47 protein-coding genes (2 of these 47 only partly in view) are annotated in these 57671 nt (G+C 66.2%); 32 read left to right on the plus strand and 15 right to left on the minus strand.

From position 1 onward, the window contains the following. The 3 genes from leuC to B5Y19_RS03180 all read right to left on the minus strand — a co-directional run. On the minus strand, positions 1-702 hold the 5' end (the start) of the coding sequence (gene leuC, locus B5Y19_RS03170) for a 3-isopropylmalate dehydratase large subunit (RefSeq protein ID WP_055731015.1). Its footprint begins 717 nt before the window's first position; the window shows 702 of its 1419 coding nt (coding positions 1-702); the start codon lies at positions 700-702; its stop codon lies beyond the left edge, outside the window. A 40-nt stretch (positions 703-742) separates the two neighbouring features. Next, complete coding sequence (locus B5Y19_RS03175) at positions 743-1549, minus strand: GntR family transcriptional regulator (RefSeq protein WP_055731014.1); 807 nt, start codon at positions 1547-1549, stop codon at positions 743-745. A gap of 106 nt (positions 1550-1655) precedes the next feature. After that, a complete protein-coding gene (locus tag B5Y19_RS03180; RefSeq protein WP_055731013.1) occupies positions 1656-2420 on the minus strand; it encodes an SDR family NAD(P)-dependent oxidoreductase in 765 nt (254 codons plus the stop codon). Positions 2421-2464: 44 nt separating this feature from the next. Here B5Y19_RS03180 and B5Y19_RS03185 point away from each other — a divergent pair, with 44 nt between their 5' ends. After that, complete coding sequence (locus tag B5Y19_RS03185) at positions 2465-3172, plus strand: carboxymuconolactone decarboxylase family protein (protein WP_055731012.1); 708 nt, start codon at positions 2465-2467, stop codon at positions 3170-3172. A gap of 26 nt (positions 3173-3198) precedes the next feature. Here B5Y19_RS03185 and B5Y19_RS03190 read toward each other — a convergent pair whose 3' ends face one another. Next, positions 3199-4836: a GMC family oxidoreductase gene (locus tag B5Y19_RS03190; protein WP_244555466.1), complete on the minus strand. Its 1638-nt coding sequence runs from the start codon at positions 4834-4836 to the stop codon at positions 3199-3201. 107 nt (positions 4837-4943) lie between these two features. Between B5Y19_RS03190 and B5Y19_RS03195 the strand changes: the two genes are divergently transcribed. The 12 genes from B5Y19_RS03195 (at position 4944) to B5Y19_RS03250 (ending at position 18222) form a co-directional block, all read left to right on the plus strand. After that, positions 4944-5690 (plus strand): SDR family NAD(P)-dependent oxidoreductase, encoded by a 747-nt coding sequence (locus B5Y19_RS03195; protein ID WP_055731010.1) that lies wholly within the window; start codon positions 4944-4946, stop codon positions 5688-5690. 10 nt (positions 5691-5700) lie between these two features. After that, the gene (locus B5Y19_RS03200; protein ID WP_176168551.1) at positions 5701-6162 is read left to right on the plus strand and encodes a heme-binding protein; all 462 of its coding nucleotides are present in this window, start codon (positions 5701-5703) and stop codon (positions 6160-6162) included. A 27-nt stretch (positions 6163-6189) separates the two neighbouring features. Next, positions 6190-7257, plus strand: a complete 1068-nt coding sequence (locus tag B5Y19_RS03205; RefSeq protein WP_055731008.1) for an ABC transporter substrate-binding protein — start codon at positions 6190-6192, stop codon at positions 7255-7257. Next, positions 7257-8042 carry an ABC transporter ATP-binding protein gene (locus tag B5Y19_RS03210; RefSeq protein ID WP_055731007.1) on the plus strand — a complete coding sequence of 262 codons (786 nt, stop codon included), beginning with the start codon at positions 7257-7259 and terminating at the stop codon, positions 8040-8042. The genes B5Y19_RS03205 and B5Y19_RS03210 overlap by 1 nt, the downstream gene beginning before the upstream one ends. A gap of 3 nt (positions 8043-8045) precedes the next feature. Beyond that, positions 8046-8882, plus strand: a complete 837-nt coding sequence (locus B5Y19_RS03215) for an ABC transporter permease (RefSeq protein WP_079591099.1) — start codon at positions 8046-8048, stop codon at positions 8880-8882. A 152-nt stretch (positions 8883-9034) separates the two neighbouring features. Next, positions 9035-9919 carry an isocitrate lyase/PEP mutase family protein gene (locus tag B5Y19_RS03220; RefSeq protein WP_055731023.1) on the plus strand — a complete coding sequence of 295 codons (885 nt, stop codon included), beginning with the start codon at positions 9035-9037 and terminating at the stop codon, positions 9917-9919. Next, positions 9916-11655, plus strand: a complete 1740-nt coding sequence (locus B5Y19_RS03225) for a hydantoinase B/oxoprolinase family protein (RefSeq protein WP_079591100.1) — start codon at positions 9916-9918, stop codon at positions 11653-11655. Before B5Y19_RS03220 ends, B5Y19_RS03225 begins: the two co-directional genes overlap by 4 nt. A 17-nt stretch (positions 11656-11672) precedes the next feature. Beyond that, positions 11673-13715: a hydantoinase/oxoprolinase family protein gene (locus tag B5Y19_RS03230; RefSeq protein ID WP_055731004.1), complete on the plus strand. Its 2043-nt coding sequence runs from the start codon at positions 11673-11675 to the stop codon at positions 13713-13715. Continuing rightward, positions 13712-14323 (plus strand): cysteine hydrolase family protein, encoded by a 612-nt coding sequence (locus B5Y19_RS03235; RefSeq protein ID WP_055731003.1) that lies wholly within the window; start codon positions 13712-13714, stop codon positions 14321-14323. The genes B5Y19_RS03230 and B5Y19_RS03235 overlap by 4 nt, the downstream gene beginning before the upstream one ends. 32 nt (positions 14324-14355) lie before the next feature. Beyond that, a complete protein-coding gene (locus B5Y19_RS03240) occupies positions 14356-15030 on the plus strand; it encodes a hypothetical protein (RefSeq protein ID WP_139384249.1) in 675 nt (224 codons plus the stop codon). A gap of 962 nt (positions 15031-15992) precedes the next feature. Beyond that, on the plus strand, positions 15993-17000 hold the full coding sequence (locus tag B5Y19_RS03245) for an autotransporter-associated beta strand repeat-containing protein (RefSeq protein ID WP_139384250.1): 1008 nt from the start codon (positions 15993-15995) through the stop codon (positions 16998-17000). A gap of 754 nt (positions 17001-17754) precedes the next feature. Beyond that, positions 17755-18222, plus strand: coding sequence for a hypothetical protein (locus tag B5Y19_RS03250; protein ID WP_139384251.1), 468 nt, complete (start codon positions 17755-17757; stop codon positions 18220-18222). A gap of 245 nt (positions 18223-18467) precedes the next feature. Here B5Y19_RS03250 and aspT (B5Y19_RS03255) read toward each other — a convergent pair whose 3' ends face one another. From aspT (B5Y19_RS03255) to B5Y19_RS03275, 5 genes are all read right to left on the minus strand, one after another. Continuing rightward, positions 18468-20153, minus strand: a complete 1686-nt coding sequence (gene aspT / locus B5Y19_RS03255) for an aspartate-alanine antiporter (protein ID WP_055730999.1) — start codon at positions 20151-20153, stop codon at positions 18468-18470. Positions 20154-20252: 99 nt separating this feature from the next. Beyond that, positions 20253-21902 carry a bifunctional aspartate transaminase/aspartate 4-decarboxylase gene (locus B5Y19_RS03260; RefSeq protein WP_055730998.1) on the minus strand — a complete coding sequence of 550 codons (1650 nt, stop codon included), beginning with the start codon at positions 21900-21902 and terminating at the stop codon, positions 20253-20255. Between the two features lie 49 nt (positions 21903-21951). Further along, on the minus strand, positions 21952-23643 hold the full coding sequence (gene aspT, locus B5Y19_RS03265) for an aspartate-alanine antiporter (protein WP_055730997.1): 1692 nt from the start codon (positions 23641-23643) through the stop codon (positions 21952-21954). Positions 23644-23683: 40 nt separating this feature from the next. After that, the gene (locus B5Y19_RS03270; protein WP_055730996.1) at positions 23684-26446 is read right to left on the minus strand and encodes a decarboxylase; all 2763 of its coding nucleotides are present in this window, start codon (positions 26444-26446) and stop codon (positions 23684-23686) included. Positions 26447-26838: 392 nt separating this feature from the next. After that, positions 26839-27501, minus strand: a complete 663-nt coding sequence (locus B5Y19_RS03275) for a hypothetical protein (protein ID WP_055730995.1) — start codon at positions 27499-27501, stop codon at positions 26839-26841. Between the two features lie 44 nt (positions 27502-27545). On the opposite strand from B5Y19_RS03275, the gene B5Y19_RS26700 reads away from it, so the two are divergent. Beyond that, positions 27546-28166 (plus strand): hypothetical protein, encoded by a 621-nt coding sequence (locus B5Y19_RS26700; RefSeq protein ID WP_176168552.1) that lies wholly within the window; start codon positions 27546-27548, stop codon positions 28164-28166. 4 nt (positions 28167-28170) lie between these two features. Here the strand turns inward: B5Y19_RS26700 and B5Y19_RS03285 are convergent, their stop codons facing one another. Together B5Y19_RS03285 and B5Y19_RS03290 are read right to left on the minus strand one after the other, a co-directional pair. Next, on the minus strand, positions 28171-29058 hold the full coding sequence (locus tag B5Y19_RS03285) for a LysR family transcriptional regulator (protein ID WP_055730993.1): 888 nt from the start codon (positions 29056-29058) through the stop codon (positions 28171-28173). After that, positions 29055-29930, minus strand: coding sequence for a LysR family transcriptional regulator (locus tag B5Y19_RS03290; RefSeq protein ID WP_055730992.1), 876 nt, complete (start codon positions 29928-29930; stop codon positions 29055-29057). Before B5Y19_RS03290 ends, B5Y19_RS03285 begins: the two co-directional genes overlap by 4 nt. Before the next feature lie 119 nt (positions 29931-30049). Between B5Y19_RS03290 and B5Y19_RS03295 the strand changes: the two genes are divergently transcribed. From B5Y19_RS03295 to B5Y19_RS03310, 4 genes are all read left to right on the plus strand, one after another. Next, positions 30050-31576 carry an ABC transporter substrate-binding protein gene (locus B5Y19_RS03295; protein ID WP_055730991.1) on the plus strand — a complete coding sequence of 509 codons (1527 nt, stop codon included), beginning with the start codon at positions 30050-30052 and terminating at the stop codon, positions 31574-31576. Between the two features lie 61 nt (positions 31577-31637). Further along, positions 31638-32573, plus strand: a complete 936-nt coding sequence (locus B5Y19_RS03300; RefSeq protein ID WP_079591102.1) for an ABC transporter permease — start codon at positions 31638-31640, stop codon at positions 32571-32573. Between the two features lie 4 nt (positions 32574-32577). After that, on the plus strand, positions 32578-33390 hold the full coding sequence (locus B5Y19_RS03305; protein ID WP_055730989.1) for an ABC transporter permease: 813 nt from the start codon (positions 32578-32580) through the stop codon (positions 33388-33390). A 36-nt stretch (positions 33391-33426) separates the two neighbouring features. Next, positions 33427-34377 carry a serine hydrolase gene (locus B5Y19_RS03310; protein WP_055730988.1) on the plus strand — a complete coding sequence of 317 codons (951 nt, stop codon included), beginning with the start codon at positions 33427-33429 and terminating at the stop codon, positions 34375-34377. A gap of 397 nt (positions 34378-34774) precedes the next feature. Here B5Y19_RS03310 and B5Y19_RS03315 read toward each other — a convergent pair whose 3' ends face one another. Beyond that, the gene (locus B5Y19_RS03315; RefSeq protein ID WP_176168554.1) at positions 34775-35533 is read right to left on the minus strand and encodes a GntR family transcriptional regulator; all 759 of its coding nucleotides are present in this window, start codon (positions 35531-35533) and stop codon (positions 34775-34777) included. Positions 35534-35661: 128 nt separating this feature from the next. On the opposite strand from B5Y19_RS03315, the gene B5Y19_RS03320 reads away from it, so the two are divergent. Genes B5Y19_RS03320 through B5Y19_RS03360 form a run of 9 tightly spaced genes read left to right on the plus strand, consistent with a single transcriptional unit; the run spans position 35662 to position 45556 of the window. Beyond that, positions 35662-37245 (plus strand): ABC transporter substrate-binding protein, encoded by a 1584-nt coding sequence (locus B5Y19_RS03320; protein WP_079591104.1) that lies wholly within the window; start codon positions 35662-35664, stop codon positions 37243-37245. A 10-nt stretch (positions 37246-37255) separates the two neighbouring features. Continuing rightward, on the plus strand, positions 37256-38209 hold the full coding sequence (locus B5Y19_RS03325; protein WP_055730985.1) for an ABC transporter permease: 954 nt from the start codon (positions 37256-37258) through the stop codon (positions 38207-38209). Then, positions 38206-40074, plus strand: a complete 1869-nt coding sequence (locus B5Y19_RS03330) for a dipeptide/oligopeptide/nickel ABC transporter permease/ATP-binding protein (protein ID WP_055730984.1) — start codon at positions 38206-38208, stop codon at positions 40072-40074. The genes B5Y19_RS03325 and B5Y19_RS03330 overlap by 4 nt, the downstream gene beginning before the upstream one ends. Next, positions 40071-40847, plus strand: a complete 777-nt coding sequence (locus tag B5Y19_RS03335; protein WP_055730983.1) for an ATP-binding cassette domain-containing protein — start codon at positions 40071-40073, stop codon at positions 40845-40847. Before B5Y19_RS03330 ends, B5Y19_RS03335 begins: the two co-directional genes overlap by 4 nt. 37 nt (positions 40848-40884) lie before the next feature. Then, entirely contained in the window at positions 40885-42378 is a 1494-nt protein-coding gene (locus B5Y19_RS03340; protein WP_055730982.1) for an AMP-binding protein, read from the plus strand. A gap of 2 nt (positions 42379-42380) precedes the next feature. After that, positions 42381-43532, plus strand: coding sequence for an acetyl-CoA acetyltransferase (locus B5Y19_RS03345; protein ID WP_055730981.1), 1152 nt, complete (start codon positions 42381-42383; stop codon positions 43530-43532). Beyond that, positions 43525-43917, plus strand: coding sequence for a Zn-ribbon domain-containing OB-fold protein (locus B5Y19_RS03350; protein WP_055730980.1), 393 nt, complete (start codon positions 43525-43527; stop codon positions 43915-43917). The genes B5Y19_RS03345 and B5Y19_RS03350 overlap by 8 nt, the downstream gene beginning before the upstream one ends. Beyond that, a complete protein-coding gene (locus B5Y19_RS03355) occupies positions 43914-44813 on the plus strand; it encodes an SDR family NAD(P)-dependent oxidoreductase (protein ID WP_055730979.1) in 900 nt (299 codons plus the stop codon). Before B5Y19_RS03350 ends, B5Y19_RS03355 begins: the two co-directional genes overlap by 4 nt. Continuing rightward, positions 44810-45556, plus strand: coding sequence for a 3-hydroxyacyl-CoA dehydrogenase family protein (locus B5Y19_RS03360; protein ID WP_197282516.1), 747 nt, complete (start codon positions 44810-44812; stop codon positions 45554-45556). The genes B5Y19_RS03355 and B5Y19_RS03360 overlap by 4 nt, the downstream gene beginning before the upstream one ends. Before the next feature lie 254 nt (positions 45557-45810). Here B5Y19_RS03360 and B5Y19_RS03365 read toward each other — a convergent pair whose 3' ends face one another. Continuing rightward, on the minus strand, positions 45811-46593 hold the full coding sequence (locus B5Y19_RS03365; protein ID WP_055730978.1) for a LytR/AlgR family response regulator transcription factor: 783 nt from the start codon (positions 46591-46593) through the stop codon (positions 45811-45813). Further along, positions 46581-47696, minus strand: a complete 1116-nt coding sequence (locus B5Y19_RS03370; protein WP_055730977.1) for a sensor histidine kinase — start codon at positions 47694-47696, stop codon at positions 46581-46583. The genes B5Y19_RS03365 and B5Y19_RS03370 overlap by 13 nt, the downstream gene beginning before the upstream one ends. Before the next feature lie 372 nt (positions 47697-48068). Between B5Y19_RS03370 and B5Y19_RS03375 the strand changes: the two genes are divergently transcribed. Together B5Y19_RS03375 and B5Y19_RS03380 are read left to right on the plus strand one after the other, a co-directional pair. After that, positions 48069-49646 carry a hypothetical protein gene (locus B5Y19_RS03375; RefSeq protein WP_055730976.1) on the plus strand — a complete coding sequence of 526 codons (1578 nt, stop codon included), beginning with the start codon at positions 48069-48071 and terminating at the stop codon, positions 49644-49646. Positions 49647-49758: 112 nt separating this feature from the next. Next, positions 49759-53328 (plus strand): hypothetical protein, encoded by a 3570-nt coding sequence (locus B5Y19_RS03380; protein ID WP_055730975.1) that lies wholly within the window; start codon positions 49759-49761, stop codon positions 53326-53328. A 171-nt stretch (positions 53329-53499) separates the two neighbouring features. Here B5Y19_RS03380 and B5Y19_RS03385 read toward each other — a convergent pair whose 3' ends face one another. Further along, positions 53500-54366 carry a LysR substrate-binding domain-containing protein gene (locus B5Y19_RS03385; RefSeq protein WP_079591107.1) on the minus strand — a complete coding sequence of 289 codons (867 nt, stop codon included), beginning with the start codon at positions 54364-54366 and terminating at the stop codon, positions 53500-53502. 103 nt (positions 54367-54469) lie between these two features. Between B5Y19_RS03385 and phnA the strand changes: the two genes are divergently transcribed. The 3 genes in view from phnA to B5Y19_RS03400 are tightly spaced (at most 30 nt apart) and all read left to right on the plus strand, a layout consistent with a single transcriptional unit that may run on beyond the window. Further along, the gene (gene phnA / locus B5Y19_RS03390) at positions 54470-55738 is read left to right on the plus strand and encodes a phosphonoacetate hydrolase (protein WP_342060146.1); all 1269 of its coding nucleotides are present in this window, start codon (positions 54470-54472) and stop codon (positions 55736-55738) included. Positions 55739-55741: 3 nt separating this feature from the next. Further along, positions 55742-57022, plus strand: coding sequence for an alkaline phosphatase family protein (locus B5Y19_RS03395; protein WP_055730972.1), 1281 nt, complete (start codon positions 55742-55744; stop codon positions 57020-57022). A gap of 30 nt (positions 57023-57052) precedes the next feature. Continuing rightward, positions 57053-57671 carry the 5' portion of an ABC transporter substrate-binding protein gene (locus tag B5Y19_RS03400; RefSeq protein WP_055730971.1) on the plus strand. It continues 932 nt past the right edge of the window, so only the first 619 of its 1551 coding nucleotides appear in the window; its start codon is at positions 57053-57055; the stop codon falls past the right edge of the window.

The raw sequence follows: 57671 nt of genomic DNA on the forward strand, positions 1-57671 counted from the left end.
GCCGAGCCTGCCGCCGCCCTCGATCGACATGTTGCACAGCGTCATGCGCCCCTCCATCGACAGGGCGCGGATCGCGCTTCCGGCATATTCGATGGCATGGCCCTGGGCGCCGTCCGCGCCGATGCGGCTGATCAGCGTCAGGGCGATGTCCTTGGCCGTTACGCCGGGACCGAGCTCGCCGTCGACACGGATGCGCATGCGCCTCGGCTTCTTCTGCCAGATGGTCTGTGTCGCCAGGACATGGGCGACCTCGGAGGCGCCGATCCCGAAAGCGTAGGCACCGAAGGCGCCATGCGTCGAGGTGTGGCTGTCGCCGCAGACCATGACCAGCCCGGGCAGTGTCAGGCCCTGCTCGGGAATGGCGACGTGGACGATGCCCTGCCGCGCATCGCCGAGCCCGAACTGCCGGATGCCATGTCGCTGGGTGTTGTCGTCGAGCTGCCGGATCATGCCCCTGATCTGCGGGTCGAGATCCGGCGACTCCCGGTCGCGCGTCGGGACATAATGATCGGCGATGCCGAAGGTCAGCTCCGGATGGGCCACCGTCGCCTCGCGGGCGGCGATCTGGTTGAAGGCGTGGAACGAACCCTCATGCAGCAGATGCCTGTCGACCCACAGCAGGGTCTCGGCCTCGTCATGGCCGGTGATCGCATGGGTGTCCCAGATCTTGTCGATCAGCGTGCGTGGTCCGGCTGGCTTCATGTCCGCTCCGAATTCCCGTGAGGCAGTCGGCTCATCGCCGTCAGCGATGGCTGCCCGCCGCTTCCGACCAGATGAATTCCTTCTTCCGGCCGGCGCGGGTCATCTTCATCTGGTATTCGTAGATGTCGGGCCGGTAGAGTGCGTCCAGCAGCTCCACCGGCCTGTTCTTGTCGTCCCGTACCAGGCGCCTGATGCCGAGCAGGGCCGCGCCGAACTCCACCTTGAGCAGGGGGGCGACGAGAGTATCGGCAAGCTTCGCCGTGATGGTCTGGTCGGCATGGGCGACCGTCACTCCGGCCTTCTCGAAGAGCGCGAGCAGGGGCTGCTCCAGCAGGTCGCCGGATTCATAGGTTCGGCCGATCGCCTCGGGCACATAGGTCGTCAGGAAGGAGAACGGCACGCCTTCGTGGCTGCGGACGCGCACGACCCGCTGCACGATACTGCCGGGCGCGATCTCGAGCCGCTCAGCAACTTCTTTGGGCGCGGCGACGTATTCGAACTCGATCAGGTCGACCTTGGTGCGCAGCCCCATGGCCAGCAGGTTCTCGAGCATGCCGCGGATATTGGTTCGGATCGGCGGTGGCGTGATCATCGGCTGGGCGAAGGTGCCCTTGCCGTGCCGGCGCACGATCAACCCCTCTGCCGCGAGCCGGTCCAGCGCGCGGCGAATGGTGATGCGCGAGACGTTGAAGAGTTCCTCGAGCCGATGCTCCGATGGCATCGCCTTGCCGGGCTCGAACTGGCCGTCCGTGATCTGCTGGCGCAGCACGACATAGACCTGGTGATGCAGCGGCGCGGTGATGTCCTGCCGCGTGGCGCCGTTGCGTGTGCTCGTGCCGGTCGTCATGCGTTGAGCTCCTTTCGGGCCCGGGAACCGCCTGTTTCGTGGTCGTGGGTTCCACCCCGGAAGGATTTGAGCGCGGGCCGATGGTGGGTCAAGGTCGTAGGGGGCCTCATGCGGCGGTGACCCCGCCATCGACGCACAAGACCTGCCCGGTGATGAAGGACGCCCCCTCCGATGTCAGGAAGCGCAGCGCCTCGGCCACCTCGGCGGCCTCGCCGAAGCGCGCCAGCGGGATGGAGGCGACCAGCCTTTCCGAGCGTTCGGCATCGGCGCGCGCGACGGCCGTCATCGGCGTCGCGATCGGCCCCGGCGCCACGGCGTTGACCCGAATGCCGCGGCTGGCCAGTTCCAGCGCGAGCGCCATCGTCAGCCCGTTGAGCGCGGCCTTGGACGCCGCATAGGCCGCCGCGCGCGGGTGCCCGACGATGCCGATCTGGCTCGAGACGAAGGTGATCGCGTTCGGGTGGCCCGGTGCCATGGCGAGCGCGCATTCCCGCGCCAGCGAGAACCCCGCGGTGAGGTTGATGTCGAGGACCCGCTGCCAGTCGGCAAGTCCGGTTTCGAGGCCCGCACGATGATCGAAGATGCCGGCGCAGGAGACGAACCCGTCCAGCCCAGCGAGGCGTTCTCCTGCGTCCGCGACGAGACGTTTCGCCCGGTCGAACTGCGTCAGATCCGCTGTCAGCACGCGCTCCTGCGGCAAGGCGGAGAGCCCGGCGTCGCCGAGCAGCGCGTCACGCTCCGCCTCGTCCCTGACCAGCGCGCAGCATGCAGCGCCGTCCGCCAGCGCGAGACGCAGGAACGCCAGACCGATGCCCGATCCCGCACCGGTGAGCAGCAGGCGACGACCTGACAGACTTGTTATACTTGTCATGTGCCGATACCTTCCAAGTCTCGGATCCTGGAGACGAACCGCCGATGCCCACCACACAGCCGCTCGACGAACTCTTGTCCGGCATCCGCGCCAAGCGCGGCTATTTGCTGCCGCATCACGGGCTGATGGCGATCACCGCCCCGGCCCTGCTCGACGCCTACGACAAGGCCTATTCCGCCCTCGCATTGGCGGATCGCGTGCTCAGCCACCATGATCGCGAATTCGTCTGGCTCGCCATTCTCATCGCCACCGACGAGGCGATCGCGACCCATCATATCGCGAAGTTCAAGGCTGCCGGCGGATCCGATGCCGAGATCGAGGTCATCCTGACCGTCACGGCGCTGGCGCTCGGCTTCGAATCCTATCGCTTTGTCGAGCGGAACTGGCGCGGGCATCTGCCCGGCTGCCAGCCCAACGAGATCTATCTCGCCTCCCTGCGGCAGGCAGCGCGGGACGTGCCGATGCGGCTCGTCCATATGGCGGCCACGGCGGTCTTCGTCTGCAAGGCGGGCTGGGACGCCGTCGCGATGCAGATCATCGCGGCTTATGGCGACGAGGTGCCGGAGCTCGACCTCGCCGAAGCCGTGTCGCTGACGATGTTCCCGGGCAGCGTGCCGCATTTCGTCGAGGCCGCGCGCGTGTGGCGCGAGCTGATCGTCGAGGGCAAGGTTGCCGCTTCCGCGCCTTTCCGCGAATGGGCGGAGATGTCGGGGCAGGGGGGCTACGACGAAGCCAGCCGCAAGGCCCGCTGAAGCGCGCGGATGATGCGCCGGCCGGGTCACGCGGCGCGTTCCAGGATGAAATCGGCCGCGCGCTCGGCGATCATCATCGTGGGCGCGTGCGTGTTCGAACTCGGCATGCGCGGCATGATCGACGCATCCACCACGCGCAGGCTACCGACACCGTGCACTTCGAGGTGCTGGTTCACGACGGCCATCGCATCGTTGCCCATCCTGCAGCTGCCGACCGGGTGAAACACCGTGTCCGCCGTCGCCCTCAGCCAGCGCTCGATCTCGGCGTCGCTCACGACGTCGGGACCGGGCGCGAGCTCGACGCCGCGGAAGCGGTCGAAGGCCGGCTGCGCGAAGACCCGGCGCAGGGCCTTCACGCCTTCGCGCAGCACGCGCAGATCCTCGGGATCGGACAGATAGTTCGGCCGGATCAGCGGCGCCGCCAGCGGATCGCTGCTGCCGATCGAGATCTCGCCGGTGCTGTTCGGTCGCAGCTGATAGACATTGGCGAAGAAGCCGTGGCCCTCATGGCGTCCCTTCGCGCCTTTCACGAAGGGCAGCCGCAGCGCCGCGGTCGAGAGGCCGGGAAGGAAATGCGACTGCAGGTCCGGCTCGTCCAGTGCCGGATCGGATTTGAAGAAGGCGCCCGCTTCGAGCGGGAAGGACGCCGCCGGGCCGGTCTTGAAGGTCATTGCCCGCAGCAGGGCGAGTGCGGCGCGGTCGCCGCGCAGCGTGCTGTAGAGCGTCACCGGTTCGAGGCAGGCATGCTCAACGCGCGCCAGAAGGTGGTCCTGCAGGTTCTTGCCGACGCCCTTCAGATCATGCGTCACGGCAATTCCTAGCCGGCGCAATATATCGGCGTCGCCAATGCCGGAATGCATGAGCGCCGCAGGTGAATTGACCGCGCCGCAAGAGAGGATGACCTCTCGCGCCGCCCGAATGGTCTGCTGCTCGCGCCCGATCAGCACCTCCACGCCGGTGGCGCGCCCCCTCTCGACGAGAACGCGCAACAGGCGCGCGCCTGTCCGGATCGTCAGGTTTGGTCTCTTCCTGGCCGGATCGAGAAAAGCCCTCGCCGCGCTCCAGCGTTCACCGCGCCTCGTGGTGAAATCGTAGCGCCCGAAACCTTCCTGGCTCGCGCCGTTGAAGTCGGCATTGAAGGGATAGCCGGCCTGCTGGCCCGCGGCGACGAAGGCGTCGAACAGCGGGTTGGGCGTATTCGGCCGCGAGATCGGCAGGGGCCCGTCGCCCCCACGGAACGCGTCGGCGCCGCGCTCATAGGATTCGGTGCGCCTGAAGGCGGGCAGGACGGCGTCATAGGACCAGTCCGGCAATCCCATCTGGGCCCAGCTGTCGTAATCGAGCCGGGTGCCCCTGGTATAGACCATGCCGTTGATGGCGGAGGAGCCGCCCAGCACCTTGCCGCGCGGCCAGAACAGCGTGCGGCCGTCGAGATGGGGCTCGGGCTGCGTCCGATAGAACCAGTTGGCATGGCGATTGCGGAGCAGCACGCCTGTCATCAGCGGCACCCGCAGAAGCGGATTCCAGTCGGATCCGCCAGCCTCCAGCAGCAGGACCCGATTGCCGGGATCCGCGGACAACCGATGGGCCAGGACGCAGCCTGCGGACCCAGCACCGACGATGATGAAGTTGTACTTCACGGCTCCGCCCTGTTTGACAGTCAACTTGTCATTTGTTTATAACAAGAATAACACCTTGTGAAGACCGGCTCGGCCGACGGCGCAGGGAGCGATCCGCGCGGACTTCGGCTCGCTGCGGAGGGAGGGGATCCATGCAGAAGCGCTCGCAAGATGCTCTGTCCGGTCAGGTCGCGCTGGTCACCGGCGGCGCGCGCGGCATCGGCGCGGCGATTGGACTCGCGCTGGCGGAGGCTGGTGCGACTGTCTATGCGGCAGATCTGCTGCCTTGCGATGAGGTGGTCTCCCGGATCGTCGAGGCCGGCGGAAGCGCCCAGGGGCTCGCGCTCGACGTGACGGATCGCCCCGCCTGCGCTGCGGCGGTCGAGGGCATCGTCGCCGCGCAAGGGCGCCTCGACATTCTCGTCTGCAATGCCGGCATTTGTCCGCCGGGGGCTGTCGCCGGCGACTGGGGGCAGTGGGACCGCGTCATCGACGTGAACGTCAATGGCACGCAGAACTGTATCGCAGCGGCTTGGGATCACATGGTCTCGCGCCGCTACGGCCGCATCGTTCTGGTGAGCTCGATGGCCTATTATCAGGGCGGCGTGATCGTCGGCACGGAATACTCCGCCTCCAAGGGGGCGGTCGCCGCCATGACCCGTCACATCGCCCGCAATGGCGGGCAGCACGGCATCCTCTGCAACGCGGTGGCGCCGGGCGTCATCGCCACCGAGATGACCGCGTCCTTCTCCAAGCCCGATCTCGCCGCCATTCCGGTGCGCCGGATCGGCACGGCGGAAGACGTGGCCGGCCCGGTCCGTTTCCTGTGCGGGCCGGATTCTTCCTACATGACCGGGACGATCCTGAACGTCACCGGCGGCATCGTGCTGGCGGCCTGAGATGGATCGGATGACGATGGATCACGCGGCAGCCAAGGCGCAGGTGCTGGCGGATGAAGGTGTGATCGCTGCGCTGCCGCTGGACGGTGCGACCCTGCGCGATCTCGCCCTTTCGCTGCTCGCGGAGGCGCCGGCGCCGATCGCGGTCAAGATCGTGCTCGGCCGGCGCACCGTCGTTCTGCTCGCGCAGGACGGCACCGGCGTCGACAACGAGCATTTCCTCGATCTCAAGATCAACACGGTGTTCAATTGCGGGCACAGCTCGCTCTGGTGGTTCCATCATCTGCGCTCGACCTCGCGCACCCTTGCCGACGTCGCCTGGGCGGACCCGTCGCAGGTCATCGACATGGGCGGAGGCGTGCCCTTGCTGGCGCATGGCCAGATCGTCGGCGCCGTCTCGGTCTCGGGCCTGGCGCATCAAGATGACCACGCCCTGATCATAAAGGCCGCGAGCCGGCTGATTGGCAGATAACAGCGTCACAAGGAGGGGAACGACCACATGGACAACGCAAAGATCACGCGCCGCAAGGCCATCGGCATCGTCGGCGGGGTCGCCGCCGCATCCTTCCTATCCAAAACCGTCCATGCTCAGGCTTCCGTGCCGGAGCTTACGACGCTGCGCTCAACCTCGAAGTCCTGGCTCTGGGCCGCCGAAGATTACGCCAACTCCGCAGGCTTCTTCACCGAGGCCCGCGTCAAGGTCGCATCCAACGCCTCGAACCGGGGCACCAACATCGCGGCCCTGCAGGGCGGCGGCGTCGACATCGTGCTCGGCGATCCCGGCGAGGCGCTGCGCGCCCGTGGCCAGAATCTGCAGATCCGCACCTTCGTGGCGACGGTCAACCGCTATGCCAGCCACATCCTGCTGAAGAACGACATCCTCACCAAGCGCGGCGTCGACGAGAAGGCGCCACTCGCGAAGAAGATCGAGGCGCTCAAGGGACTCAAGCTCGGCACGACCGGGCCTGGGGCTGCGCCCGACGCGCTGTTTCGCTTCCTCGCCTCACTGGGCGGGCTGGACGCCAACCGCGACTTCCAGCTCGTACCGATCCAGGGCGGCGGGCCTGCCGTCCTGGCGGCGCTGCAGCAGAACGTGATCGAGGGCTTCTGCCTGTCTTCGCCGACGGCCGATCTTGCGGTGCAGAGGCAGGGTTGCGGCTATCTGTTCCAGATGGCGCTCAACCCGCCGCCGCAAATGGCGGAGGTCCAGTACATCGTCGCCTCCACCGCGGAATCGACCATCGCCACCAAGCGCGACGCGCTGGAGCGCTATTGCCGCGGCATCGCGCTGGCGCTGCGCTCGATCAAGAACGAGCCGGAAAAGTTCAAGGCCTGGGCCAAGGACTGGTTCGAGGGCCTGGAGCCCGCCACCTTCGATCTCGCCTTCGCCAACAACGGCGCGATCTACTTCGCGGATCCGACCCCGAAGAGCGAGCTGCTCGCCAAGAACATCGAGTTCATCAACACGGTGAACAAGCAGATGGGCGCGGCCGCTCTGCCCGACACCCTGAGCTTCGGCAACGTGTCCGATCCCTCGATCGCCGCCGCGGCCATGAAGAGCCTGTGATGACGAGTGCGGCGATCAGCATCGAGGGCGTCGACAAGCGCTATATCGGGCGCGGGCGCGAAGTCGTGGCGCTCGATCACGTCAGCCTGCGGATCGAGGAGGGCGAGTTCGTCGCCTTCGTCGGCCCGTCCGGCTGCGGAAAGTCGACGCTGCTCAACATGATCGCCGGCATCATTCCGATGTCGTCGGGGTCGATCGTCCATGACGACCGCCCCGTCACCGCGATCAACCGCCATGTCGGCTATCTCACCCAGGCCGACAGCGTGCTGCCCTGGCGCACCGTCGAGCAGAACGTCGGACTGCCGCTCGAATATCGCGGCGTCGGCGCCGCCGAACGCCAGAAGCGCGTGGCCGAAATGCTCGAGCTGGTCGACCTGAAGGGCTTCGGCAAGGCTTTCCCGAAGGAGCTCTCGGGCGGCATGCGCAAGCGCGTCGCACTGGCCCAGATGCTGGCCTACGGACCCGACACCCTGCTGATGGACGAGCCCTTCGGCGCGCTCGACGCCCAGCTCAAGCTCGTCATGCAGCAGCAGTTGCTGCGCATCTGGCAGGAGCAGAAGAAGACGATCGTCTTCGTGACGCATGATCTCGCCGAAGCGATCGCGCTGGCCTCCCGCGTGATCGTGTTCTCGGGGCGCCCGGGCAAGATCAAATATGTCGAGCCCATCGACATCCCCTATCCGCGCGACGTCTTCAAGGTGCGGTTCCTGCCCGCCTTCGAGGCGGCCTATGACAATCTCTGGCGCGAGCTTTCGCCCGAGATCGCCAAGGGCGAGGAGCTCTGAGCCATGACAATGCGAATCGATGAAGGCGCGGCGATGGGCACCAGCGCCCCCGTTTCCCGCGCGGTGAAGGACTTCGAGGCCGGGCTCGCCCGGCGCAAGCTGCTGGTCTATGTCTGCCAATTCGCCTTCGGCGTCGCCTTCCTGTCGTTCTGGCAGTGGGCGTCCGGCCGGCTGATCGACCCGTTCTTCATCTCCTCGCCCGCGGCGGTTTTCGGCAAGCTGTACACGTGGCTGCTGAACGGCGATCTGTTCAACCATCTGTCGATCACGCTCTATGCGACCGCGATCGGCTTCGCGATCGGGTCGGCGATCGGCTTCTCGCTGGGGCTGCTGTTCGGCAAGTTCGCGTTCCTGGCCGAGGTGCTCGACCCCTACATCACGGCGCTCTACAGCATTCCGAAGCTCGCCCTGGCGCCGCTCTTCATCATCTGGTTCGGCATCGGCATCGAGTCGAAGATCGCGGTCTCGGCCTCGATCGTCTTCTTCGTCGTGTTCCTGAACACCTTCTCAGGCGTGCGCGAGGTCAATCCGATCTTTATCCATGCCACCCAGATCATGGGCGCCTCGCAATGGGGCGTGATGCGGACCGTCATCATCCCCTCGGCGATGGCGTGGGTGATCACGGGTCTCAAGGTCTCGGTGCCCTATGCGCTGGTCGGCACGGTGATCGGCGAGTTCATGTCGGCCAATCGCGGTATCGGCTTCATCATCGCGCAGGCGACGGGGCTGTTCGACACCAACTCGGTCTTCGCCGGTATTATCGTGCTGGCCTTCGTCGGCGCCGTGATCAACGGGCTGCTGAAAATCACCGAAGGTCATCTGCTGCGCTGGCGCGCCTGACACCCGGCGAGGCTGCCGCCCGCCCCATTGGAAACCTGCCGCGGCTTGCCCGGATCAGGGATACGGAATGTCATGATCGAACATCGCAACAGCTCCGGGCGCCTCCCGGGCGCCGGAACTCTCCTGAAAGGGGACGTGTCGTGACGGGCGGCATCGATCTGCGCGAACGTCTGAGCCGATCCCGCATCCTTCTGACGCCCGGCGTCTACGACGCTCTGACCGCGTCCCTGGCGGCGCGGGCGGGTTTCGAGGCGGCCTATGTCTCAGGCGCGGCCATCGCCTATACCCGGCTCGGCCGCCCCGATATCGGCCTGGTCTCGATGATCGAGGTCGCCGACACCATCCGCCTGATCCGCGACCGGGTGGAGCTGCCGCTCGTCGTCGATGCCGACACCGGCTATGGCAACGCGCTTAACGTTCAGCGCACGGTGCGCCTGTTCGAATCCGCGGGCGCCAACGCCATCCAGCTCGAGGACCAGACCTTCCCGAAGCGTTGTGGCCATCTCGCCGAAAAGGGTGTGATCCCGGCTGCCGAGATGGTCGGCAAGATCAAGGCAGCGGTCGATGCCCGTCAGGACCGGCGGACGCTCGTCGTCGCCCGCACCGATGCCCTGGCCGTCGACGGCTACCAATGCGCGCTCGACCGGGCAGGCCAGTATGTCGAGGCCGGTGCGGATCTGCTCTTCGTCGAGGCTCCGCAGTCACGTGAGCAGATGGAAGGTATCGTCGCGTGCCTCGGACACCGCGTTCCGCTGATGGCGAACATGGTCGAGGGTGGCCGCACACCGCTGGCCGACGCGCAGGATCTCGAGGCGATCGGCTATTCGCTGGTGATCTTCCCCGGCGGCATCGTCCGCGCGATCAGCCGCGCGGCCGAGGATTTCTATGCGACGCTGCAGCGTGACGGCACCACCGCTGCGATGCGTGATCGCATGTTCGATTTCGATGCGCTCAACGCCGTCATCGGCACCCCGGCAATGCTGGAGACCGGACGTCGCTACGAGGCTGAGACGATCCGGGAGCGCGCGGCCGAATGAGGACGATCGATCCGGTCACGCTGGCCGTCCTGAAGGGGCGGCTCGAGCAGGTCGCCGACGAGATGGACGCGACGCTCTATCGCTCCGCCTTCAATCCGATCATCGCGGAAGCCCGCGACGCCTGCCACGGCCTCTACCATGCCAGGACCGGCGCGACGCTGGTGCAGGGGACCAAGGGCTTGCCTATCTTCGTCGGCGCGATGGCCTTCGCCGTCAAGGCGGTGATCGACAAGGTCGCCGCGGAAGGCGGCCTGCAGGAAGGCGACATCTTCCTGTTCAACGACCCCTATGACGGCGGCACCCATCTCAACGACTTCCGTCTGGTGCAGCCGGTCTTCCGCGGTGGCGAGCTGTTCTGCTGGCTGGCCTCGGTCGGGCACTGGCTCGACATCGGCGGAAACGTGCCCGGCAACTTCAACGCGCGAGCCACCGAGAGCTTCCAGGAAGGCGTCCGCATTCCGCCGGTGAAGGTCGTGCGGGCCGGTGTCCTCGATAACGACATCGTCTCGATCCTCGCGGCCAACAGCCGCGTGCCCCAGTCCAACTGGGGCGACATGAACGGTCAGCTCAACGCACTCGCTCTGGGCAGCCGGCGCCTCGGCGCCCTGCTCGACGAATATGGCGAGGATACCGTCGAGGCCGCCTTCACCGCTTTCTCGGCAGGGGCCGAGGCGATGATGCGCGAGAACATCGGCGCTCTTCCGGATGGCACCTGGTCCTTCGAGGATTATCTCGACAATGACGGCATCGATGACGCGCCGCTGACCATCGCGCTCGACCTGACGATCGCCGGCAGCGAGATGACGCTGGATTTCTCGCGCTCCTCGCCCCCCTGCAAGGGGCCGCTCAACATCGCCTATTCGACCGCCGTCGCCTGCTGCTACGTGGCGCTGAAGCACGTCTTCACCGAGGTGCCGGCCAATGCCGGCTGCCTGGCGCCGATCCGCTTCGTCATTCCCGAGACCACCCTGCTCGGCGTCAAGGCGCCGAAGCCGGTTGGCGGTTACACCGAAACTATCCTGCGGGTGATCGGCGTGCTGTTCGGGGCACTGGGCAAGGTCGCGCCTGAGCAAGCCATGGCCGCGCCATTCGGCACCATCAACGCGTTGTCGCTCGCCGGCGCGCGTCCGCAGGGCGGGCGCTTCGTGATGTTCTCCTTCTTCGGCGGAGGTCTGGGCGGCAATCCGGAATCCGACGGGCTGAACCACGCCAACAACCCGATCTCGACGGCGACGATCCCGCCCGTCGAGATTCTGGAGGCCTCCTATCCGGTGATGTTCACGCAATGGGCGCTGCGGCCCGACAGCGCGGGACCCGGCCGGCACCGTGGGGGCGTGGGCGCGATCTACGAGATCGAGACGCTGGCCGAGGGCACGACCGATGTCTTCCTGCTCGGTGAACGGGGCAAGTATGCGCCTTTCGGCGTGCTGGGGGGCGGCGAGGCGGGGCTGAACAGCTTCGCCTGGCAGACGCAGGATGGCGAGGCCAGCCCGCCGCTTGTCTCCAAGGTCACTGATGTGCGTATCGGGCCTGGCCAGCGCGTCACGCTGCGGACGCCCGGGGGCGGCGGCTATGGCTCCCCCCTCGAGCGCCCGGCGGTGCGCGTCGCCCGCGACGTCGCCCTCGGCTTCGTCAGCATCGCAGCCGCGCGTGACAGCTACGGCGTCGTCATCGCAACCGACGGAAGCGTCGACGAAGCCGCGACCGTAAGGCTTCGCCAGGAGAAAACAGCGTGAGCCGCCAGTCTTCATCCATGGTCGGCGTCGATGTCGGCGGCACGTTCACGGATCTGTTCTTCTACGACGAAGCCAGCCGCAGCTTCAAAACCGGCAAGGTCCCGTCGAACCGCGGCAACGAGGCGGTCGGCTTCCTCGACGGGCTTCGCAGCGTCTGCGACCTGGCTTCCCTCGGAGCTGTCGTTCACGGTACGACGGTCGGGACCAACGCGCTGCTGGAGCGCAAGGGCGCTCGCATCGGGCTGATCACCACCCAGGGCTTCCGCGACGTTCTTGAGATGCGGCGCCGCGACAGGCGGGCGACCTGGGGCCTGTGGGGCGATTTCGAGCCGGTGGTGCCGCGCGACATGCGCCTGGAGGTCGAGGAACGCGTCCTCGCCGACGGCACGGTGCGCCAGCCCGTCGCCCCAGATAGGGTTCGCGAAGCGGCCGAGGAACTGCTGCGGCGCGGTGCGCGGGCGCTCGCCATCGTCTTCATCAACGCCTATGCCAACGACGCCAACGAGCGGGCTGCGCTGGAAGCGGCCCGCGCGGTCTGGCCCAACGACCATGTCGGCGCCTCCACCCAGATCCTGCCCGAGATCCGCGAATTCGAGCGCAGTTCGACGACCGCGCTGAATGCCTATCTGCAGCCGGTGGTGGGCTCCTATCTCGGCAAGCTCGACGCTGCCCTGAAGGAGGAGCGTTTCTCGGGCAGCTTCCACATCGTGCAATCCAATGGTGGTGTGATGTCGACCGCGACCGCCCGGCACCTGCCGGTGCGCACGGCACTCTCGGGTCCTGCGGCCGGCGTCATCGCCGCGACGGCGATCTGCAAGGCCGCAGGCTACGACAACATCATCACCGGCGATCTCGGCGGCACTTCCTTCGACGTCTCCCTCGTCGCTGACGGCGTGCCGGCACTCGCCGCCCAGACGACGATCGATTTCGGCCTCGTCATTCGCACGCCGATGATCGAGATCAGCACGATCGGAGCCGGCGGCGGCTCGATCGCCTCGGTCGACAGCGGGGGCATGCTGCAGGTCGGGCCGGAAAGCGCCGGCTCGGTGCCGGGCCCGGTCTGCTATGGCCAGGGTAACGACCGTCCGACCCTCACCGACGCGAATGTGGTGTTGGGGCGGATCAATGCGGAGCGCCCGATCGGCGGCAAGCTGCAGCGGCTCGACGTTGAGAGCGCGAAAGCCGCGATCGAGACCCATGTCGGCAAGCCGCTCGGCATCGATCCGATGGAAGCGGCCGAGGCGATCGTGCGCATCGCCAATGCCCGCATGGCCGGCGCGATCCGGCTGGTGTCGATCGAGCGTGGGCACGACCCGCAGATCTTCACGGCGGTGCCGTTCGGCGGCGGCGGCGCCTTGCATGTCGGCGCGCTGATCAAGGATGTCGGCTTGAAATCGGCGTTGGTTCCGCGCTTCCCCGGCGTGACCAGCGCGCTCGGTTGCGTGATCGCCGATGTGCGGCACGACCAGGTGCTCACGGTCAATCTCGACCTCGACACCTTCGATCCGGGCGCTCTCGACGAGCGCATGGTCGCCGCCGGCCGCGATGCGCGCGCCGTCGTCGAGGAGGCCGGGCTCTCGGTCTCCCAAATCGATGTCGTCTACGAATTCGACATGCATTATCTCGGGCAGACGCACACGATCGGCGTCCCCTTGCCGGTGACCCTGGATGCCGGGACCACCGGCCTGACGCGCGAGATCGTCCGTGACGCCTTCGAGAGCGCCTATCAGAAGGCCTTCAGCCGGCTTTTGCCCGGCATCGGGGTGAGGATCGTCTCGCTGCGCACGGCCGCGATCGGCCGCCGGCTGCCTTTCGATCTCGGCGTGCTGGCGCCCGAGCCTTCCGCCTCCATCGCGGCTGCGAGCCGCGGCAGCCGGCAGGTCTGGTTCGACGGTACCTGGCATGAGACCGCGATCTATGCGCGGCTCGAGCTGCCGGTCGGTGCCGAGATCGACGGCCCCGCCATCCTCGAGCAGCCCGACGCCACGACAGTCGTCGATCCGGGCTTGCGGGCGCGCGTCGACGCCTTCGGCAACGTCATCGTGGAGTTCCTGCCGTGAAAACGCCCCTTTGTCCCGAGAGGACCGCGCTGCTGATCGTCGATCTGCAGAACGATTTCGTCCACCCGAACGGCGCCTATGGCCGCGCCGGGCAGGGAGCGGCCGAAATCGCGGCGCTGCCGGAAAGGCTCGCACCGCTCGCGCAGGGGCTGCGCGCCAAGGGCGGCTTCGTGATCTCGACCCAGTTCACGCTCGTGCCGGCGAAGGGCGGCGAGCCCTTGATCTCGCCGCATCTCAGGGAACTGCGGCCCTTTCTCGCCAAGGGCGATTTCCTGCCGGGAGCCTGGGGGCACCAGCTCGTCGACGTGCTGCAGCCTGCCGATCTGACGATCGAGAAGATCGCCTATTCGGCATTCTACATGACGCGGCTCGAATGGTGCCTGCGCAAATGCGGCATCGAGAAACTCTATGTCGGCGGCATCGTCACCAATGGCGGCGTCGCCTCGACGGTGCGGGACGCCCATGTCCGCGACCTCGCGGTCTCGGTGCTGGCCGATGGCTGCGCCGCCTTCAGCCCGCAGGTCCACGAGACGGCCATCGCCGCGCTGAAGCCCGTCTGCCCGGTCGTCACCATCGCCGACGCGCTCCGCGAGCTTGGTGCCGCATGAATTCACCGCGCGACGAGGGCGATGAGCTGCGCATGCGCATCGAGGCGCTGCGCAAGACACGCGGGTTCCTGCTGCCGCACCATGGCGCGCTGGCGACAGGGGCTCCCGACCTGCTGGACGCCTATTTCGGGATGTATCGGGCGCTGACGCTGACGGAGCGGCACCTGACGCCCTTCGAGCGCGAGGTCGTCTGGCTCGCCATCTTGATCGCGGCCAAGGAGGCGATCGGCACCCACCATGTCGAGCTTTTCTTCGCAACCGGCGGAACGCAAGCCCAGGCCGCGCTGATCACGAAGCTGAGCGCGATGGCGCTGGGCGCCGAGGCCTATGCCTTTATGGGCGGCAACTGGGGCGAGCACTTTCCCGCGCTCGAGGGAGACGCCGCCTATCTGGGTGCGATCGATGCGCTGATGGAGGAGGCGGTTCTACCGCGCGCGACATGCCATCTGGCGCTTGCCGCCCTGCAGGCGACTCTTGGGCGAAAGTGGGGCCTGACAGCCCATATCAAGGCGCTCTATCGCCTGAATGGGTCCGAGGATGCGCTTGTCGAGGCCTTGAGCCTGATCATGTGGCCGGTCGGGGTCAATCATTTCCTCGACGCCTGCGGTGTCTGGGCGGAGTTGATGGCCAATGGCGTGGTGACCCCGTCCGAGCGCTACAGGGTGTGGGCTGAAACACCGCGCCAAGGCGGCCATCCTACTCGCTAGCTGTGGAATCTCGACAGGTGCGAGCCTTGGTCGGCATTGAAGATCTCCGGCTTGCTTAAGCGGGCCAGGGCTTCGACTGCCTCGATCTAGAAGACGGTGCCATCGTGATCGAGAGCTCAGCCGAAGTCGGCCCGTTGCCGACTTTGAACAGGGCGCTCGGCCTGATTGAGGCCATCGCCTCGCCGGCGCATTGCCCCACTGCCAGAACGTCATACCGGCGTCGCGGGGCGCGATGCTAGCTCTGAGTCGCGGCGACACGGCAGGGGGACGGGCGCGCTCAGGATGCGTCCGAGCAAAACAACCCCGCACATCACCGCAATGCGAATTTGGGGAGCTTCGGCTCCCCGATGGGGAATGGCCTATGCCTGCCAAGATGTCTGATCGCCTCGCCTTCGGATTGGGGAAGCGCCATCGTGGCAGGATGACGCCGCTCTTCGGGCACCTGCTCGGCAGTGGCTCCGTCATTGCGCTTATCGCGCTAGGCGTTGCAGCACCGTCTGACGCCTGAGCTGATGGCGGCCGAGGCGGGGCGGGCGGCACCATCGCTGGCTCTACCCCGGGAGCGGCCGGCGGCGTCGATGGAGCGGCTGCGGAGGCGGTTGGCAAGGACGGCCTCTACAGGGCCAACGCAAACACAGGGTCCGGCGGCGGCGGCGCGGTCGATCTCACCACGGGCTTCGGCGCTCATGGCGGAGCAAGGGGGGCTGGGGGTCTTAGCACCGGGATCGGCCAGGTCCATGGCACTGCCGGAGCAACCGGCGCCGCAGGTGCGGTCGTGACCACATTGCAGACCTTCAGCGCCGCGATCACCGGCGGAACGGGTGGCGCCGGCCAAACAGCGGTCAACAATGTCAATACGACGGGCGGCGGTGGTGGTGGCGGCGTTGGCGTCACCGCTACGGCCGATGTCTCCGTCACTGCAACTGGCAGGCTGACCGGTGGCGCGGGCTGGACGCAGATCAATGCCGGCAGCGGCGGCGGCGGCGTCGGGTTGTTCTCTTCCGCCAATGTCATGGTCATGGCGGGTGGGCAGATCACCGGTGGAGCTGGGAAATACGACCAGTACCATGGCAGGCGGTGGCGGTGGCATGGGAGTCCTGCTGGTCTCCGGCGGCACATTGAACAACAGCGGCATCATCCACGGCGGAGCAGGCGGCAGCGGCGGCCTGACAGGCGATGGCGGTGATGGCGGAGCTGGCGTCCTTTTGACGGCCGGCGGAACCGTCATCAACGCGGCCGGCGGCTCAATCATCGGCGGCGCGGGTGGGGCCGCGCGCTACAACCCGGCCATGGAGCCGCGCGCCGGCCTCGGCGGCGCCGGCGTCAAGGGCGCTGGCATCACCCTGGTCAATGCCGGCACGATCACCGGCGCGATGGGCGGCACCGCCTCCGGCGCCGGTGCGCCGGTTTTAGTCCGGGCCGCGGCTGTGCAGTTCACGGGCGGGGTCAACTTACTGGAGATTCACGTCGGCTCGACGATCACCAGCAACGTCCTGGCCTACAGCGCCGCCGACGCCAGCTTCGGCGTCTCCGCCATCGGCGCAGCGGCCCAGTATCAGGGCTTCGGCGTCTATGAGAAAAGCGGCGCCAGCACCTGGACCCTGACCGGCGTCACCTCGGCGTTGACGCCCTGGACCCTGAGCCAGGGCGCTTTGTCGATCGCCTCCGACGACGCCTTGGGGGCGTCTTCCGGCGGCCTCATCTTCAATGGCGGCACGCTGCGGCTCGATGCGGATCTGAGCTCTGCGCGCAGCATCGCCGTCACTGCGGCAGGCGGCACCGTCGACACGCAAGGCAACAGCGGCCTCCTCAGCAGTCCCATCGCGGGGGCTGGCGCTCTCACCAAGACCGGCACGGGAACGCTGACGCTGACCGGCGACAACAGCTATAACGGCGGCACGACGCCGCCTCCGATCGTGGTGAGAACGCAGCCAAGAAGCCAGATGCGGGCGGTGGTGAACGTCCGATAGCGGTAGGCGATCGCGGCCCAGATGATCGCGACGGTCATCGAGTTCAGCAGAATGACGATGTACAGCGTCAGAAAATCAAGCTTCATCCGCAACCTCCAAGCTTGATGCGACGTGCTGCCATGTCAGCGTGGTCATCCTCTTAGCGAATGCTCAGATCAAAGGCACCCGCGCCGATTGGGTGGTTGCTGCTCGGCGAGGGGACCATGAGCCGGAAGCGCCACCTATCGTCGATGCCGCAGGGCGCCGCTGGCGAAGCGTCAGCCCCTATCCTCAGATGCGAAGAACCAAGCAGCCAATCCGTCGGTGCTCTGGTGAGCGAAGGCCTAGCCCGTCCATGAACCGGACGTCGCCGGCCTTGGTGCTAGTTTGGCGAGATGTCGCGATCGGGTGGAAAGTCGCCGTTTACGGGCTGCGTAGCAGCGGACCTTGATTGACGACGACGTCGCAAGAAACTCTGCCAGAGCGCTTGTCGGACGGTCGAACTCCCCGTTCGACCCGATGGTGATGCAGATGAAGTCGGACACTCGTGGGCCAGAGAAATGCCGGACGGGTACGGTGCAACGCGCGAGCGGCGGCGGAACAATCCGTTGAGATGATGGTTTACGGAGGCTAACCATCTCATCGATGGTCAGCCACGCCTCGCGGCGATGAGCGCCGGACATGCGCGTTTCTCTATTCGCCTTTGCGCCAGCGCGATCGCCCTTCGGCATTCACCCGGCGGGCCCGATGGTCCGCGGTGCCAGGAGGACTTCAGATGATGGCCTCGCTAAAGACATCCGCTATGGCGGTTCTGACGGCCACCTCCATCGGGTCGGCCGCGCTCGCAACGCCGGCCTTCGCAGAACAGCGCAAGGTCGGCGTCGATGCCATCCGCCTCGACAAGGCCCCAGCCGAATACAGCCAGTACTACCGCCGTGGCTGGCACGGTGGCGGCTACAGCCGGGGGGCGGCGGTCGCGGCCGGCATCGGTGTGGGAGTGCTCGGCGCAGCTGCTGTCGCAGCCAGTCGCCGGGCCTATGCCGATCCGTACTATTACAATGATGGCTACTATGCCGCGCCGGGCTATGACTATGGCTACGCGCCGGTCTATGCGGATGCTCCGGTCTACGCGCCGTCTTACGGCGGCTACGACTACGGTTACGGTTCGGCCACTTCTTTCCCGACAATATCCGGGATCCGGCCGGAGGCAGCAATCGCTGAGGCGTCTGTCGCCGGAAAATAGAGGTTCCAGATGTCCGCAACGGGTTGCTGACGCTGGCTAGCGTCGCCGTATCGGCCCGAAAGCCGACATCGTTTCTTTCGATGAGACTGCCCGGTTCCGGGCGGTCAGCCAACGTCCGGTAATGGCGCACAGCGTATTGCCGAGGTCTTGTTGGGCAGCCTTGGTGTCAAGGCGACCCTTGGGCGGGGCCTCGATGCTGATCCGCCCGCCGCGCTGCCAGCGCGGTATCGGGCGTCTTCCGGACCTCAAATTGACATCAACGCCACCAGGATCGGCCCCCAGGCGGTCAGCAGGATGTTGCCGATGGCATAGGGCACCGTATAGCCAAGTGCCGGGATGCTGCTCTGGGCCTCGTCCTGGACGGCTCTCAGCGCGGCGGTGATCGTGCCCGCTCCAGCGCAGGCGCCCAGCACGATAAGCGGGTTCATCTTCAAGACGTAGCGACCGAACAGGATGCCGAGCGTGTGCGGCAGCAGCGCCGATACCAGGCCGACCGCGACGAGGCTGAGACCCGTTGTCTTGAGGCCCGATACGAAGCTCGGCCCTGCGCTGAGACCGACGATACCGATGAACATGCACAGGCCGACCGTGTCGAAGATCCAGATCGCCGGCTCGGGGATGCGGCCGAAGAACGGATAAGCCGATCGCAGCCAACCGAATACGAGGCCCATGATCAGCGCGCCGCCGCTGGCGGTCAGCGTGAGCGGCACGCCGCCGACGACGACGCTCAGCAGACCGACCAGCCCGCCGAGGAAGATGCCGAGGCCGACGAAGACCATATCCGTCGCCGAGGAACGCCGGTCAGGATAGCCGATCTCCGTCGCGGCCCGCTCGACCTGCGACAAGGGCCCGACAAGCGACAGGACGTCGCCGCGATTGACCAGGCTTTCGGCCGCGATCGGCATGGCAATGCCTGAACGCATGAGCCTCGACAGAAAGACGCCGCGGGCGAACTCCCCTTGGGCCAGATCCGCCAGCGAACGCCCGTCGAGCCGGCGGTTGGTCAGGACCACGTCGAGCGACTCGATCGGGATGTCGAGAAGGCCCGGGTCGCTGACTTCGGGACCGATGGCATCTCCCCGATCGGCATGGATCTCCTGCCGGGCCATCACCGCGACGATGTCGCCCTCGCGGATCACGAGCCCGGGCGCCGGCTCGCACAGCGCTCCGCCGCTGCGGACGCGCAGGACATAGGCGCGTACCGTCCTTGGCAGTGCCTCGATCTCGGCGATCGTCCGGCCGAAGAACCGGGCATTGGCGACGCGATAGGCCCGGACGTCGAAGAGCCGTGCCGCCGAAACGATGCCTTCGACTTCGCCAGCCGCACCAGCCGATTGGGACCGGGCCTTGGCGCCCTCCGCCTTCAGGTCGATGCGCATCAGCTTCGGCCCGATCTTCGGCAGGAACCAGACGAGCGAGGCCGTGCCGACAAGGTAGGTCACGGCATAGGCCACCGGAATATTGTTGATCAGCGCCGTCCGTTCGGCCTGTGGAAGGTCGAGCCGCTGGATCGCCTCGCCGGCCGTACCGATCACCGTCGATTCCGAGAAAGCGCCGGCGAGCAGGCCGGCGGCCGTGCCGATATCGTAGTGCAGAAGCTTGGCGAAGCCGAGCGCCGTGAGCAGGCAGGCGACGCAGAGCACGACGGTCAGCGCCATCTGCGGAAAGGCATCCCGCTTCAGGGCACGGAAGAACTGCGGCCCGACCTTGTAGCCGGTGGTGAAGAGGAACAGGTCGAAGAAGACCGTCTTGACCAGCGGCGAGACCTTGATGTCGAGCTGCCCGATCAGCACGCCGGCCAGCAGGCACCCGACGACGATTCCGAGGCTGAAGCTGCCGAGCTTCACCCGGCCGATCAGGAAGCCGATGGCGACGGTAAGGAAGATCGCGAGTTCGGGATTTTCGCGCAGCGCGTTCGCGACGTAGCTCATGGGCTGCCTTCACGAGGCACGAGGGCCACGGACCGGGCCGAGCCCCGATCCGTCAGATGTCCCAGATGGCCTTGCCATCGATCCGCCTCGGCAAGCCGCCTATTCCCCCGCCGCCGGTGCAGGCGTCTTCGTTCCGGCCTGCGACAGGGCGAGCTTGTAAGCCTCGAAGGCCTGGCGGTAGCCGCGCGCCACGGCGCGGGTCGCACGGCCGATCTGGCTATAGACCTCGTCGTCGAGATTGGCGAAGGAGACGCGCACGGACCAGTCCGGCGCATGGAAGCCGCCGCCGTTCAGCAGCACGATGCCGTGGTCCTCGGCCAGACGGAAGACGATGTCGAGCGGGTGGATGTGCTCCTTCATGTAGGCGACCACCTCGGGGCCGACATATTTGTTGGCCCAGAACTCGAAATCGACCAGGCCGTAATAGCGATCGTGCAGGACGTTCTCCGGCACCTCGATGCCGAGCCCTTCGATCATCCTCTGCGCCCTGTTATGGACGATCTCCATGCAGGTCTTCTGGTAGAGCTTGGCCTCGTCCATCATCTCGGAGAGCGAGAACAGCGACATCATCACCTGCTGGGGCAGCGACAGGCCGGCGGTGTGGTTGAGCGCGATGTCGCGGCTGTCGGCGACGATGCGATCGATCAGCTTCATTTCGCGCGGCTTCAGCGTCAGCGGGCCGTAGCGCGTGTCGAGCGTCGCCAGGATCTTGTCCGGGTGGTTCGCGATCGCCTTGTCGAAGATGTTCTCCCGATGGATCGCGATGACGCCGAGACGCCAGCCGGTGCAGCCGAAATACTTCGAGTAGGAATAGACGCCGATCGTGTTCTTGGGCAGTGCCCCGAGCAGGCCACGAAAGCCCTTCACGAAGGTCCCGTAGACGTCGTCGGTCAGCAGCAGGAGGTCGGGGCGCTTCGTCTGGACCAGCGTGACGATCTTGCCGATGGTTTCCTCGCTCAAGGCGACCGCGTAGGGGTTGCCGGGATTGACCACGAAGAAGGCCTTCACCTTCGGGTCCTCGAGCTTCTTCAGCTCCGCGTCGGTGAACTGGAAGCGGTTCTCCTGCGGAGCCGCGACGCTGATGACGTTGAGGCCGTAATCCTCGAGATGCGGCATCTCGAGATAGGGCGTGAAGATCGGGGTCGCGAGCGCAATCGTATCGCCGGGGTTCAGGAGGCGGTTGGCCTTCAGCGATTTGAAGATGTAGCACATCGCCGCGGTGCCGCCCTCGACGGCATAGAGGTCGAACTGCCCCGAAGGACGCGGCTCGCCGCACATCGCCCACATCAGATATTCGTGCACGATGCGCTCGTTGTGGACCAGCATGCGGTCCGGCACCGGATAGTTGTCGCCGATGATCGAATCGACCAGCTCATGGACGAAGGCATCGGGCTTGAAATCGAATTTCTTGACCGCGAAGGCGACCATCTCGCTGAGGAAGGTGGCGCCGGGTGAGTCCTTGTGCGTGGCCAGCCACTCCTCCAGCCGCCCGGCGATGCCGTCGGCCTTGGGCATGCCGCCGATGCCGGCGGGCTTGTTCATCACGCGGCGGCTCTCGGTGATCGCGAACTGACCGAGCAGGAAGAAGCCCTCCCGCGGCGTCGTCGCCACCCAGTTCGGATTGCCACGGCCGGCGTTGAGCAGCGCGATCGAGGAGGTCTGCGCCGTCAGCTTGGCGAGGCGGATGAGCTCGTCCTTGATCTCGAAGGGGCTGAGTTTCTCGAAGCTCCGCAGAGTGACAGGATCCATGGCAAACCCCCGGTGTGAGCTGGAATTCAAATGGGTTCGTCTCGTTCGGTCAGGTCATCAGGATGATGATCACCATGCCCCAGATGGTCAGAAGCGTGTTTCCGACGGCGTAGGTGACGGTGTAGCCGAGCGCCGGCACCTGGCTTCCGGCGGTCTCGCAGATCATCCCGAGCGCGGCCGTCGTGGTGCGGGCGCCGGCGCAGGCGCCCAGCAGGATCGCCGGATCGAAGCGGAAAACATATTTGCCGGCGAACATGGCCAGAATCAGCGGGATGGCTGTCGCCAGCGCGCCCCAGAGAAAGAGGCCGACGCCCTGCGTCTGCAGGCCCTTGACGAAGCCCGGCCCGGCCGAGATGCCGACCACGGCGATGAACATGTTGAGGCCGACCGAATTCATGAACCAGACGGTCGAGCTCGGGATGCGCCCGAAGGTCGGATGGACCGAGCGGAGCCAGCCGAAGACGAGGCCGGAGATCAATGCGCCGCCCGCGGTCGACAGCGTCAGCGGCACGCCTCCCACTTTGAACACGATGGCGCCAATAAGAGCGCCGAGGACGATTGCGCCGCAGATGAAGGCGACGTCGGCCACGTCGCTTGGCCGGTCGGCGTGACCGAGAGTCTTCGCGACAGCAGCGATGTCCTGGGTGCGGCCGACGACGGTCAGGATATCGCCGCGATGGATGATCGTGTCCGGCAGGATCGGGATGCTGACGGCGGTCGCGCCGCGGACGATCTTGCGCAGGAACACACCACGTGCCGTCGGCATGCGGGAGAGCTCGGTCAGCGTCTTGCCGTCGGCGTCCTTGCTGGTGACATAGATGTCGATACCCTCGGCCTTCAGATCGAGCAGCTCGGCATCCTCGACCTCCTCGGCATTCTGGCCGATCAGGTTGACCAGCGTCTCGCGCGGGCCGGCGAGGGCGATGACGTCACCCTCGCGCAGGACCGTATCCGCGGTGGCATCCTCGATGACGCCGTCGCGGCGGAAGCGTTCGACGAAGACGCGCGCGTCCGGCACCAGGGCTTCGGCTTCGGCCGCCCGCATGCCCGCAACCTTGGCGCCCTCGCGCAGGCGGAAGGCGCGAAGCTCGAAGCGCCGCCAGACCGAGCCTGGCCCACCGATCTCCTTGCCGCCACCGAGTCTCGCCTCATAGTCCTTGCAGGCCTTGGCGAGATCGATGCCGAGCAGCTTCGGGCCGAGCTGCGCGAGAATGACGGCCGAGCCGACGGTGCCGAAGATGTAGGTCACCGCATAGGCGACCGGCATCGCATCGAGATAGTCCTTGGTCTGTTCGGGTGATAACCCGAGGCGATTGATGGCGTCGGTCGCAAGACCCATCGAGGCGGAAATCGTCTGGGATCCCGCATAGAGGCCGGCGGCATAGCCCGGATGATAGCCTGCCATCTTGGCGATCACGACCGCCGCGCCGAGGCAGAAGACGCAGACCAGCGCGGCGAACAGCGCCTGCGGCGCCCCATCCTTGGCGATGCCGCGAACGAATTGTGGCCCGACGCCGTAGCCCACGGCGAACAGGAAGAGCAGGAAGAAGGTCGACTTCACATTGGAGGAGATCGTGATGCCGAGCTGGCCGATGATGACGGCTGCAATCAGCGTCGAGGTCACCGCGCCGAGGCTGAAGCCCTTGTAGGAGAAGGCACCGACATAATAGCCGATGGCGAGCGACAGGAAGAGCGCAATCTCGGGATAGCTGCGCAAGGTACTGACGAACCAGTCGAACATTCAGACCCCCTGTCGCTAAAGTTCAGGTTCTGCTTTTCCGCTATGCTGCCCGCGCTCTCTTCCGGCCGTTTTCGACGCTTCGGCCCTTCTTTTCGGCGAGAGCGTCCGGCTTCAGCAATTTGAGGCCCCTGGCCTTCTCGTATCCGTGGATTTCCTTCACATCGAGCTTGCGCATGAAGGTGATCGTCTCGTGCGTCACCACCTGGCCCGGCACCAGGATCGGGAAACCGGGCGGATAGGGGATGACGAAGTTGGCCGAGATCAGCGCCGGGCCCTTGTCGATGCGGCGGTCGCATTCGGGGCTGTCGATCGGAAGATATTCGCACTTTTCCTCCGCATAGGCGGAGAAGAACGCAGTGCGGATGTCGCCTTCCGGCGTCGTGTCGCCGGCGTCGGTGCGGAACGCCTCGTGGAATCGGCTGAAATTCGGCAGGTCCGGCACGTCGTTCATCAGGCTGTGCACGCGGGCGGCGAAGGCCTTTCGCTCAGCCTCGCCGCCCTGCTTCAGGCGGGCCTCGATCTCGTTGCTGATCTTGAGCAGGACGCTGATCAGGAGCGCGACATCGCTGCGGGTGTTGTTGATGTTCGACTGCAGCAGGACCGAGTTTCGCGAGGTCTTGTTGACCTGGATGTTGTACTGGGATGCAAGCAGGCCCTTGAAGCCCGTGCCGTCGAAACCTGCCGTGCCGCAGACCAGGGTCATGCGGGTCGGGTCGAGGCAGAACTCGTCCTCCCGCATGCTGCGCAGTTGGTCGTCCCAGCGCGTTCCCGGTGCGAGGAAATCGACGAAGCCGCTCATGCGATACTGCTTCGGCACCATGCCGTCGGCGCCGACGATCGAGAAGTATTTCGAGATCAGCGGATGGCTTGCGACTTCGCGCCGGATGTCGAGGGCGACCTCGATGGCGTTCATCACCAGCCCGTAGCCTTCGAGCTCCATCTGCCGGCGCGCGACGTCCAGGCTGGCGATGAGCTGCTGGTTGGGGCTGGTCGAGGCGTGGGTGAACACCGCCTCGTGGAATTGCGCCTCGACCTTGTGGAAATCGACGTCCCTGACCAGGACCATCGAACCCTGCCGGATCGCCGACATCGACTTGTGCGTCGAGTTGGTCTGGTAGACTCGCAGCCGCACGGCACGCGGATCAGGCACGAGGCGCGTGTCGAGCAGCTTGTCGATGGAGGGGTTGGCGCCGAGCTCCTTGCGCTGCCGCTCGTATTGGGTGACCGCGTCGGGATCCTGCGTCCAGGCCTCGATATCGGCGGCGGCGCCCATCGCCGTCCGCGGCCGCAGGAAGGGCGACCAGCGGGCGAAGCCGAACCAGGCCTCGTCCCACAGGAAGATCAGGTCCGGCTTGATGGCGAGGCATTCCTCCATCACGCGGCGGGTGTTGTAGATGTGGCCGTCGAAGGTGCAGTTGGTCAGGTCGACCATCTTGACCCGGTCGAGCCGGCCTTCCGCCTGCAGGTCGAGCAGCGCCTTCTTGATCGTGCGCAGCGGCACCGCGCCATACATCGAGAATTCCGTCATCGGGAAGGCTTCGACGTAGAAGGGCTGCGCGCCGCTCAGCACCAGGCCGTAATGGTGCGATTTGTGGCAGTTGCGGTCGAGAATGACGATGTCGCCGGGCGCGATCAGGGCCTGCAACACCATCTTGTTCGAGGTGCTGGTGCCGTTGGTGACGAAGAAGACGTGATCGGCGCCGAAGGCGCGCGCCGCCATCTCCTGGGCGCGCTTTATGGTGCCGGTCGGCTCCAGAAGGCTGTCGAGACCGCCTGTCGTGGCGCTGCTCTCCGCGAGGAAGAGGTTGATGCCGTAGAACTGCCCCATGTCGCGGATCCAGGGCGACCGGAACACCGATTTGCCGCGCGCGATCGGCAGCGCATGGAAGGTGCCGATCGGCCTTTGCGCATAGAGCTTGAGGTTGTCGAAGAAGGGGGTGTCGAAGCGCGCCTTGATGCCCTCCAGCACCGAGAGATGCAGCTCCAGCGGCTCCTCGATCTGGTACATCACGCGCCGGATCATCGAGGCTCGCGGATCGCCGGCGAGCTTTTCGACACGCCGGTCCGACAGCAGATAGATGTCGAGCTCCGGCCGGATCGCCTTCAATCCGGCGGCCAGCTTCAGCGCCAGATCAGCCTCGTCCGCCTTGTCGAGGAGGGGTTGCTGGGCCGCGAGCACGGCGCGCAGCACGGGGGCGTCGTGGCGGGAGCGCAGCGCGAAGCCTTCATAGATGGCGACGGCGGCGATGTCCGGGTTGAGCACGGCCGCGCAGATCGCATCTTCGAGGCTGCCCGCCAGCACGGCCTCGTAGATGAAAGCATCCTCGAGCCGCCGCAGCCGGCGAAACTCCGCGACCATGTGCGGCCAGCGGCCTGCCGGGGCCGGCGTCACCACCAGCATCTCGAAATAGGGGCGATATGCCTGGCCCTCGCCCAGCGAGGACGGGAGCATGTCGGTCGGATCGGAGAGCGCTAGGTCGACCGCCTGCCATTCCTTGGGGTCATGCTTGTAGTTGCTTGTGATGGCCGCCAGCGAAATCCGCTTGGCCAGCGCGAGGAAGCCGTTCGCATCCTCGCTTTGCATCCGCTCGCGCAAGGCCGCGAGGAGTTCCGGTCCCGGAAAGGCATGGAACTCCTCGATCGCGCCGAGCTCGGCGAGCGCAGCCTCCACCGCGCCGCGCGCGGCATCGCCCTTGGCCCATGAGCGCGCCAGCGCGTGAAGATCGCGCCAGCGGTCAGTGCGGCCGGAGGGCGCCGAGAAGAAGTGATCGATTGACCGTGATTCCTGTGCGCTGGAGGCCATCTCGATTCCTTCCCCGCCGGTGAGGTCGATCGGTCATGCCCGCCGCTGCGCGGACGCGCTGCGCAGCACATTGCGGCCAAGCTCAGCACAACGTGGGACGGAAGCGTATTGTCCTTGGGGACAGGTTCTTGTTGCATTGGATTTGCCGGCATCGGTGCGCAATCGCTGATGCGATTTGCACTTCAGCATGATTGCGCCAGAGGTCGTGATCGCAGCAGGCCGCTGCGGCGTCCCGATTTGTCGAATTCTCGCAACAAGCTTGGCGTGGAGGTCAGGTCATCGGCAATGTCGTTCTGGGAACGACGATCGTGCCGTCGGTGTCGTCGAGTGGAACCGACCTGCGTGGGGCAATCGCCTGCAATTTTTCGCGGTCGGCGATCTTTGATTGATCGTCACGAAGCTTTGGCTTGGCTGCCGTATTCGCGGATGAGGATATCGATGCTGACGACTAGGACCCAGATCGGGAAGATCAGGAATGTCCAATCCATGAAATGGCTCCCGAGGATGATCAGTGCAGCCGCGGCATATCCGACGAATGCGGTCCAGCGCGCGGTGATCCCTGTGCGCAGAACAATCGTCGAGGCGGTCAGGAGAAAGACCCCGGCCATCTTCAGCGCATAGATGCTGGTGAGGTGGTAGGCGAAGGACCTCGCCAAGATGAAGGTGACGGAGCCGGAGAGTTCCCGCGGCAAGGCCGCATGCGTGATCAGGATCGCGCCGATGGCGGAAGCCGAAGTGAAAAGCAAGCCGACAAAGAGAAGGCCACTGCCCAGGAAGACGGTGGCGAAGAGCTTGTGCTCCTGCGTGCCCATTCTGTCGCGCAGCACGCCCATGAACCAGAGAAAGGCGATGCCCGCGAAGGGGATCAGGTTCAGGGCCAGGGCGACCTTCCAGGACTGAGCACCTAGCCAATCCCCAGGGTCGGTTGGATCCAGGCGCAAGGTCTGCAGAACGAGAAGGACGGAGGTCAGCAGCAGGACGGAGAACAGAATGCCAGCCACCGCAGCGGCTCTCGGAGTCTTCAGCCCATGAGGCGTGCGGTGCGCAGGCTGCATGTGCGCTTCCTCTCGATCGAACGACGCGCCGCATCATACTACCGGTGCTGCTCGATGCCTGCTCCCTGCGATTGCGTGGCATTGAGGGCCATGCGGAATTCCCAAGCTCGACGGCACCGCCGGTTGAGGACATCGATCATCCAGCAAAAGACTGGGCGACCGAAGCCTTTCGAACTGACGGATCCGACCAGGGAGGCGCTTATGGCTTGGCTAAGGTGGCGACCGGAACGACCCGGAGATCGGCTCTTTCCGAGCCGCAGCCGGCCGCTTTAGGGCAAAGCGCCAAATTCCGCTTATGGCGCAGGTTTGACCTCTGCGTCCGCCGGTCCTTGTTCTTATTCCAGCCCCTATCAATCCGCGTTGCGCGGATTGAGCACATCCCGCAGCCGATCTCCGATGAGGTTGATGGCTACGACAATGCCCAGCAGCGCGATGCCTGGATACTCACCGACGCAGGATTCATCCACGCCAATCTGCCGACCGCGCCGAAATACGAGGTCGATCAGATTTCCTGTGCGGCGGCATTGGCCGCGGCCGGGCTCGGCATAATCGCGCTGCCGACGATGACCTTCGCCATGTTCAATGCCGATGAACTGACCGTGGTCCCGCTGGTCGCTCCGCTCGTGGCGCAGCGCGCGCCCCGCCGCAGGCTGGCGTGGTGGTAGCCCGCTAAGCGGCTTTCTCGCTGCCTAACAGGATCTCGACGAAGCATGCTGCCAGGCGTGTCAAAGGCCGGCTTCGCACTGTCATCAGGCATATGGTGATCGGCAGTTCCGGCGTCACATCCAGCCTGACCAGCCCCTCGAAGCGCTGGGCTTGAGTCAGCAGGCTGTCGATCAGGATGACGTCGCCCTGGCGCGCCAGCAGATGGGCGGCGGAAATGCTGTAGGGCACGGTCATGAAGGGGGCATAGTCGATGCCGGACTGCTCATGGGCGCGCGCGATCAGCCATCCCAGCGGCGACTTCTCGCGATCGAAGCAGATCAGCCGCCGGTCCCTGAGCTCGGGCAAGCTGACCCGGCCGCGCCGCGCCAGCGGATCGTCCTCGCGAACGAGGGCGATGATCGAGGCTTGAGCGAAGGGTGTCAGGGCGATGTCGTCGGTGACACGGGGCGAGAACATCACGCCGAGATCGGCCGCGCCCTTCGAAAGCTCCGTCGGCGCGTCGCCCATGATCAGCTCGATGCGGGCCTGCGGATAGTCCGTCACCAGCCGCCGGATCGCCTGCGCGATCAACCCCTGGCCGATGCTGGGCGTCGACGCGATCCGCAGCGGCAGGGCGCGCCCGGAGCGCAGGTCGCCGACGGCGCCGCGCAAGGCGCGCCATTCGTCCTCGACATGGCCCAGCGCCGACATCAGGCCATGGGCCTCGGGACGCAGGACGAGGCGACCATCGCTGCGGTCGAAAACCGGGACGCCGAGCGCCAGCTCGCTGCGGGCGATGATCTTGCTGACGGCCGATTGCGTCAGGTGAAGCTGCCGGGCGGCCTCGACGGTGGTGCCGCATCGGTCGACGGCGCGCAGCACCGTCGCGTGGGATGGCGTCAGTGCCTTCATGCGCCATTTCCCACGAGATGCTCCAGCAGGACGCAGGCGGCATGGTCGAGCGGGGCGCCGTCGCGGTGATGCGCGAAGGCCGTGACGAGGGGGCTCTCGTCGAGCGGGCGCACCGCCAGCCCCTGCGTCAGGCCGCTGCTGATGACGAAGCCGTCGACGACCGCGATGCCGACGCCCTCGCGCGCCAGATGGCAGGCGCTGTCCGTATGGCGGACGGTGATCGCGATCCGGTCCGACAGGCCGATCCGGCCCAGCGCATCCTGAAAGCTGTCGGCCCGGCTGATGCCATCGGGGCCGTAGCTGATCAGGCGCTTGCCTGCGAGGGTGTCACGCGACAGCCTGTCATAGGCGGCGAGCGGATGCGCCTCGTCGAGCACGCAGACGAGCGGACTGCTGCGCAATACGATATCCCGCAACCCCTCCGTTACCATCGGGCCGTAGGAGATCGCGAGATCGACTTCGTTGGCGTTGAGGTGATCGCGGACATGGTCGAACATCACTTCGACGGCGGCCCGATCAGCCAGGTCGCGGCGCGCGCCGGCGATGGCAGGAGGCAGGATGCTGTGCGCCAAGCCTGGCACGGTCGCGATCCGCAGTCGATCGGCCATGCCGACACGGATCATGTCGGCTTCATGGTGCGCACGACGTAAAGCGTTGAAGGCAGGCCGGGCGAGCCGGTTCAGCTCCAGGGCCTCGGGTGTCGGAGTCAGCCGGCCCTGGACGATCGCGACGAGGCTGAGGTCGAGTTCCTTTTCCGCCAGGCGCAACGACTTGATCACGGCCGACTGGCTGACGCCGAGCCCTTGCGCCGCTTCCCCAGTGCCGCCGAGGCGCACGAAGGCGTCGATCACCTGCAGCGCCCCCAGCCTCATCTATCTATTCCACTTGGTCGATAATCTTGCCGAATGTTTCATTTGCGAGACTAGGCAGCCCCGTGGAAGGTTGCAAGCCGCCGCCGCCAAGGCAGAGCGGCCAAGATCAGGGGATATCCATGACTACATTCCGCTCCATGGTGTCGGCTGCCGCGCTTGCGCTCTCCATTCTCGGCCCCGCGCTGACCATCGCTCCCTCCAGCGCCTTTGCGCAGGGCGTTCTCAAGCTGGCGCAGACGCAGGATCTCGTCTCGCTCGATCCGATCGCGACCAGCGACAACCCGTCGATCCATGCGCAACTGCTGATCTACGACACCCTGCTGCGCCCGAGCACGGACGCCAGCAAGCTGGAGCCCGGCCTCGCCGAAAGCTGGACCGTGAGCGATGACGGCCTGACCTACAGCTTCAAGCTCAGGGCGGCGAAGTTCTCGGATGGCACGCCCGTCACCGCCGCCGACGTCGCCTTCTCGCTGAAGCGCGCCGGCAGCGACGCCTCGAGCTGGAAGCGCTTCTTCTCCGGCATCGACGCCATCGAGACGCCGGACGAGCGCACCGTCGTGCTCAAGCTCAAGACCGTGTTCACGCCGCTGCTGAACAATCTCGCCCTGTTCTCCTCGGCGATCCTGCCGCAGAAGGCCTTCGAGGCTGCGCCCGAAAAGTTCTTCGAGAAGCCGATCGGCTCCGGCCCCTTCACCGTGGCGGCTTGGAACAAGGGCCAGGCGCTCTCGCTGAAGAAGAACGCGCATTACTGGCAGGCCGGCAAGCCGAGCCTCGACGGCGCCGAGATCATGGTCCTGCCGGAAGGCAACAGCCGCGTGCTGAAGCTGCAGGCCGGGGAGATCGACGCCGCGCTCGAGATCCCGCTCAACCAGATGCAGAGCCTCGGCCGTGCCGGCACCGTCAAGACAGCGGTCGCCAACGTGCTGCGCACTGATTTCGTGCTGCTGAACACCAAGAAGAAGCCCTTCGACGATGTCCGCGTCCGCCAGGCCCTGAACTACGCCATCGACAAGGAAGGCCTGGTCAAGGCCCTGCTCTACGGTGCCGGCAAGGTGGCGAACTCGCCGATGCCGCTGATGGCCTATGCCGATCCCGATCTGAAGCCCTATGCGCATGACATCGCCAAGGCCAAGGCCCTACTCAAGGAAGCCGGCTATGGCGACGGCTTCAAGACCTCGCTGCTGGTGCATTCGGGCCGGCCGCTGCACCGCCAGGTCGGCCAGGCATTGCAGAGCGCGCTCGCGCAGATCGGCGTCACCGCCGAGATCCGCCTCGTCGAGGGCGGCACGCATTGGTCGACCACCAAGGCCGGCGACTACGAGATGGCCGTCTCATACGCCTCCAGCGACACGATCGACCCTGACCAGATGGCCGGCTTCCTGATCGTCAATCCGGAGCGCGCCAACGCCTACCACACCGAGTGGAAGAACGAGCGCGTCAACGAGCTCTACGCGAAGGAGCGCGCCACCAAGGACGGGCCGGAGCGCGGCGCGATGTTCAGGGAGATGGTCAAGCTCTCGCATGAGGGCGCGCCGTCGATCTTCCTGTTCTATCCCGGCACGCCCTACGCCTATCGCAGCAATGTCGCCGGCTTCGAGGTGCTGCCGACCGGCAATTTCCGCCTCGAAGACGTCAAGATGAAGTGAGGACGGGGCATCAAGTGAGGACGGGGCGGCCTGCGGCCGCCCCGCTCCCAGGCCCGCTGCCATGCTGACCTATATCCTCAAGCGGTTCGTCCAGCTCGTCCCGGTGCTGTTCGGCATCACGCTGGCCTGCTTCTTCCTGCTCAGGGCGTTGCCGGGCGATCCGGCGACGCTGCTGCTCGGCGCGCGCGGCGGGGCGGAAGAGATCGCGGCGATGAAGCAGCGGCTCGGGCTCGACCTGCCGCTGTGGCGGCAATACCTGCTCTTCCTCCACGATATCCTGTCCGGCAGCCTCGGCCGCTCGGTCGTCTATGGCCAGCCGGTGATCTCGCTGGTGCTGGAACGCCTGCCGGCGACGCTCTGGCTCGTCGCCTACTCGACCGTGATCGCGGTCGTGATGACGATCCCGCTGGCGCTGTGGTCGGCGGTCAAGCGCGACCGGGCGCCGGACATCCTGGTCAAGCTCGTCTTCACGGTGCTGCTCGCGATCCCGTCCTTCTGGCTCGGGCTCGTGCTGGTCGTCATCCTCGCGATCTGGGTCCCGTTATTTCCGACCTCGGGCTACGGCGCCGGCCTCTTCTCGCGCCTGCATCACCTGACGCTGCCGGCCTTCGTGATCGCGCTGGCGACGGCCTCGCTGACGATCCGCAGCCTGCGCAGCGGCATCCTCAACGTGCTCGGCTCGGACTATGTCACCACCGCCCGCGCCAAAGGCAATGCAACCGGGCGCACCATGCGCGTCCACGTGCTGCCGAACGCGTTGATCAGCTCGATCTCGGTGCTTGGCGCCCATACCAGCTGGGTGATCGGCGGGACGGTGGTGATCGAGACCGTCTTCGCGCTGCCGGGCCTGGGCTCGCTCTTCGTCGAGTCGATCTTCGCCCGCGACTACCCGATGATCCAGGGGCTGACGATCGTCTTCGCCGTGCTGGTCGTCCTGATCAATCTCGCGACGGACATCGCCTATGCGCTGGCCGATCCGCGCATCAGGCTGGATTGACCCGATGAGCAAGCGCCGCCTCGATCCGACGCTCCTCGTCGGCCTCGTCATGCTCCTGCTGCTCGCTCTCCTCGTCGGGCTCGGGCAGGTCTGGACGCCGCATGATCCCTTCCTGGTCGATTACGGCAATACGCTGCAACCGCCCTCGACCAAGCACTGGCTCGGTACTGACGATCTCGGCCGCGACGTCGCCTCGCGGGTGATGGCCGGCGGGCTGGTCGACCTGCGGGTCGCGGTGATCTGCGTCATGGCGCCGGCGCTGCTGGGCATCGCGATCGGCGCGTTGGCGGGCTTCGTCGGCGGGCGGGTCGACACCGTCATCATGCGCATCAGCGATATCTTCTGGGCCTTCCCCTTCCACGTGCTGGTGATCGCCATCGTCGGCGTGCTCGGGCCAGGCGAGGCCAATCTCTATCTCGCCTTCCTGCTGGTGAACTGGATCTCCTTCGCCCGCATCACCCGCGGCGAGGTGCTGGTGCTGCGCGAGCTCGAATATGTGCAGGCGGCGCGCAGCTTCGGCTCCACCGACAGCCGCATCATCACCGCGCATATCCTGCCCAATGCGGTGACGCCGGCGATCGTCTACGCCATGGCCGATGTCGTGCTGACGATCCTGGCCGTGACCTCGCTCTCCTTCCTCGGCCTCGGCATCCAGCCGCCGACACCGGAATGGGGGCTGATGATTGCCGACGGGCGCCAGTTCATGTTCGACGCCTGGTGGATCGCGACCGCTCCCGGCCTCGCCATCATCTACACCGGCGTCACCTTCGCCCTGATCGGCGAAGGCCTCGACACGGCCTTGCGCCCCAAGGGCTGACCCATCCTCCCGACCGACCTGCCTCGCGAGACGATCATGAGCTTCTTCACCGACAGTTCCGACCTCAAGCGGATCGGCGCCCTGATCGAGGCCCACGCCGCCCCGATCTATGCGGCGCGCAATGTCCCCTTCGCGCAGTTCGCCTATGTCCTGACCCGGACGGCGCCGGAGCCCGGCGGCAAGCCCGAGGGTGCCGCATTGCGACAGGACTGGCGTGCCTATCCCTGCTCGCTGGTGAAGGTGTTCCATCTCGTCGCCGCGCAATTGCGGCTGGAGGATGGGCGGCTCTCCGCCCATGGCGAACTCGACCGGGCCATGCGCGACATGATCCTGTGGTCGTCGAACTCCGCGACGAACTACATCATCGACCTGCTGACGGGCACGACCGGCGATACATTGCTGGATGACGCCGAGATGGCAATCTGGTGCGAGCGCCGCGAGGAGATCAACCGGATCTTCGCCGGGCTGGGCTGGCCGGAACTCGCCGGCATCAACCTCAACCAGAAGCTGATGGACGACCTGCGCTATGGCCGAGAGAAGATCGCCCTCGACCGCTCGGCCGCCGGACACAACTGCCTGACGCCGATCGCGATGGCGCGGCTGATGCACGAGATCTTCAGCGAATCTCCCCTGCTGCCGCCGGCGCGCCTTGCCGCCATCCGCGACCATCTCGCGCGCGACACCGGCCATCCCGAGCGCGGCCGCGGCGTCTATCAGCTGCTCGGTTATCTCGGCGACAGATTGCCTGAAGGCACCCGGATCTGGTCCAAGGCCGGACGCACGCGCTGGCTCGGCGACGACCGCGCCTCCTTCCGCCGGCACGACACGCTACGCGCGATCCTGCCTGGAGGGCATGAATTCCTGCTCACCGTCTTCACCCAGGGCGAGGCCATCGCCGAGGATGACGGCTTCCTCCCCGCGATCGGAGCGCTGGTCGCAGCCGAGATCGGGGATCTGGCGCTGAAAGGCCACTCGCGACGCCTGTAATCCGGAAGCTAACGCCTTCTATTGCGTGCCGATCATTCTCCAATGTCCGATTCCCGCGAACGCTCAAGGGCGCTCCTGACGCATTGTGACCGAGCAGGCGGGGCGTTCACGAGAGATCGATTTGCAGCGAATTCGGACAGACCTCCCCCTCGCGACCTGCCGTTCGGTGCCACAGCGACCGCTGTGAATGTATTGGGTTGCCCGGTACGCAACATTGGCGCTGAGCTGTTCGCTCATTTCCGCTCGCCGCGACGGGTCTGAGAGGGGGCGCCGAATACGCGCTCGCCATGATGACGCGACCTGACGCCCACAGGGATGCGCGATGCGCACATCCGGGCGGTCGAGGCTTCCCTCCTGCCGAGGCTTCAGCCTGCCCGCTCCATTGCGTGAACGGCGGCTATCTTGCACTCCTCGGCCTTCCCGGGCGCCTCGTCTTGCCGTCCAGAAGCTCGCTGGCAATCGGTTTCACATGGGCCAATTGGCGGGGCGAGTCGTTCCGGTACTCCATGATTTCGTCGAAACGACTCATCAAAATTTCGGATGGTCGCAGGATCTGCTTGATCCGAATCTCGCGCGCGGTCTCGGCATCGCGCCGGCGCAATGCTTCGACAAAGGCCAGCGAGGTCTCGACCGTGGGAGGAAACGCTTCGACCAGCGAATAGAGACGGACGATCGGCCCGATCTGACGCCAAAGGCTCTGGATGATCGGCAATGTCGCCGGCCTCTGCGCAGCCTCATAGAGCGTGAAGAAGATCTGCTTGTTCAGCACGAGGAAACGCTCGCTGCGGAAGACCTCGTGCTCGTTCATCTCGTCGATTGCGCGCGCCACGTCCCGGATGTGCTTGTCCGTGAGATGCGCAACCGCGGCGGCCGTGACATCACCTTCGAGCAAGGTGCGGACATGTGTGATCTCCGCGAACTCCGACTTAGTCGGGCGCCAGACGCGGACGCCCTTTTGCGGCTCGACAAGCAGAGCGCGCTCGGCCGCCAAGCGGCGAACGGCGTCGCGTACGGGCATGATGCTGGTGCCGAACTGAGCTGCGAGATCGTTGATATTCAGCGCTTCGCCCGGCCAGAACGCTCCCGTCATCAGCGCATCGCTCAGCTGGTCATAGACCAGGTCCTGAAAGCTTGTCGCCGCTACCGGCTTGAACATGACCATCCCTTTCCGCGGGCGGGTGCGGCCCGTGCGATGCACGCATATCACGAACCAGCGCGCGTCTTGACACCCAACTCGAGCTCTAACTAATATCTTAGATATCGATATAACAAGGGGGACTGCGCATGAGCTCGTCATTGAGGCACTTCGCGAGGCCAGCCGCGATCGTCGCCGGCATCCTCGGTTCGATAGGCGTCGCGCCGTCCGGCCACGCGGCCGATCAGGCGACCATCCGCATCGGAGCCGACTACGACAGCCTGGACCCCGTACGGACCGTGACCTCGGACGGCTATCAGCTCGTCAACGTGCTCTACGACCGCCTCGTCGCGCTCGACGAAAAGGGCGCGCCCGTGCCGGCCCTGGCCGAATCCTGGAGCGGTGACGCGAGCCGCACCGTCTTCAAACTGCGCAAGGGCGTCACCTGCTCCGACGGCACGCCGCTGACCGCGACCGCGACCGCCGCCGCGCTGACCCGCCTCGGCGCCAAGGAAACCAATGCGCCAATGGCTTATCGCACCGTCGGAATCGCCGGTTACTCCGCCACCGGCGACGACGACGCAGGGACGGTGACGATCACCATGTCGGCGCCCTTCAGCGACCTGCTGATCGGACTGGCGATGCCATGGGCCTCGATCGTCTGTCCCTCCGGGTTGAAGGATACGGAGGCCCTCGGCTCGACACCCAGCGGCACCGGTCCCTACACGCTGGACAAGGCGGCATCGGTTCGCGGTTCGCACTACGTGTTGAAGCTTCGTGCCGACCATGCCTGGGACGCCAGCGGAGCGACAGGAAAGGACCCCGGGCGCCCCACGACGATCAACGTGCGCGTGATCAACAACAACACGACGGCGGCGAACGAGCTGCAGTCCGGCACGATCGATGTCAGCCTGGTCACGGGGCGTGACATCAACCGGCTGAAGGCGGCGAAATCGCTCGATTTCCTGGATGCCAAGCCATTCGGCATGCAGTTCATGATGTTCCAGCATCGCGACGGCTACCCCACGGCCGACCTGCTGGTGCGCCGCGCCATCGCAACCGCCATCAACCGCGATCTCGCGAACCGCGCCGCAACCGCGGGCAACGGCATGACGGCGACGAGCTATATCAGCCCTCTGGTCGCCTGCTACGAGCCCAAGACGGCGGACCTCCTGCCGAAGCCGGATGCGGAGGCGGCGAAGGCCCTGCTGAAGCAGGCGGGATATGTGCCGGGGGCGGATGGGATCTTCGCCAAGGATGGCAAGAAGCTCAGGCTGCGCCTGATCGGCCAGCCCGGCCTTCAGGGCTCGGCTCCGGAATACATCCTCGAAGCGCTGCGCGCGATCGGCGTGGAGGTCGAGCTGCGCAACATCACGCTTCAGGAGACCGCCTCCGTGATGAGCGGGCCGGACTGGGAGATCGGCGTATTCCCCTTCGGCCCGCCCATGCCGAGCGCCAACACGGCCGTTCCGTTCGTGAGCGGCAAGGGCTCGAACCATGGCAATATCGAGAATGCCCGCTTCGCCGCGGCGCAGGCCGCGGCCCTGGCCTCCTCGCCGGACAGCCCGGAGCGCTGCGCGCGCTGGAGCGAGGCGCAACTGTCGCTGCTCGAGAACATGGACATCCTGCCGCTGTTCGGCGGGGTGAACACCTTTTTCTCGCGCAAGGGCGTTCGCTTCACCATCGGCGGGCCGTTCGTGATGGACATCCGGTCGATCCGCGTCGGCAAGTGAGAGCAGTGAGATGATGCGCGGCCGGTCGCTCTTCAGGTTCCTGCTCGCGAAGACCGCGCAGATCGGCGCGATCCTCTTCGCGCTCGTGCTCCTGACATTCCTGATGGTGAAGATGATCCCCGGCGATGCCGCCAGTCGTATCGCCGGGCCGGACGCCGACGCCGCCTATCTGACGCAGCTGCGCAGCGAACTCGGGCTGGACCAGCCCTTCGCCGTGCAACTCTGGAATTATGTGGCGGGGGTGGCGCGCGGTGATTTCGGCGTATCGCTCGCCACGCGTCAGCCCGTGATCGAGCTCATCCGGGATCGCCTGCCCTATACCGCCGCGCTCGCCGGCCTTGCGCTCGCCTTCGTCGTGGTGGTCGGCTTCACCTTCGGGCTCGCGGTCGCCATCGCGACGCGCGACGACCGCCTGCCCTGGCTGGACCACGGCTTCACGATCGTGACCGGAACGCTCGGTGCGATACCGGAACTGCTGGCCGGCATCTTCCTCGGATATGTCTTCGCCGTCTCCCTGGGCTGGCTTCCGATCTCCGGTGCCGCTGGTCCCAGCTCGGTCATCCTGCCCGCGCTGGCGATCGGCCTGCGACCGGCGCTCAACCTCGCCCGCGTTGTGCGAGTGGAAGCCCGACGGACGCTGCGGGCCGACTTCATCCGTACCGCCCGCAGCAAGCGGCTGCCGGCCTGGCGCATCTATCTGCGCCATCTGGCGCCCAACGTGGTCACGGCGGCATTGACCATCGCCGGGCTGGTCTTTCCATTCCTGATCGGCGGCGCCGTGATCGTCGAGAACATATTCGCCTGGCCGGGCCTGGGCACGGCCATCGTCCGCGCGGTCGTGACCGCGGACTACCCAGTGGTCCAGGCAATTGTCGTGCTGCTGGGCCTGCTCGTCCTCGCCACCAACATGATCGTCGACGTGCTCCTCGCCATCGCCGACCCGCGCAGCACGGTCCGCACATGACCGGACGGCTCAACCTCGCATCCCTGCTCGCCGGCATCGGGGCCGCCATATTGCTCGGCATCGCGCTCGTCGCCCCGACCCTGTTCTCCGACGTCGCCAGCCGAATGGATGTCGCGGCCGCCGGGACGGGGCCTTCGGCGGAACACTGGTTCGGCACCGACGATCTCGGGCGCGACGTCTTCGCCCGCACCCTGGCCGCGACCCAGCTCTCGATCGGCCTGGCTCTCGCCGCAACGGCCATCCGCGTCGTGCTCGGCGTCGCGATCGGCATGTGGCTGTCGCTTTCGGGTAGCCTTGCCCGGTCGATCGGCACCCGGATCATCGACACGGCGCTGTCTTTCCCGGCGATCCTCCTCGCGATCGTGATCACCACGATCGTCGGCCCGAGCATCGAAGGGGCCGTGCTCGGCGTCGGGCTCGCCGGCGTGCCGACCTATGCGCGGCTAGGTTACACGATGTCCTCCGCCATCGTCGGACGCGACTATGTCGCCGCCGCCAAGGCACTCGGCCTCGGCCGCATCGCGATCCTCTGGCGCCATGTCCTGCCGAATATCGCAGACACGCTGGCCGTCAGCACCGCGACCTCGCTCGGGCTGGCGATCGTCGAGATCGCGTCGCTGAGCTTCCTCGGCCTTGGCGTCAACCCGCCGGCCTTCGACTGGGGCCGCATGCTCATCGAGGGCGCCGAGGCCATCTACGTGAACCCTGCCGCCGCGCTTGGACCGGCAGCCGCGATCGCCCTTTCGGGCCTGATCTTCAGCTATCTCGGCGAGGCGATTGCCCTCTGGATCCAGCCCATGCGCAGCCGCTCCCTGGAGTCCGGCAACGGCATCGACGTCTCGGCGAGCGCGATCGCACCGCTTCGACTTGATGCCGGGGAAGATCAAGTTCTGCTGGCCGAAAACCTGAGCGTAGCCTTTCCGGCCGGGCGCTCCGAGACGCTCGCGGCGGTTCGGAACCTGGGATTGACGATCGGGCGCGGCGAGACGGTCGGCCTCGTCGGGGAGTCCGGCAGCGGCAAGACGTTGACCGCCATGGCGCTCGCCGGGCTCACCGGCCATCCGGCTCGGGTGTCCGCCGACCGGCTGCTTTTCACCGGCGAAGATCTCATGGCGATGAGCGGAGCCCTGCGCGACCGCCTGCTCGGCACGGGGCTTGCCGTCGTCTTCCAGGATCCGAGCACCTCGCTGAACCCGGCTCTGGGCATTCGCGAGCAGATGACGGAAGCCGTGCGCCACCATCGCGGCCTGTCGGCGGAGGAGGCCAGCGCGCTCGCACTGGAACAGCTCAAGCTCGTCGGCATCACCGAGCCCGACCGGAGGCTCGACCAGTACCCGCACGAATTCTCCGGGGGCATGCGCCAGCGGGCGATGATCGCCATGGGGCTGATGATGCGTCCATCCCTGATCGTGGCGGACGAACCCACCACGGCCCTCGACGTCACCGTGCAGGCGCAGATTCTCGCGCTGCTGCGCGAGGCCAATCGCCGCGACGGCACGGCGATCCTGATGATCTCGCACGATCTGGCGGTGATTTCGCAGGTCTGCGACCGCGTGCTGGTGATGTATGGCGGCCGGATCGTCGAGAGCGGCCCGGTCGACCAGGTCATCGGCGATCCGGCTCATCCCTATACCCAGGCGCTCATCGGCGCGATTCCCGATCTCGAGACGCCACGCGGGCAGCGCCTGGTCGAGATCCCCGGCCAGCCGCCGACGATCGGCGCCTTCCCGCGCGGCTGCTCCTTTCAGGGGCGTTGCCCTGTCCGCCAGGATGCGTGCGCCGCTGCGGAACCTCCCCAGACGGACATTGGAGCAGGCCGCGTCGTAGCCTGCTGGCTGCACTCCCTGCCGAGGGCCGCGGCATGACCGGCCTGTCCGCAACCGACATCTGCGTGCGCTTCGGCGCGGTGCTGGCACTCGACGGCGTCAGCATAGCGATCCCACCGGGCGGCACCCTCGGGCTCGTCGGCGAGTCCGGCTCTGGCAAGTCGACGCTAGGGCGCGTGCTCCTGCGCCTCCACGACCTCGCCGGAGGTCGGATCATGCTGGACGGCGAAGACGTGACCCAAGCGGCAGGCGTCCGCCTGAAGAATTATCGCCGTCAGGTGCAGATCGTCTTTCAGGACCCCTCCGCCTCGCTCGATCCGCGAATGACCGTCGCACGTGCGATCGAACAGGGGATGCGGCTGCGTGGCGAGCGCGACCCGAACGCACTGGGGCGCCTGCTCGACACAGTCGGCCTGTCCCGCGCCGTCGCCTCGCGCCTGCCGCATGAACTGTCCGGCGGCCAGCGCCAGCGCGTTGCGATCGCCCGAGCGCTCGCCGTGCGCCCATCGATCATCGTGCTCGACGAGGTCACTTCCGCGCTCGACGTGTCGGTCCAGGCGCTCGTGCTCAATCTGCTGCGCGACCTGCAGAAGGAACTACGCCTCTCCTACCTGTTCATCTCGCACAACATGGCGGCCGTCAGGGCCATGAGTGACGAAGTCGCGGTGATGTATCGCGGCAAGCTCGTCGAACAGGGCGATGCCGACAGCTTCTTCGCCGCGCCGTCGCACCCCTATTCGCGCAGCCTCCTCGAGGCCGTGCCCCGCCTCCGACACATGCGTGAACGCCCCGTCCCCTTCGATGCGGGCTGAAATCTCCGCGCTTCCAGGCTTCCCGAGGATACCGACCATGTCTGCCGAAATGAGCTTTCCCGCACGCCTCGCACAGCTTGCAGCCGAGGCACCGCACGCAGTGGCGATCACATTCGTCGATGCTGACGGGCAGGAGACGGACGTCACCCGCCGCGAACTGCATCTGAGGGCGGTCCGCTTCTCTCGGGTCTTGGCAGAGCGCGGCGTCGGCCCCGGGACCATGGTGGTGACCGGCATTCCCAACAGCGTCGAGCATATCGTGATCGCGATTGCCGCCTGGCGCTGCGGCGCCTGCACCGTTGCCCAGAGCGCTCGGGCACCCGATCGGGAGTTTGCCGAGACGCTCAAGCTGCTCGAGGCCCGCTTCGTGATCGCCGACCGCGCGGGAGCTGATATGGGGCATGACGATGTCCGTGCGATCACGCGCGACGACAGCCGCGACGCGGAGGCGTTTCCGGACAGGATCGCCCATCCCGGCAAGGCCACGGCCTCGGGAGGCTCGACGGGGCGCCCCAAGATCATCGTATATCCCCATGCCTGGGTCCGGGTGCCCGGCGAGATCGGCGACATCAGCCATATCGGCTTCCGCTCGGGACAGATTCAACTAGTCTGCGGCCCGCTCTATCATAACGCCCCCTTCACCTGGGCGCATTTCGGGCTGTTCGAGGGTCACAGGCTCATCCTGATGGAGCGCTTCGACGCCGCGCGCGCCGTCGACCTGATCGAGCGCCATCGCTGCAGCTTCATGTTCTTCGCGCCGACGATGATGCAGCGCATCATCCGGCTGCCGGACATCCACGCGCGGGATCTGTCCAGTATCCGCTCGATCTTCATCACCGCCGCGATCTGCCCGGTCTGGCTCAAGCAGGCCTGGGCGGACCTGATCGGCGCCGAAAAACTGGAGGAATCCTACGGCAGCAGCGAAGCCGTCGGCTACGCGCATATCTCGGGGCCCGAATGGCTCGCCCACCGGGGCAGCGTCGGGCGAGCCGGTGACGGCGATCTCAAGATCCTGGACGCCGCGTTCAACGAAGTCCCGACCGGCGAGATCGGCGAGATTTTCTTTCGCCCGACCCATTATCCTCGGCCGACCTATGCCTATATCGGCTCGCCGCCGGCCAAGACGACGCCGGACGGCTACACCAGCGTCGGCGACATGGGCCATGTCGACGCCGAAGGCTTCCTCTACATCGCGGATCGCCGCACCGACCTGATCATCAGCGGCGGCGTCAATGTCTATCCCGCCGAGGTCGAGGCCGTGCTGACCGAGCATGCCGCCATCAGCGACGCCGCCGTGGTCGGCCTGCCGGATGCAGACTGGGGCCGGCGCGTCCACGCGATCGTCGAACCGGTCGACCCTTCGGGCGCGATCCCGCTCGACGAACTCTACGCATGGATGCGCGAGCGCCTCTCCGCTCCGAAGATCCCGAAGACGATCGAGTTCACGCCCGCCTTGCCGCGCGACCAGTCAGGCAAGATCCGCCGCAGTGCTCTGATCGCGGCCCGTACCCCCGAAGGATTGAGCCAGTGACCATGCGCCCCGTCTATATCGCCGGCGCGGCGGAGACGCCGTTGGGCGAGGTCAACGACCACAACGAGCTCTCGATGATCGCGCTCGCCGCCTCCGAGGCGCTGGCCGAGGCCGGTCTGTCGATCCGCGATGTCGACGGGCTTTTCGTCAACTACATGGGCGAGGAAGGCTCGGTTCAGGTCGGCGAATATCTCGGCATCCAGCCACGCTATGCCGATTCCACCGATTTCGGCGGCGCCGCCTTCGAAGCCCATGTTCACAAGGCCATCGCGGCCATCAACGCCGGCTTCTGCGAGGTGGCCCTGATCACCTATGCCTCGCGGCAGCGGAGTCGACGGGCACGCCATCGCGAGCCGCCCGCCGGCGGCATGGGCGTCCCGATGCTGCAGCAGCTCGAGGTTCCGACCGGGCTGCCAGCCCCGATCGGGCGCTACGCGCTCTATGCGGCCCGGCACATGCACCTCTTCGGCACCACGCGCGAGCAGATGGCGGAAGTCGCCGTCGCGGCCCGGATGTGGGCGATGCGCAACCCCAAGGCCTGGGCGCGCAAGCCGCTCGGCATCGACCAGGTCCTGTCGTCGGCGCCGATCTGCGATCCGTTGACGCGTCTCGACTGCTGCCTCGTCACGGATGGCGGCGGGGCAATCGTGGTGACCACCGCGGAGCGCGCGCGCGATGCCGCCAAGAAGGCCGTGCGGGTCATCGGTGCGGCGCAGAGCCAGAACCACTGGCTGGTCTCCCAGATGCCCGATCTCGACCGCGAGGGCATGCCGGGACGGCGCTGCGGACCGGAAGCCTTCGCCATGGCCGGCATCCGGCCGGCCGATGTCGACGTCTTCCAGCCCTATGATTCCTTCACGATCAGCGTGCTGATCGCCCTGGAGGACCTTGGCTTCTGCAAGCCGGGAGAAGGCGGCGCCTTCGCACAGACCGGCGCGTTGCGTCCCGGCGGCTCCCTGCCTTCGATGACCTCGGGCGGCGGGCTCTCCTACAATCATCCCGGCGCGCTCGGCCTCATGCTGCTGATCGAGGCGGTCCGCCAGCTGAGAGGCGAGGCCGGCGAACGGCAGGTGCCCGGTGCGCGCATCGGCGTGGCGCACGGCACCGGCGGCTTCCTGTCAACTGCGAGCACGGTGGTCCTGGCCCATGACTGATCACGCCTTCAAGGTCGAGGATCCCTATCTCTGGCCCTTTTGGGAGGCCGCCAGCGAACGGCGCCTCACGGTCCAGCACTGCCGCGCCTGTGGCGCGCACCAATTCTATCCGCGGCCATTCTGCCTGTCCTGCGAGGGCCGCGATCTCGATTGGGTCGATGTCGCCGGCACGGGCGAAGTCTACTCGGTCACCACGGTGCGGATTCCGGTCTCCGATCTCCTGCCACCGCCCTATCAGGTCGCGCTGGTGACGCTCGATGCCGGGCCGCGCCTGCTCGCGGGGATCGACGGCCCCCCCTGCAGGATCGGTGATCGGGTCAGGCTGGTCTGGCGCGAGCGCGAGGATGCGCCGCCCTTCCCGGCTTTCGAGAGGGTCACCCCGTGAGGCTGCGTGACCGCGTCGCGATCGTCACCGGGGCTGGGCGCGGATTGGGACGGGCGCACGCCCTGGCGCTTGCCGCGCAGGGCGCGGCGGTGATCGTCAATGATCGTGGCGGTGCGCTCGACGGCTCGGGTAACGACGCTCGCCCGGCCGACGATGTCGTCGCAGCCATCCGTGCCCTGGGTGGACAGGCCGTCGCCAGCGGGCACGACGTTGCCGACTGGGACCAGGCCGCGGCACTGGTCGATTTCGCCGTGTCGAGCTTCGGCCGCCTCGACATACTGGTCAACAATGCCGGAATCCTGCGCGACCGCACGCTCGCCAACATGTCGGAGGCCGAGTGGGACGCTGTGATCCGCGTCCACCTCAAGGGCCATGCCGCGCCGGCGCGCCATGCGCTCGCCTATTGGCGCGACCAGCACAAGCGCGGCGAGGCGGTCTCCGCCAGCGTTGTCCATACGAGCTCTGCCTCCGCCTTTGCCGGCAATGTCGGACAGGCAAACTACGCCAGCGCCAAGCTTGCCGTCGTCGCCCTGTCGTCGACCATCGCACTCGAGGGAGCCCGCTACGGCGTCCGTTCCAACGTCGTCTCGCCTTCGGCACGCACGCGCATCAGCGAAGCCACAATCGAAGATGCGCCGGCGGACGGGGGCTTTGACGTGATGGCGCCGGACAATGTTTCTCCCCTCATCGCCTGGCTGGCGGAAGCGGCCTGCCCGGCCAACGCGCAGGTCTTCCATCTCATCGGGCGAGAGGTCCTGCTGATGGACATCGCGGCGGTTGCGCAGCGCGTGCGCGCCCCGGGCCGCTGGTCGCCAGAGGCGCTCGACATCGCGCTCCGCGGACGGATGACGCCGCCGCACGACATCAACATCTTCCTGAAGGAGCAATTGCTGTGAACGAACCTGTCAAATCGCCCCTCGTCGCCGTGATCGGCGCCGGCATCATGGGCACCGGCATCGCCCAGTCGCTCGCGCTCGCCGGCTGCCGCGTGCGTCTGAACGACGTCGCGCCGGAGCGCTTGCAGGCCTCCGTCAACACGATCGAGCATGGTCGCTTCGGCCTCCGTCGCGGGGTAGAGCGCGGCAAGGTGACGGCCGCAGCGGCGGATGAAGCGCTCGCGCGCATCACCACGACGGTGTCGTTGGAGGATGCCTGCGCCGGGATCGACCTCGCCATAGAGGCCGTGCCGGAAGACCTGACGCTGAAATGCGATGTCTTTCGCCGCCTCGACCAGGCCGCGCCGCCCGCCGCCATCCTGACCTCGAACGCGGCGGGGTTGCCGATCACGGCTCTGGCCTGGGCGACCGGACGGCCCGAGCGCGTTCTGGGCTGGCATTGGGCTCAGCCCGTGGCGGTGATCCGGCTGGCGGAGCTCGTCGCGCATCCGCGGACGGCACAGGAGGCGATCGACTATGTCAGCGAACTGGCGCGCCGCTGCGGCAAGAACCCGATCGTCGTCAAGGATCAGCCGGATAGCTGGGGCTACGTCGCCAACCGCATCAACCGTGCGGTCCGCCTCGAAGCCCGGCGCGTGGTCGAAGAGGGTGTCGCTTCGGAAGACCAGGTCGACGAAATCATGCGAGATTGCTTCCGCTGGCCGATGGGACCATTCGAAATGCAACGGCCTGGATCGATGTGAGTTCAAGTCGCGCTGGCGATGGGTCCGGACGCCGTTCTGCGCGCAATCACGCGGCGTCCTTTCCGCGACCGATAGCGACGAACGGCATGCGGATACGGCCTGGCTCGGCAACGATGACATATTCTGCTCACCGCCCGGCACCAAGACGTACTCTCCTTTCCGCCCGAGGATGACGACGAGCCGAGGAGCGGAATGGCCCCTCGGCTAAGGCAAGTCTCCAGGAGGCCCGGGGACCCCGGACCAGGGCGGAACACCTAGACACTGACCATACGATCACTTTCGATGCGTTGCCGCAGCCGCCTCGCCGCGATCCGGCCGATCGTGACCGGCGTGATGTCACCGCCGAGGGACAGGCTGCAACGTCCGGCCTCCTGCCACTCCACCCGCTCCAGTTGATCGAGGTTGACGATCAGCGAGCGGCTGATGCGGACGAAGGGCGGGGTCGGCAGCTGGGCTTCGAAATGCCGCAGCAGCCGGCAAACCAGATAGTCCCGTGCTCCTTTCAGGAAGACGCGGGTGAAATCTGCTTCCGCGGTCAGCAGGGCGACCGTACGGAGCGGCGCGATCACCGATTTCCCGTCGATCCGCAGATGAATGCGCTGCGCCGGGCCACCGTGCCCGGGATCGACATCCAGCTCGACATCGTCCTGTCGTTCCCGGCTTGGCACGGCGCGCGTTGCACCCTGCCCGTGCCGCCGCAGCCGCTCGATCGTGAGGGCCAGCCTTTCCGGGTCGATCGGCTTCAGGAGGAAATCGACAGCCGCGATATCGAACGCCTTCACTGCGTAGAGATCATGCGCGGTGACGAACACGATCGCCGGCGCCGACAGGAGCTGCGCGACCAGATCGAAGCCGCGACCGTCGGTCAGCTCGACATCCAGAAAGATGGCATCGGGGCGCAGCGCGGCGGCCAGCGCCTGTGCCTCGGACACAGACCCCGCCTCGGCCACGATTTCGATATCGGCATAGCTCCGCAGCAGCCGCCGCAATCCGCGCCGGGCCGGCGGTTCGTCGTCCACCAGCATCACGCGAAGCATGCATCCCCCGTCAGCAGCAGCCGCGCCACCACCATGTCGCCATCCTGGACCAGGGACAGTTCGTGACGTGACGGGTAGTGCAGTTCCAGTCGCCGCCGCGTGTTGGCCAGGCCGACCCCCGGCTGGGCACCGACGCGCGAAGCCAGCCGGCCGGGATTGACGACCTCGATCGCCACCGCGTCCTGTGCCATCCGCCGCGCTGTCACGCGGATGTCGAGCGTCTCGATGGACGAGCGCAAACCATGCTTCACCGCATTCTCCACCAATCCCTGCACGACCAGATGGGGCACGGGGATCGCCCGCGCTGCCGGCTCCATCTCCACGGAACAGCGCAAGCGGCCCTCGAAGCGCAATTCCTGAATGCGAATGAAGGCCCGAACCGCTTCGATCTCGTCGCTCAAGGGGCACACCGGGCGGGTCTGCTGGTCGAGCGAGTAGCGAAGATAGGCGGCGATGCGGAGGGTCATCTCCAGCGCCGCTTCGGGGTTCTCCGGAATCTCGACCGCCACCGTGTTCAGCGCGTTGAACAGGAAATGGGGGTCCAGCTGCAAACGCAGGCGCTGCAACTCGGCCCGTGTCGCGGCCGCCTGGGCCTCGCTGCGGCGCACCCGCTCCGAGCGGGCGTCGACATCCGCCCGGATCCAGAAATAGGCCAGCGACCAGCCGAGGAAGACCGCGGTGTAGAACACTGCGGGCACGGCATCGTTGACCGCGATGTTGCCTTCGGGGATGTCGGGAAACAGGCCGTCCTTGAGCGCCTTGGAGATCGCCATCTGCAACACCCCGCCGGGGACGGCGCAGGCCAGCGCCCGGACGGCGATGGCGGCTCCGCTATGGCTGGTTCGCTCCAGGTAGAATTTGTACGCCGCGGCCGTCAGGACGAAGCCGATGGGGTCCAGCACCACGGTCAGCGTCACGGCCAGCGTGACATCGTTGAAGGCGACGAGCCGCGAGATCAGGCCGAAGAATGCGATGAAGAGCCAGGCCGCCGCATTCGCACGCCAGAAGGATACCGGGGCCGATGAGGCGCCGCCCGCCGCTCCATCCGGAGTCGCGAAGAGGGAGCGGGCAGTGGGCCTTTGATACCCGGCGGGAACGGTCATCAATCGCATTCCTTGCCGATCGCGGCCTGCCACGATGCGGCGACCGCCTGGCCGTGGAAATGTCGATTCATCGGCTGAATCGGCCGTTTCATCGAATTCGGCAAGCGTCGATCGGTGCAACGGCACTAGGATTTTGGCCGAGCGGTTAATGTTTCGTGCCCTCACGACGGGGCCCGACGACAGGTTTCCGCCATTGCAAGGGCCAGCGACTCCGCCGATCCGAGCGGAGGCCGCAGTGCCGGGGCGGGAGGTCCAGCATGACGGCATCGAGCCCCCCGCTGCGCAGCACGACCCATGACGCGCCGACCGACAGGCGGCCGGCCAGGCCGGATCCCGGTCCAGCCCCCGCCTTCACCCGACTGGGAGTAGGACATGCCTGACCTGACCGGCTACGACCTCGTGCTGGCGAGCACCGAGAGCGCCCTGAACAGCAGCATCGCATACGCGAACTTCTGGAAGGTGACGATCAACTGCCAGCTCAATCCCGATGTCTCCGCCGAGCAGTCGCCGGGTCTCGTCGGCGCAAGGATCTCGGCGCCGACGCTTCGGCTCTCCGGAAGCGATCTGGCCAGCAACCAGGCTGCGGTGTCGCTGCTGTTCACCGCCGGGTCGCTTCAATATTTCGATGTCATCTACTACAGGACGGTCAGCCAGAATATCGCCGGTTGGACGATCGTCTTCGCCGCGAATATCGGGCAGGGGGCGATCCCGGACAACACCGAAATCGGCCAGCTGCCGGCAGAAGTTCAGAACGCCCTGTCAAACCAGCGGCTTTCAGTCGGGCAGCTCTTTCTCGAGCTGAGCACGGTGGTCTGGGCGAACGTCACGATCACTGATGCCGACGGCAAGCGGGTGACCGACGCCATCATCACATCGACGCTCGAAACCGCTCTCCAGAGCTGGGCCCGAAGCATCGAGAGCGCTGCGCAGCAATGGGTTTTGAACTATGTCGTCACCAGCAGCGGCGGGCCAGGCAACGCGTCCGGCGAGGTCCTGGCCGATCTGGTCCCTACCAGCTACGACTTCTCGGTCTCGAAATACAATCCACCCGGGACATACGATGATCTGAGCACCCTGAACTACCTGATGATGACCGAAGGCAGGGGCGCGCCGACGGCCAACAGCGCGGGGATCTTCGATTTCAACTGGGTCGCAGGTCCCAACACGCAGCAGTACCAGGGCGCCGTCGCCATCAATGGCCCCCTGTTCGACGGGGCCTATGTCGAGCCATTGCTGCTGCCGGCGATCGCCGCTGCCGTCAGCGCGACCAAGCCGACGAGTGCCGGCGGGAGCACGGGCAACCCAGGCGTTCCAACCTTCACCAGGACAGGCCCGGGGCAGTGGAGCACGTCCCAGTCCGTCGACCTTTACGGCAACCAGCATGGCGGCAAGGGCCAGAAGCTGGAGGGCTTAGGCCTCCTCCAGGCGGTCTATCAGAACATCACGGAGAAGCTGGATTGCACGGTGACGCTCGATCCGGCCAGTGCCACCTATCAAGTGAAGGTCACCTATTCGGCGATCACGACGATCACCGTCGAGTTCTTCGGCTGGGATAAGACCGATTCCAGCTTCAGTGGCGATTATGTCCTTCCCTGGAGTTTCGACGTTCGCTTGAAGGCTAGCAGCAACGGCTCCCTGGTCACCGAGAGCACCGAGGTCCAGGAGGGGGAATCGTCGAGCAAGACCTGGGGCAACAGCTTCGTCGGAGATATCTGGGCGACCATCAGCGAGGTCTTCTCGTCGTTCCTGAACACCTATCAGACGCAGTTCCAGGACAAGGCCGCGTCGGTTTCCCAGTCCGCGTTCGCGAATGTCTCCGATGAACTGGAGAGCGCGATGGGCGACATCTCGGCCGCGATCGTTTTTCCGGCAGGGAACCGCTTTGCCTACAAGGATGTCTGCTTCGATCCGCAGCAGAACCTGGTCGCCTACGTGACCTACCTCAACTGACCGACGGGCTTTGGCCCTCCGCACGGCGTCGAAGCGCAATCGCGTATCGCAGCCTCCCGGCGCCGGCCTGCCGCTACGCGGCTCGACCACAGAGATTCGGGGAGTTCAACAGATGAGCAAGCCCATGCCCGTCGGCGCGATCATGTCCAAGACAGACGCCGACATCATGCCGAACTATCGTGCAAGCCGCACGGTGTCGGTCACCCATCCGATCAGCGCCGTTCACGATCGGAACGGAGACCCGGCGATCTTCTCGATCGGCACCGACCATCAGCTCTGGGTGTGTTTCCGCGATCCTGCCCAACCGACCGGCTGGCGACAGGTATCTCTCGGCGAGGGGCTGCCTTCCGACGCGAGGGTGACCGCCTTCGACACGACGCAGGTCTCGGCCGGCGACTATGCCGTCGCCCTGGCGCTCGCGCCGTCCGGCGACCAGAGCAGCAGCGTCGTGTACGTTTCCTGCTGGTCGGGCAACGATTTCTGCGGCACCGACTGGTCGGCCTTCGCGGGCAGCTGGACCCGGCGCGATCCCGAGATACCGCTGGATGCGGTAGCGCCCGGAAACGGATCCAGGCCGGTACTGGGCGCGGTCGCGAAGGCCATCCTGATGGGCAATCAGGGAAGCGCGGACAAGCCCGCCGCGATCATCGTGGTCGTTCAGGAGGGTGGCGACGCCAACCATTACTTCGTCAATGGCGACACGGCCTCGACGCTCTGGTCATGGGCCGTGTACCCGCTGGCTGAGAATCCCGACCGCATCCTCGCCGTCGCGTTCGGCCATGTTTCGGACGGGACGGGCGTCTTCGGCACCTATGTGCTGTATGAGATCGCCGGCGCGAAGAAACTCCATTTCGTCGGCGCCGTTGCCCCCGTGGCGGATCAGCGGCCCTATAACCTGCAACTGGACGTGGACCCGGCCGCCCAGTGCCTTGCCGCGCTGGCCGACCCGGTCGCGCCGCATTACAGCAATCTCTATGTCGGCGGAGCCGTCGGGGTCGACTTCTACCCCCATCAGACGCAAGCCCTGGCCAAGGCAGCGGGCGGTGGCACCGGGGTGCGCATCATCGAGCCGGACCCAGCCAATCCGATCGGCGAGATCGCGGTCGCGCAGGATTCGAACAATATCTCGATCTGGATGCTCGCCCCTTCGAAGCAGACCCTCTGGTATTCCACCGGCCCGCAACCGAGAGGGAAGGAACCGGGCGAATGGAGCGCCCCGATCGTCTTGCTGCAGCATGTCGCGCATATCAGCGCGCTGCGCCAGCCGGAGCGGCAAGCGAACCAGCTCCTCTGCGCGCTCTCGGACAACCAGCTCAGCTATCAATGGCAGGACCCGGCGACCACCCTCTGGCACAACGTCGAAATCCCGCTTCAGGACGCGGGGGCAGCCCAGGAATTCCCGTCCTATACCTCGACCATCCATTTCGAGGACGAAGCCCAGAACGTGATGGTCGGCATGCAGGTCGCGGTGACCTCGTCGCAATGGACCTACGCCACGATCAATGGCTATGTCCGGGAGCTGTCTCCGGACGCGCCGGTCGAGGTCCGGACCGATGCGTCCGGCAACCTCACGATCATCGCGCCGACGCTGACCCTCGGCACGCCGGTCTACCATGTCCAGCCCCGGCCCCAGCCCGGATCTGGCCCCGGCAACCTCAACCCTGCAGCCAAGGCGATCCGGAGATTGTCGCAAATCCGGACGGGCGATGATCTGCGCGCCCAGTTTCCCGAGCTCAGCAAGAAGCAGGCCGAGTTCGGCGCGCAGACGATCTCGACATTGACCGCCTATATCGCGGGACTTCCGGCCGACGGCAGCAATGCCGATGGCAGCCAGCCGGCCAGCTCGCTCCCGGACCAGATCTGGGGTGGCGACCTGAGCAGTGGCGCGCTGCAGATTCCGACGAGCAATCCTGAAGCGCTGCTGATATCCACTCCGCCATCAGTCGGCAGAGCGATGCGCAAGACCGAGTTCAGCGTCATCGACACTGTCGAGGATATCGCCGGCGACATTCTGCAAGCGCTCGAATCCGGTTTCGAGGCGATCGGCGAGTTCGTGTTCTCGGTGGCGAAAGGCGTATTGCGCTTTGCGGTCAAGATCGCCGGTCGGTGGTTCCATTTCGTCGTCAAGTCGATTTCCGCCGCCCTGAAGCTGATCAACTGGGCTCTTCACGTCCTGGCGATCGGCCTGAAGAAGCTCATTCAATGGCTCGGCTTCATCTTCGACTGGGACGACATCGTCGAGACGCACAAGGTGTTCACGAACATCGCGCGGCAGACGATGAAGAAGCTGGAGGGCGAACTGCCGGCGCTGCAGAGGCGGATGGATGCGGCATTCGAGCGGCTCTTGCGCTCGGTCGATTCAATCGGCGATCACCCGGTACTTCCGCCCGAATATGCATCCCTCTCGATCAATCAGGTGGTGACACAAACGACAGCCGAGAGCGCCAACGCGCAAGGCGTCAACGCTGCGCTCTACAGCACCGGCGGAAGTTTCGCCTGCTACCAGCTCCTGCATGGCGGCATCCTGAACGGCCCGGCGCCGGGTTACGGGACCGGCCCGGAGGCTATCAAGGCCTTCGTGGAGGACACGCTCATCCCGACCATGAAAGCGATCGGCGACGAAATCGCGGCGGTCGCTCGGACTCTGATCCATGACTACGAGGCAGGGACGCTGACATTCGGCGAGATCGTCAAGCTGTTGAGCAAGACCCTCGTCGAAACGGTGGTCGAAGCGCTCAAGACGATCGCCGACGGGCTGTTCGCGATTGCGGAAACCCTCCTCGCCTTGCTCGACGACATCCTGTTCGGCGAAATCCACATCCCGCTGCTGACCCCGCTCTACGAACTCGTCGCGGGTGGCAGCAAGATGAGTCTCGTCGACGGCCTCAGCCTGCTGGCTGCGATCCCCACCACGGTCTTCTACAAGGTCGTCGCCGGGGAAGCGCCGTTCCCGGACGGAAGCTTCGGCCTCGCCAGCGCGAACTCCTTCGACGAGATCATCGCGATTCTCGCAGGCGCCGCGCCGAAGGCCCGTTCGATGGCGATGGCATCCAGCCAGGCGAAGGAGGACAGCAGCGAGGCGGCGAAAACCTACTCGCAGGTCGGCGGCGCCCTCTCGGTCCTGGCCGGGTTCGCGAACGCTTTCGTCACGATGTTCGTAGCCGTCAACGAAGGACAACTGAAATTCGCCGACACGATATCGATGGCGGCCCAGGCGCTGTACATGGCCAGCACGCTTCCATTCGATCAGCCGGACGAGCTCCAGCAGAAGCTGGCGGATGGCGTCTATATCGGCAACTTCATCGACATGTTGCTGCAAGGCGCGCTCTTCTTCGTTCCGCGCGCAGGCCAGCCCGTGGGGCTGATCGTCAAAGGAGGCTATGAGAGTCTGATGGCGATCGGCGACCTCTGCGCGTATTCGGCCGCCTTTGCCGACAAGGTCAAGCGGGCCAAGGAAGACGATCGCGGCACCGAACTGGAGACCATCGCCTATGTGCAAAACGTTCTGTACGTGGTCGCACTGCTGGCGGGCGCCGCCGGGACGTTGGCCGGAGACGAGAATGCCGAGGTCGAGCTCCCGCTATTCGCGATTTCGGGAGGGCTGCAGTTCTTCGTCGCCATTTTCGGGCTGACCCGCGTGATACTCACGTTTGAGCATGATGTTCGCTACGACGTTATTTGAGAGCGAGCTCCCGACCGCCGTATGCGACGGCGGGCTTCGTCTGCCGTCGCGAGAGTAACCAGCACTTGGCGTCCTGACTGCATAGGCGCATCTACGGCAAGTGCCGAATGTCTGCTCTTGGGCCGTGGCTCAATGTCTGCTTGTGGCGCTTCGCGGTATCTTTTGCGGTCTCTAGAGGTTCCGAAACAATGCCTTCAGCAGTTTGTCGACGAAGGCAGCTGTGCACCGGCCGGGGTCGAAGGCGGCCCTCAGGGTCGCGCCTGTCGATGTGATCTCCGGGAACGGCGCTACCAGCCGGCCCTGGTCAATGATGTCAGTCAATACGTTCAGGGGCCCGACGATGCAGCCCTGCCCGGCCATCGCAGCCTGTGACGCAATATAGAAATGTGGCGCCGGGCGGATCGCCGCTGGCGGCCTGACCCCCGCGGCCTCGATCCAGCCTTCGAACTCGCCGCTTCGGGTGTCGGCGACGAGGATGGTCTCGGCCGCGACGCCGGCAAGCCCGGCCCGCCGCAGGGGCTCGGCGCGTTCGGGCGGGGCGAGCAGCGTCAGCCGCTCGACCCCGATCTCGCGATATTGCCAGCCTTCAGGCCTCCACGAGGTGCGCATGATGCCGATGTCGAACGGCGTGCTCTGCCAGTCATCCGTGGTGTGAAGGGCCGAGACCCGTATGGGGCATCCTCCCGCTGCCGCCTGCGCCTCGACCAATCGGGGCATGAGCCAGTGCACCGAGAGCGTCGTATTGGCGGCCAGGGTGAGGACATGCTGCTGCCCCTGGCGCGCCGCAGCCTCCCAGCCGCCGCGAATTTGCCGCAGGCCGGTTCTGACCGCCTGGGCGAGCTCCATCGCGAGCGGAGTCGGACGCAGGCGGTGCCCCTTCTCGAACAGGGGAACAGCAAGCGCTTCCTGCAACTGTCCGAGCTGCTTGCTGACCGCTCCGGGCGTCACACACAGGTCATCTGCTGCTGCGACGATATTGCCGGTGCGCACGACAGCTTCAAGAGTCGCGAGGGCGCGCAACGAAGGCATTTGTGACATTAGATTTGACCTGACCTCAAATTCAAATGAATATAAATCGCTTTCATGTCAGTTTAAATAAGACTATACAGGTCTCAGTGAACGTAAATCTCTGAGATATACCGTGTCTGACGACTCTATTTTTGTTAACAGGCGAAATTATTATCTGCCAAGTAAGCCTTTTGCCGTGATCTGTTACGACGGCTTTGATCCGTCATATCTTGCGGATGCGGCAATAAGGGGGATTTCGCCGCGCCTGTCCGCGATGGCGGAGCAGGGCTTCTGTGCCAGCGTGCATTCGGCCATGCCGAGCTTCACCAATCCGAACAACGTCTCGATCGTCTGCGGTGCTCCGCCGCGCGTCCACGGCATCTCCGGCAACTACTGGTATGATCGCGCGACCGGCGAGGAAGTCATGATGACCGATGCCGGGCCGCTCGGCGCGCCGACGATCCTCGCCGGGCTCGCCGAGGCGGGCGTGAAAGTCGCGGCCGTCACCGCGAAGGACAAGCTGCGCAAGGCACTCGCGGCCGGGCTGGCCGGGGAAGGGCTGCCAGGCATCGCCTTCTCGGCCGAGAAGGCATCCACCAGCACCCGGGCGGAGCATGGGATTGCGGGCGCGGAGATCCAGGCCGGGCAACCCGTTCCGGATCAGTACTCGCCGGAGCTCTCGCTCTTCGTGCTCGATGCCGGGCTTCGCCTCCTCCGGAGCGGCCGAGCCCAGGTGCTCTATCTGTCGCTGTCCGATTTCGTACAGCATGCCCATGCTCCGGGCGCGCCCGAGTCCGATGCCTTCATTCGGGCCGTCGACGACCGCGTCGGCGCGCTCATCGACGCCGGGGCCACGGTGGGCATCGTCGCCGATCACGGCATGACCGATCTCTCGCTGGCCGACGGCTCTCCGAACATCCTTTACCTCGGCGACCGGCTCGATGCCCGGTACGGCGCCGGCCAGACCCGGGTGATCTGCCCGATCACCGACCCTTTCGTGCGTCATCACGGGGCGCTCGGCGGCTTCGTCCGCGTCCATATCCTGGGCGATCTCGAGCATGACGAGGTTCGCGCCTTCCTGAGCCGGCTTCCCGGCGTCGAGCTCGCCCTGTCGCGCGAGGAGATGTGTCGTCGCTTCGACCAGCCGATGGAGCGGGAGGGCGATGTCGCCGTCATCGCCGGCAAGGGTGTCGCGCTCGGCACGCATGAGGGCGCCCATGCGCTGGGCGAACTCGCCGGCGCCCGCCTGCGTTCGCATGGCAGCCTGGCCGAGAGGAATGTGCCCTTCCTCGTCTCGCAGCCGCTCAACGCGATGTATCGGCGCAAGGCCGCGACCGAGCAGCTCCACAACTACGACATCTTCGATTTCGTGCTGAACGGCACGCGTTCGGAAGGGAATTGAGCCATGACGGAGAAGCGCCGCACCGCCGTCCTCGTCCTCGACGGGCTACGCCGGGATTTCGTCACGCCGGAGCTGATGCCCCGGCTCTCCGCTCTGCGCGAGCGCGCGACCTGGTGTGCGCAGCACGGCTCGGTCTTCCCGTCCGTCACCCGCGTCGTCTCGTCGAGCGTGGCGACGGGCTGCCGGCCGGCCCGCCACGGCCTCGCCGGAAACACGATCTCGCTGGTCGATGAGGGCAGGCTCGCCCTCTTCGATGCCGGCAAGCCCGAATTCATCGCCGAGAAGCAGCGCCTCACCGGGCAGGCCCTCGCCATGCCGACGCTGGCCGACCGCCTCGCTTCGGCCGGCGGAGCCGTCATATTCAACAACGTATCGCCCGGCGCAGCCTATCTGCATGACCCGCTTGGCCATGGCCATGTCTATCATCGCGCCGGCAGCTTCGGTCCTGGGCGCGAGCCGATCACCGGCGAGCAGGCGCTGGCGATCGCCGGAGACCTCGATGGCGACGCCGAGCTCGTCAAGCGTTTTACGGCCGAGGCGATCGAAGGCGCCAAGCCGGCGCTGGCGCTAGCCTGGCTCGGCCATCCCGACACAACCCAGCATGCCGTTCCGCTCGGCTCGCCGCAACATCACGAGGCGTTGCGGCGAGCCGACGCCCATGCTGGCGCTGTGATCGACGCGGTCGATGCCGCCAGGGAGCGGGGTGAGGAGATCCTGCTGCTGGTCGGCTCTGATCACGGTCACCAGACCGTCTCGGGCGTGGTCGACATCGATGCCGAGCTGATCGTCGCCGGCCTGAAGGATGGCCCGGCTTCGACCGATGTCGTGGTCGCGCCGAACGGCACCGCGGCGCTGATCTATGTCGACCCGAAGCATTGCGATCGCGTTGCGCGGCTCGGCGCTTTCCTCGCCGGCTGCTCCTGGGTCGGGCGTCTGATCGCGCCCGATGAGTTCGGCGCTTTTGGCATCCCGGCCGATGAGGGGCTCGCCTTCGCGCTGGCGATGGCGGCCGATGACGAGGCCGACAACGCCTACGGTGTCCCCGGCCTCAGCCTTGCGGCCAAGCCCGCGAGCGGCAAGCCTGACCGTCTCGGCTGCGGCCAGCATGGCGGGCTCGGCCGCTATGAGCAGTCGCCGGTACTGATGCTGGACGGTCCCGGCTTCGCGGCCGGCGGCGCGATCACCGAGCCGACCTCCGCGATCGACCTCGCCCCGACTCTGCTCGCCTTCCTTGGCCATGACGCGCCCGGCCTGGACGGCCGGCCGTTGCAGTCTCGCCCCTGACCCTCGTCGCAAACGATCGGATATGCAGCCATGACCCGTCTCAGCAATGATCGCGACCTCGATCGCCGCAACTTTCTCCTCGGCGGCGCCAGCTTCGCCGGCGCGCTCGCTGTTCTGCCGGCCGAAGCCTTCGGCCAGAGCGTCCGCAAAGGTGTGCTGAAATACGCGACGCTTGGCCTCGATACCGCCGACCCGCATCGCCACACCGGCAGCATCGCGGTGCAGCAATGCTATGTCGAGACACTGACCTCCATTGCCGCCGACGGTTCCGTCGAGCCCTTCCTGGCCGAGCGTTTCGAGGTCTCGCCGGACGGGCTGACCTATCGCTTCAAGCTTCGGTCGAATGTGAAGTTCCACAACGGCGATGTGATGGGCGCTGCCGACGTCGCCGCCAATTTCGAACGCGTCAAGACCAAGGTGAAGGGCGGCTGGCTCGTCTCGGCGATGAAGCGCGTCGTCAAGCTGGAGACGCCGGACGCCAATACGCTCGCCGTCACCCTGCAGGAGCCGTATTCGCCCTTCCTCAACCTGCTGTCCGAGCTCTGGATCCTCTCGCCGAAATCCGAAGGCTGGGAGGAGACGATCAGGACGCCGATCGGCACCGGCCCGTTCACCTTCGGCACCTGGCAGCCGAAGGTGAAGCTGCTGG

The sequence above is a fragment of the Allobosea thiooxidans genome, assembly GCF_900168195.1.
Lineage (GTDB): Bacteria > Pseudomonadota > Alphaproteobacteria > Rhizobiales > Beijerinckiaceae > Allobosea > Allobosea thiooxidans.

Coding starts and splice junctions, on each gene's coding strand:
- B5Y19_RS03175 (WP_055731014.1), bottom strand. CDS start 1,549: ATGACGACCGGCACGAGCACACGCAACGGCGCCACGCGGCAGGACATC.
- B5Y19_RS03180 (WP_055731013.1), bottom strand. CDS start 2,420: ATGACAAGTATAACAAGTCTGTCAGGTCGTCGCCTGCTGCTCACCGGT.
- B5Y19_RS03185 (WP_055731012.1), top strand. CDS start 2,465: ATGCCCACCACACAGCCGCTCGACGAACTCTTGTCCGGCATCCGCGCC.
- B5Y19_RS03195 (WP_055731010.1), top strand. CDS start 4,944: ATGCAGAAGCGCTCGCAAGATGCTCTGTCCGGTCAGGTCGCGCTGGTC.
- B5Y19_RS03200 (WP_176168551.1), top strand. CDS start 5,701: ATGACGATGGATCACGCGGCAGCCAAGGCGCAGGTGCTGGCGGATGAA.
- B5Y19_RS03205 (WP_055731008.1), top strand. CDS start 6,190: ATGGACAACGCAAAGATCACGCGCCGCAAGGCCATCGGCATCGTCGGC.
- B5Y19_RS03210 (WP_055731007.1), top strand. CDS start 7,257: ATGACGAGTGCGGCGATCAGCATCGAGGGCGTCGACAAGCGCTATATC.
- B5Y19_RS03215 (WP_079591099.1), top strand. CDS start 8,046: ATGACAATGCGAATCGATGAAGGCGCGGCGATGGGCACCAGCGCCCCC.
- B5Y19_RS03225 (WP_079591100.1), top strand. CDS start 9,916: ATGAGGACGATCGATCCGGTCACGCTGGCCGTCCTGAAGGGGCGGCTC.
- B5Y19_RS03230 (WP_055731004.1), top strand. CDS start 11,673: ATGGTCGGCGTCGATGTCGGCGGCACGTTCACGGATCTGTTCTTCTAC.
- B5Y19_RS03240 (WP_139384249.1), top strand. CDS start 14,356: ATGCGCATCGAGGCGCTGCGCAAGACACGCGGGTTCCTGCTGCCGCAC.
- B5Y19_RS03245 (WP_139384250.1), top strand. CDS start 15,993: ATGCCGGCAGCGGCGGCGGCGGCGTCGGGTTGTTCTCTTCCGCCAATG.
- B5Y19_RS03250 (WP_139384251.1), top strand. CDS start 17,755: ATGATGGCCTCGCTAAAGACATCCGCTATGGCGGTTCTGACGGCCACC.
- aspT (WP_055730999.1), bottom strand. CDS start 20,153: ATGAGCTACGTCGCGAACGCGCTGCGCGAAAATCCCGAACTCGCGATC.
- B5Y19_RS03260 (WP_055730998.1), bottom strand. CDS start 21,902: ATGGATCCTGTCACTCTGCGGAGCTTCGAGAAACTCAGCCCCTTCGAG.
- aspT (WP_055730997.1), bottom strand. CDS start 23,643: ATGTTCGACTGGTTCGTCAGTACCTTGCGCAGCTATCCCGAGATTGCG.
- B5Y19_RS03270 (WP_055730996.1), bottom strand. CDS start 26,446: ATGGCCTCCAGCGCACAGGAATCACGGTCAATCGATCACTTCTTCTCG.
- B5Y19_RS03275 (WP_055730995.1), bottom strand. CDS start 27,501: ATGCAGCCTGCGCACCGCACGCCTCATGGGCTGAAGACTCCGAGAGCC.
- B5Y19_RS03285 (WP_055730993.1), bottom strand. CDS start 29,058: ATGAAGGCACTGACGCCATCCCACGCGACGGTGCTGCGCGCCGTCGAC.
- B5Y19_RS03290 (WP_055730992.1), bottom strand. CDS start 29,930: ATGAGGCTGGGGGCGCTGCAGGTGATCGACGCCTTCGTGCGCCTCGGC.
- B5Y19_RS03295 (WP_055730991.1), top strand. CDS start 30,050: ATGACTACATTCCGCTCCATGGTGTCGGCTGCCGCGCTTGCGCTCTCC.
- B5Y19_RS03300 (WP_079591102.1), top strand. CDS start 31,638: ATGCTGACCTATATCCTCAAGCGGTTCGTCCAGCTCGTCCCGGTGCTG.
- B5Y19_RS03305 (WP_055730989.1), top strand. CDS start 32,578: ATGAGCAAGCGCCGCCTCGATCCGACGCTCCTCGTCGGCCTCGTCATG.
- B5Y19_RS03310 (WP_055730988.1), top strand. CDS start 33,427: ATGAGCTTCTTCACCGACAGTTCCGACCTCAAGCGGATCGGCGCCCTG.
- B5Y19_RS03315 (WP_176168554.1), bottom strand. CDS start 35,533: ATGTTCAAGCCGGTAGCGGCGACAAGCTTTCAGGACCTGGTCTATGAC.
- B5Y19_RS03320 (WP_079591104.1), top strand. CDS start 35,662: ATGAGCTCGTCATTGAGGCACTTCGCGAGGCCAGCCGCGATCGTCGCC.
- B5Y19_RS03325 (WP_055730985.1), top strand. CDS start 37,256: ATGATGCGCGGCCGGTCGCTCTTCAGGTTCCTGCTCGCGAAGACCGCG.
- B5Y19_RS03330 (WP_055730984.1), top strand. CDS start 38,206: ATGACCGGACGGCTCAACCTCGCATCCCTGCTCGCCGGCATCGGGGCC.
- B5Y19_RS03335 (WP_055730983.1), top strand. CDS start 40,071: ATGACCGGCCTGTCCGCAACCGACATCTGCGTGCGCTTCGGCGCGGTG.
- B5Y19_RS03340 (WP_055730982.1), top strand. CDS start 40,885: ATGTCTGCCGAAATGAGCTTTCCCGCACGCCTCGCACAGCTTGCAGCC.
- B5Y19_RS03345 (WP_055730981.1), top strand. CDS start 42,381: ATGCGCCCCGTCTATATCGCCGGCGCGGCGGAGACGCCGTTGGGCGAG.
- B5Y19_RS03350 (WP_055730980.1), top strand. CDS start 43,525: ATGACTGATCACGCCTTCAAGGTCGAGGATCCCTATCTCTGGCCCTTT.
- B5Y19_RS03365 (WP_055730978.1), bottom strand. CDS start 46,593: ATGCTTCGCGTGATGCTGGTGGACGACGAACCGCCGGCCCGGCGCGGA.
- B5Y19_RS03370 (WP_055730977.1), bottom strand. CDS start 47,696: ATGACCGTTCCCGCCGGGTATCAAAGGCCCACTGCCCGCTCCCTCTTC.
- B5Y19_RS03375 (WP_055730976.1), top strand. CDS start 48,069: ATGCCTGACCTGACCGGCTACGACCTCGTGCTGGCGAGCACCGAGAGC.
- B5Y19_RS03380 (WP_055730975.1), top strand. CDS start 49,759: ATGAGCAAGCCCATGCCCGTCGGCGCGATCATGTCCAAGACAGACGCC.
- B5Y19_RS03385 (WP_079591107.1), bottom strand. CDS start 54,366: ATGTCACAAATGCCTTCGTTGCGCGCCCTCGCGACTCTTGAAGCTGTC.
- B5Y19_RS03395 (WP_055730972.1), top strand. CDS start 55,742: ATGACGGAGAAGCGCCGCACCGCCGTCCTCGTCCTCGACGGGCTACGC.